General features: G+C 59.5%; 49 protein-coding genes and 1 pseudogene (2 of these 50 only partly in view). 27 read left to right on the forward strand and 23 right to left on the reverse strand.

Translation table 11 applies throughout. The features are described 5' to 3' along the window. Positions 1-2,410, forward strand: the 3' portion of a protein-coding gene (gene hrpB, locus RYA97_RS05965) for an ATP-dependent helicase HrpB (protein ID WP_057404519.1). It extends 125 nt beyond the left edge of the window; only the last 2,410 of its 2,535 coding nucleotides appear in the window; its start codon lies off the left edge, out of view; its stop codon occupies positions 2,408-2,410. 168 nt (positions 2,411-2,578) lie between these two features. On the opposite strand, the gene RYA97_RS05970 is transcribed toward hrpB, so the two are convergent. From RYA97_RS05970 to RYA97_RS05980, 3 genes are all read right to left on the reverse strand, one after another. After that, positions 2,579-2,827, reverse strand: coding sequence for a hypothetical protein (locus RYA97_RS05970; RefSeq protein WP_004666267.1), 249 nt, complete (start codon positions 2,825-2,827; stop codon positions 2,579-2,581). A gap of 172 nt (positions 2,828-2,999) precedes the next feature. Next, the gene (locus tag RYA97_RS05975) at positions 3,000-4,142 is read right to left on the reverse strand and encodes an endonuclease/exonuclease/phosphatase family protein (RefSeq protein ID WP_054071867.1); all 1,143 of its coding nucleotides are present in this window, start codon (positions 4,140-4,142) and stop codon (positions 3,000-3,002) included. Positions 4,143-4,175: 33 nt separating this feature from the next. Beyond that, entirely contained in the window at positions 4,176-4,838 is a 663-nt protein-coding gene (locus RYA97_RS05980) for a YciC family protein (RefSeq protein ID WP_005745437.1), read from the reverse strand. A 197-nt stretch (positions 4,839-5,035) separates the two neighbouring features. Between RYA97_RS05980 and RYA97_RS05985 the strand changes: the two genes are divergently transcribed. The 3 genes from RYA97_RS05985 to RYA97_RS05995 all read left to right on the forward strand — a co-directional run bounded on the left by RYA97_RS05985 (position 5,036) and on the right by RYA97_RS05995 (position 7,120). Then, complete coding sequence (locus RYA97_RS05985; RefSeq protein ID WP_316892007.1) at positions 5,036-5,740, forward strand: DUF2076 domain-containing protein; 705 nt, start codon at positions 5,036-5,038, stop codon at positions 5,738-5,740. Between the two features lie 270 nt (positions 5,741-6,010). Continuing rightward, positions 6,011-6,487: an NYN domain-containing protein gene (locus RYA97_RS05990; RefSeq protein WP_002555259.1), complete on the forward strand. Its 477-nt coding sequence runs from the start codon at positions 6,011-6,013 to the stop codon at positions 6,485-6,487. A gap of 21 nt (positions 6,488-6,508) precedes the next feature. Next, entirely contained in the window at positions 6,509-7,120 is a 612-nt protein-coding gene (locus RYA97_RS05995; protein WP_005745439.1) for a PolC-type DNA polymerase III, read from the forward strand. 4 nt (positions 7,121-7,124) lie between these two features. On the opposite strand, the gene RYA97_RS06000 is transcribed toward RYA97_RS05995, so the two are convergent. Next, positions 7,125-7,592: an Lrp/AsnC family transcriptional regulator gene (locus RYA97_RS06000; RefSeq protein ID WP_002555257.1), complete on the reverse strand. Its 468-nt coding sequence runs from the start codon at positions 7,590-7,592 to the stop codon at positions 7,125-7,127. A 167-nt stretch (positions 7,593-7,759) separates the two neighbouring features. On the opposite strand from RYA97_RS06000, the gene yedA reads away from it, so the two are divergent. Together yedA and RYA97_RS06010 are read left to right on the forward strand one after the other, a co-directional pair. Beyond that, the gene (gene yedA / locus RYA97_RS06005; protein ID WP_117140047.1) at positions 7,760-8,674 is read left to right on the forward strand and encodes a drug/metabolite exporter YedA; all 915 of its coding nucleotides are present in this window, start codon (positions 7,760-7,762) and stop codon (positions 8,672-8,674) included. A 62-nt stretch (positions 8,675-8,736) separates the two neighbouring features. Next, positions 8,737-10,065: a DEAD/DEAH box helicase gene (locus tag RYA97_RS06010; protein ID WP_010193188.1), complete on the forward strand. Its 1,329-nt coding sequence runs from the start codon at positions 8,737-8,739 to the stop codon at positions 10,063-10,065. Between the two features lie 223 nt (positions 10,066-10,288). Here RYA97_RS06010 and RYA97_RS06015 read toward each other — a convergent pair whose 3' ends face one another. Continuing rightward, on the reverse strand, positions 10,289-11,527 hold the full coding sequence (locus tag RYA97_RS06015) for a TIGR03862 family flavoprotein (protein WP_162882987.1): 1,239 nt from the start codon (positions 11,525-11,527) through the stop codon (positions 10,289-10,291). Positions 11,528-11,633: 106 nt separating this feature from the next. Beyond that, positions 11,634-12,551 (reverse strand): histone deacetylase, encoded by a 918-nt coding sequence (locus RYA97_RS06020; RefSeq protein WP_002555253.1) that lies wholly within the window; start codon positions 12,549-12,551, stop codon positions 11,634-11,636. Between the two features lie 120 nt (positions 12,552-12,671). On the opposite strand from RYA97_RS06020, the gene RYA97_RS06025 reads away from it, so the two are divergent. From RYA97_RS06025 to RYA97_RS06035, 3 genes are all read left to right on the forward strand, one after another. After that, positions 12,672-13,241: a GNAT family N-acetyltransferase gene (locus RYA97_RS06025; RefSeq protein WP_016981853.1), complete on the forward strand. Its 570-nt coding sequence runs from the start codon at positions 12,672-12,674 to the stop codon at positions 13,239-13,241. 139 nt (positions 13,242-13,380) lie between these two features. Then, positions 13,381-14,250, forward strand: coding sequence for an acyl-CoA thioesterase II (tesB, locus tag RYA97_RS06030; protein ID WP_005780803.1), 870 nt, complete (start codon positions 13,381-13,383; stop codon positions 14,248-14,250). Continuing rightward, entirely contained in the window at positions 14,247-14,837 is a 591-nt protein-coding gene (locus RYA97_RS06035; RefSeq protein ID WP_044319115.1) for an HAD family hydrolase, read from the forward strand. Before tesB ends, RYA97_RS06035 begins: the two co-directional genes overlap by 4 nt. A 240-nt stretch (positions 14,838-15,077) precedes the next feature. Here RYA97_RS06035 and RYA97_RS06040 read toward each other — a convergent pair whose 3' ends face one another. The 5 genes from RYA97_RS06040 to RYA97_RS06060 all read right to left on the reverse strand — a co-directional run bounded on the left by RYA97_RS06040 (position 15,078) and on the right by RYA97_RS06060 (position 21,230). Next, complete coding sequence (locus tag RYA97_RS06040; RefSeq protein WP_004655548.1) at positions 15,078-16,067, reverse strand: hypothetical protein; 990 nt, start codon at positions 16,065-16,067, stop codon at positions 15,078-15,080. A gap of 4 nt (positions 16,068-16,071) precedes the next feature. After that, a complete protein-coding gene (locus RYA97_RS06045; RefSeq protein WP_005745361.1) occupies positions 16,072-16,959 on the reverse strand; it encodes a neutral zinc metallopeptidase in 888 nt (295 codons plus the stop codon). Positions 16,960-17,095: 136 nt separating this feature from the next. Continuing rightward, positions 17,096-18,379 carry an MFS transporter gene (locus RYA97_RS06050; protein ID WP_005780805.1) on the reverse strand — a complete coding sequence of 428 codons (1,284 nt, stop codon included), beginning with the start codon at positions 18,377-18,379 and terminating at the stop codon, positions 17,096-17,098. Positions 18,380-18,852: 473 nt separating this feature from the next. Next, on the reverse strand, positions 18,853-19,938 hold the full coding sequence (trmA, locus tag RYA97_RS06055) for a tRNA (uridine(54)-C5)-methyltransferase TrmA (RefSeq protein ID WP_004666256.1): 1,086 nt from the start codon (positions 19,936-19,938) through the stop codon (positions 18,853-18,855). Continuing rightward, a complete protein-coding gene (locus RYA97_RS06060) occupies positions 19,935-21,230 on the reverse strand; it encodes an NCS2 family permease (protein ID WP_004666255.1) in 1,296 nt (431 codons plus the stop codon). The genes trmA and RYA97_RS06060 overlap by 4 nt, the downstream gene beginning before the upstream one ends. A 264-nt stretch (positions 21,231-21,494) precedes the next feature. On the opposite strand from RYA97_RS06060, the gene RYA97_RS06065 reads away from it, so the two are divergent. From RYA97_RS06065 to RYA97_RS06090, 6 genes are all read left to right on the forward strand, one after another. Beyond that, on the forward strand, positions 21,495-22,025 hold the full coding sequence (locus RYA97_RS06065; protein ID WP_016981850.1) for a (2Fe-2S)-binding protein: 531 nt from the start codon (positions 21,495-21,497) through the stop codon (positions 22,023-22,025). Further along, positions 22,022-23,011, forward strand: coding sequence for an FAD binding domain-containing protein (locus RYA97_RS06070; protein WP_016981844.1), 990 nt, complete (start codon positions 22,022-22,024; stop codon positions 23,009-23,011). Before RYA97_RS06065 ends, RYA97_RS06070 begins: the two co-directional genes overlap by 4 nt. Beyond that, a complete protein-coding gene (locus RYA97_RS06075) occupies positions 23,008-25,209 on the forward strand; it encodes a xanthine dehydrogenase family protein molybdopterin-binding subunit (protein ID WP_117140044.1) in 2,202 nt (733 codons plus the stop codon). Before RYA97_RS06070 ends, RYA97_RS06075 begins: the two co-directional genes overlap by 4 nt. A 406-nt stretch (positions 25,210-25,615) precedes the next feature. Next, a complete protein-coding gene (locus RYA97_RS06080; protein WP_004655531.1) occupies positions 25,616-27,055 on the forward strand; it encodes a cytochrome ubiquinol oxidase subunit I in 1,440 nt (479 codons plus the stop codon). A gap of 3 nt (positions 27,056-27,058) precedes the next feature. Beyond that, positions 27,059-28,066 (forward strand): cytochrome d ubiquinol oxidase subunit II, encoded by a 1,008-nt coding sequence (gene cydB / locus RYA97_RS06085; RefSeq protein ID WP_316892008.1) that lies wholly within the window; start codon positions 27,059-27,061, stop codon positions 28,064-28,066. A 21-nt stretch (positions 28,067-28,087) separates the two neighbouring features. Then, positions 28,088-28,255 carry a DUF2474 domain-containing protein gene (locus tag RYA97_RS06090; RefSeq protein WP_002555239.1) on the forward strand — a complete coding sequence of 56 codons (168 nt, stop codon included), beginning with the start codon at positions 28,088-28,090 and terminating at the stop codon, positions 28,253-28,255. An 86-nt stretch (positions 28,256-28,341) separates the two neighbouring features. On the opposite strand, the gene RYA97_RS06095 is transcribed toward RYA97_RS06090, so the two are convergent. Beyond that, positions 28,342-29,466, reverse strand: coding sequence for a methyltransferase (locus RYA97_RS06095; protein ID WP_117140043.1), 1,125 nt, complete (start codon positions 29,464-29,466; stop codon positions 28,342-28,344). A 130-nt stretch (positions 29,467-29,596) separates the two neighbouring features. Then, on the reverse strand, positions 29,597-29,830 hold the full coding sequence (locus tag RYA97_RS06100; RefSeq protein ID WP_005745352.1) for a helix-turn-helix domain-containing protein: 234 nt from the start codon (positions 29,828-29,830) through the stop codon (positions 29,597-29,599). A gap of 336 nt (positions 29,831-30,166) precedes the next feature. Between RYA97_RS06100 and RYA97_RS06105 the strand changes: the two genes are divergently transcribed. Next, the gene (locus RYA97_RS06105) at positions 30,167-30,943 is read left to right on the forward strand and encodes a ferredoxin--NADP reductase (RefSeq protein ID WP_004655524.1); all 777 of its coding nucleotides are present in this window, start codon (positions 30,167-30,169) and stop codon (positions 30,941-30,943) included. Between the two features lie 410 nt (positions 30,944-31,353). Here the strand turns inward: RYA97_RS06105 and mscL are convergent, their stop codons facing one another. After that, the gene (gene mscL, locus RYA97_RS06110) at positions 31,354-31,800 is read right to left on the reverse strand and encodes a large-conductance mechanosensitive channel protein MscL (RefSeq protein WP_002555236.1); all 447 of its coding nucleotides are present in this window, start codon (positions 31,798-31,800) and stop codon (positions 31,354-31,356) included. A gap of 194 nt (positions 31,801-31,994) precedes the next feature. Here mscL and radA point away from each other — a divergent pair, with 194 nt between their 5' ends. After that, a complete protein-coding gene (radA, locus tag RYA97_RS06115; protein WP_002555235.1) occupies positions 31,995-33,362 on the forward strand; it encodes a DNA repair protein RadA in 1,368 nt (455 codons plus the stop codon). 14 nt (positions 33,363-33,376) lie between these two features. On the opposite strand, the gene RYA97_RS06120 is transcribed toward radA, so the two are convergent. Further along, complete coding sequence (locus RYA97_RS06120) at positions 33,377-33,751, reverse strand: PilZ domain-containing protein (RefSeq protein WP_005745351.1); 375 nt, start codon at positions 33,749-33,751, stop codon at positions 33,377-33,379. 285 nt (positions 33,752-34,036) lie between these two features. Here RYA97_RS06120 and RYA97_RS06125 point away from each other — a divergent pair, with 285 nt between their 5' ends. The 3 genes from RYA97_RS06125 (at position 34,037) to yjiA (ending at position 37,410) form a co-directional block, all read left to right on the forward strand. Further along, a complete protein-coding gene (locus RYA97_RS06125) occupies positions 34,037-36,112 on the forward strand; it encodes a carbon starvation CstA family protein (protein ID WP_002555233.1) in 2,076 nt (691 codons plus the stop codon). Positions 36,113-36,139: 27 nt separating this feature from the next. Continuing rightward, on the forward strand, positions 36,140-36,337 hold the full coding sequence (locus RYA97_RS06130) for a YbdD/YjiX family protein (protein ID WP_002555232.1): 198 nt from the start codon (positions 36,140-36,142) through the stop codon (positions 36,335-36,337). A 95-nt stretch (positions 36,338-36,432) separates the two neighbouring features. Beyond that, positions 36,433-37,410, forward strand: coding sequence for a GTPase (yjiA, locus tag RYA97_RS06135; RefSeq protein ID WP_316892009.1), 978 nt, complete (start codon positions 36,433-36,435; stop codon positions 37,408-37,410). 106 nt (positions 37,411-37,516) lie between these two features. Here yjiA and glyA read toward each other — a convergent pair whose 3' ends face one another. Beyond that, complete coding sequence (glyA, locus tag RYA97_RS06140) at positions 37,517-38,770, reverse strand: serine hydroxymethyltransferase (protein WP_003340745.1); 1,254 nt, start codon at positions 38,768-38,770, stop codon at positions 37,517-37,519. Between the two features lie 340 nt (positions 38,771-39,110). On the opposite strand from glyA, the gene RYA97_RS06145 reads away from it, so the two are divergent. After that, a complete protein-coding gene (locus RYA97_RS06145) occupies positions 39,111-41,849 on the forward strand; it encodes a HopW family type III effector protein (RefSeq protein WP_316892010.1) in 2,739 nt (912 codons plus the stop codon). A 282-nt stretch (positions 41,850-42,131) separates the two neighbouring features. Here the strand turns inward: RYA97_RS06145 and RYA97_RS06150 are convergent. Next, positions 42,132-45,110: pseudogene (locus RYA97_RS06150) on the reverse strand (EAL domain-containing protein); the annotation flags it as partial. Between the two features lie 1,241 nt (positions 45,111-46,351). Here RYA97_RS06150 and ettA point away from each other — a divergent pair. Then, positions 46,352-48,016, forward strand: a complete 1,665-nt coding sequence (gene ettA, locus RYA97_RS06155; protein ID WP_003368689.1) for an energy-dependent translational throttle protein EttA — start codon at positions 46,352-46,354, stop codon at positions 48,014-48,016. Positions 48,017-48,082: 66 nt separating this feature from the next. On the opposite strand, the gene RYA97_RS06160 is transcribed toward ettA, so the two are convergent. The 4 genes from RYA97_RS06160 to RYA97_RS06175 form a co-directional block, all read right to left on the reverse strand. Then, on the reverse strand, positions 48,083-48,580 hold the full coding sequence (locus RYA97_RS06160; RefSeq protein ID WP_004655509.1) for a GreA/GreB family elongation factor: 498 nt from the start codon (positions 48,578-48,580) through the stop codon (positions 48,083-48,085). Positions 48,581-48,650: 70 nt separating this feature from the next. Then, on the reverse strand, positions 48,651-49,004 hold the full coding sequence (locus RYA97_RS06165; RefSeq protein WP_002555223.1) for a hypothetical protein: 354 nt from the start codon (positions 49,002-49,004) through the stop codon (positions 48,651-48,653). Positions 49,005-49,139: 135 nt separating this feature from the next. Beyond that, entirely contained in the window at positions 49,140-50,993 is a 1,854-nt protein-coding gene (locus tag RYA97_RS06170; RefSeq protein ID WP_005745344.1) for a DUF4105 domain-containing protein, read from the reverse strand. A gap of 72 nt (positions 50,994-51,065) precedes the next feature. Then, positions 51,066-51,554: a DUF3015 domain-containing protein gene (locus tag RYA97_RS06175; RefSeq protein WP_002555221.1), complete on the reverse strand. Its 489-nt coding sequence runs from the start codon at positions 51,552-51,554 to the stop codon at positions 51,066-51,068. A 275-nt stretch (positions 51,555-51,829) separates the two neighbouring features. Between RYA97_RS06175 and RYA97_RS06180 the strand changes: the two genes are divergently transcribed. The 5 genes from RYA97_RS06180 to RYA97_RS06200 all read left to right on the forward strand — a co-directional run bounded on the left by RYA97_RS06180 (position 51,830) and on the right by RYA97_RS06200 (position 56,590). Continuing rightward, the gene (locus RYA97_RS06180) at positions 51,830-54,265 is read left to right on the forward strand and encodes a Lon protease family protein (RefSeq protein ID WP_005733673.1); all 2,436 of its coding nucleotides are present in this window, start codon (positions 51,830-51,832) and stop codon (positions 54,263-54,265) included. 185 nt (positions 54,266-54,450) lie between these two features. Further along, positions 54,451-54,780 carry a hypothetical protein gene (locus RYA97_RS06185; protein WP_002555218.1) on the forward strand — a complete coding sequence of 110 codons (330 nt, stop codon included), beginning with the start codon at positions 54,451-54,453 and terminating at the stop codon, positions 54,778-54,780. A gap of 133 nt (positions 54,781-54,913) precedes the next feature. Next, entirely contained in the window at positions 54,914-55,402 is a 489-nt protein-coding gene (locus RYA97_RS06190; protein WP_003313787.1) for a TIGR00645 family protein, read from the forward strand. 108 nt (positions 55,403-55,510) lie between these two features. Then, on the forward strand, positions 55,511-55,819 hold the full coding sequence (locus RYA97_RS06195) for a DUF6482 family protein (protein ID WP_005780828.1): 309 nt from the start codon (positions 55,511-55,513) through the stop codon (positions 55,817-55,819). 153 nt (positions 55,820-55,972) lie between these two features. After that, positions 55,973-56,590, forward strand: a complete 618-nt coding sequence (locus tag RYA97_RS06200) for an FKBP-type peptidyl-prolyl cis-trans isomerase (RefSeq protein ID WP_004655498.1) — start codon at positions 55,973-55,975, stop codon at positions 56,588-56,590. Between the two features lie 79 nt (positions 56,591-56,669). Here the strand turns inward: RYA97_RS06200 and RYA97_RS06205 are convergent, their stop codons facing one another. Both RYA97_RS06205 and RYA97_RS06210 read right to left on the reverse strand, forming a co-directional pair. Next, a complete protein-coding gene (locus RYA97_RS06205; RefSeq protein WP_002555214.1) occupies positions 56,670-56,912 on the reverse strand; it encodes a hypothetical protein in 243 nt (80 codons plus the stop codon). Positions 56,913-57,168: 256 nt separating this feature from the next. Further along, positions 57,169-57,671, reverse strand: partial view of a peptide chain release factor 3 gene (locus RYA97_RS06210; RefSeq protein ID WP_002555213.1) — the final stretch only. The gene runs 1,081 nt beyond the window's last position; only the last 503 of its 1,584 coding nucleotides appear in the window; its start codon lies off the right edge, out of view; its stop codon occupies positions 57,169-57,171.

Here is a 57,671-nt window from a genome sequence, read left to right on the forward strand (position 1 = left end):
TGAGGAAACCTGGCTGGCCGGGCAGACCATTCTGATGCTGGAGCCGCGGCGACTGGCGGCAAGAGCAGCCGCCGAGCGGTTGGCCAGTGAGCTGGGCGAGAAGGTCGGTGAGACGGTGGGTTATCGAATTCGTCTGGAAAGTCGGGTCGGCCCGAAGACGCGTATTGAAGTGGTGACTGAGGGGATTCTCACGCGTCGCTTGCAGGACGACCCTGCGCTGGAAGGTGTGGGGCTGCTGATTTTCGACGAGTTTCATGAGCGCAGTCTGGACGCCGATCTGGCCCTGGCCCTGAGCCTCAATGGTCGTGAGCTGTTTCGTGACGATCAGCCGCTGAAGATTCTGCTGATGTCGGCCACGCTGGAAGGCGAGCGGCTGGCGGTGTTGCTGGACGACGCGCCGGTAGTGCGCAGCGACGGGCGGATGTTTCCGGTGACCATGCAGTGGGGGCGTCCTTTTCAGCCGGGTGAATTCATCGAGCCGCGTGTCGTGCAGACGGTACTGGATGCGCTGGGCAGCGAGTCCGGCAGCCTGCTGGTATTTCTGCCGGGGCAGGCCGAGATTCGTCGGGTCAACCAGCAACTGGCAGAAGCGCTGGGCGAACGCGCCGACATCCTGCTTTGCCCTTTGCATGGCGAGCTTGATCTGAATGCGCAACGCGCTGCTATCGAACCGGCGCCCAATGGCACGCGCAAAGTGGTGCTGGCGACCAATATCGCAGAGACCAGCCTGACCATCGATGGCGTGCGTGTGGTGATCGATGCCGGGTTGGCGCGGGTGCCGCGTTTCGATCCGGGCAGCGGCATGACGCGTCTGGAAACACAGCGCATCTCTCGTGCCAGCGCCACCCAGCGTGCCGGGCGGGCAGGGCGGCTGGAGCCGGGTGTGTGTTATCGGCTGTGGTCAGAGGCGCAACACGATCAACTGGCCGCCTATGGCACGGCAGAAATTCTTCAGGCGGACCTTGCCGGGCTTGCGCTGCAACTGGCGCGCTGGGGTGTCACACCTGCGCAACTGGTCTGGCTCGATGTCCCGCCAACGGCGGCTTATGCACAGGCTCAGGATTTGCTGATGCGGCTTGAGGCGCTGAGCAATCAGCCGGGCCAACCGCCAGCGCTGACGCCCCACGGTCAGGCGATGGCCGAGTTACCCGCTCATCCGCGTATCGCGCATCTGCTGCTACGCGGTCATGCATTGGGCTTGGGCGAACTGGCGTGTGACGTGGCCGCACTGTTGGGCGAGCGCGATATTCTGCGCGGCGGTGGGGCCGATCTGCACAGCCGCCTGACCTTGCTGGCGGGCACCGAGCGTGCTGCGCGTGGTGCACAGGGCGGTGTGCAGCGAGCTAAACAGCTGGCACGGCAATATCGCGGATACCTGCGCGGCACTGCGAAAAGCCCGGTCAGCGATCCCGATCATTCACGCTGGCTGGGCGCTCTGCTGGCACTGGCCTACCCGGATCGCGTGGCACAGCAACGTCGCCCGGGCGGCGCTGAATATCGCTTGGCCAACGGTCGCGCGGCACTTTTTGCCGAGGCCGACGCACTGATGAAGCAGCCTTGGCTGGTCATCGCAGATTTAGGCAGCCGTCAGGGGCAGCGTGAGGAACGCATCTACCTCGCTGCCGAATTCGATCCAGCGCTGTTCGACTCTGTGCTGGCCGAGCAAGTCATCACCGTGGACCAGATTGACTGGGATGAGCGCGAAGGCGTGTTCCGCGCAGAACGGCAGCGCAAGGCGGGCGAGCTTATTATCAACCGCGAACCGCTGATCGGCCTCGATGACGCAGCTCGCAGCCAGGCATTGCTGGCGCTGGTGCGTCGCAAAGGCCTGGAACTGCTGCCGTGGACACCCGAACTGCGCCAGTGGCAAGCGCGTGTCGCGCTGCTACGCAACCTGGACATCGACAAAAGTGCAGCAAGCGAATGGCCCGACCTGAGTGACGCGCAACTGCTGGCGACACTCGAAAACTGGCTGATGCCCTACCTGGGCAAAGTCACCCGGCTCAGCCATTTCAGCCAGCTCGACCTGTCCTCCATCCTGCGCAACCTCCTCCCGTGGCCAATGCCGCAACAACTTGAAGCGCAGGCTCCGCAGACCATCCAAGTGCCGTCTGGCTCGAATATCCGTATTGACTACAGCGAACAGCCGCCGATTCTGTCGGTGCGGCTGCAAGAGTTGTTTGGGTTATCTGATACCCCGCGCATTGCCAATGGGCGGCAGGTGCTGAAACTGCACCTGCTGTCTCCGGCGCGCCGTCCGGTGCAGGTGACGCAGGATCTGGCCAACTTTTGGCGGTCTACCTACATTGAGGTGAAGAAGGATTTGAAGGGACGGTATCCCAAGCATTACTGGCCGGATGATCCGTTGGTTGCGGAGGCTACGGCTAGGGTTAAGCCGAGGGGGACGTAAAGTCGCGCAGCGTTCAGCAGGCTATTGGTGAGCTAAAGACGAGGGCGATCGATGTGATAGCGGCGCACTCTTGCTGCTCAAGTACCCAGTCTGGAACACCCGATCAGATTTTGGATATCCAGAGGCCCAGAGAACACCAGGGCGCAACGCCCTGGCAGGCAGCAAACATCACTTTTTCTTTTTAGCCGGCTTTTCCGCCTTGTCTGACTTCTTGGCCTTGTCTGGCTTGCTATCAGCTTTTTTGGCTGCTTTCTTTGGCTCGGCGTCTTTTTTCTTGTCCTTCTTTTCGGAAGACTTGGAAAGCGTCGAAGCCGCTTCAGATTTTTTTGCCGGTGATGCTTTTTTGTCTTTCAGATCCTTGCTGGCTTTCGAGGCTTCGCCTTTACTTTTCTTGTCGTCTTTAGCCACGTTGATCACCCTTTGGGTATGCCGATATTGGCACGTAGCCTGTGGGAGTATCCACAGGCTAATCATTAGGCGAGCGCGCTCAGAAACGGTTCAAACTCTTTTGACACTGTCGGCTGTGAGGACGCCATTCGAAAGTGTGGTGGCCAGCCAGAATATTGAAACCTGCATACCGCTTTCTACCTCAGGGCAAAACCGGCAACAAAAACCGCCCAATCACCGGCAAATGATCAGAGATCAACAAAGTATCGTCCCGCCTTACCCTCGCACTGACCCGCTTCAAACTCGGGCTGTAAAACAGGTAATCCACCGTCCGGTCCGGCCCGTTGATGCGGCTGTCGTTGGGGAAGTGCGTGAGCCATTTGCCGCGGTCTATGCCGCTGGATTCGGCGTTGTCGGGGATCATCGGGTATTTCTCCCACAGCTCGTGCAGCTCGCTGTCGGCGGCGTAGCCGAGGCGTTGCTCCTCGGGGAGGCGCTGGTATTGGCCCAGCGGCAGCAGGTTGAAGTCGCCGCCGATCAGCCACGGTGTGCCGCCGCTTTCCAGTTTGTCCAACTGCTTTTCAGTGGCGACGATCTGTTTTTGTGCGGTGTCGCCGGTGTGTCTGGCGGTGGTCAGGCTGGTGTTGATGACGGCCAGTTTGCCGCCGTCACGCAGGGGCAGGTAGCTGACCAGCAAGGCATCCTTGGGCTGGAACTGACGGCTGATGATATTGGCGTCTGGCACCGGCAGTTGCACGCGTTCGGCACTGTCGATGTGGAAGCGGCTGAGGGTCGCCAGTTTTCTGCCGACGCTGCCCCAGATATGCGGGTTGGGTACAAACTCCGATTTCCAGTAGAACGCCTGCGTGCTGCAGGGGTAGAGGTCCGCCACACGTTCTTTGATCAATGCCAGTTGGTCTTCGTAATCGGAGTTTTTGGCACCATCGTCGACCCCTTGCAGCAGTACGATATCCGGCTGTTCGTCACGGATGACCCGCGCCACTTCATCCAGGTTATAGGCAAGGTCTTCATGCGTCGGGCGTTCGTCCGGGCCGCTGCCGTCGGCCATGTCGTACCAGAACACATAGCGCTTGCCCGCCAGGTACTGGATGTTCCAGGTCATGACTTTCAGGGCTTGCCCCGGCACCAGCTTTGGCGCCTGAACCGCAGGATTGCAGCTGGCCGGGAGTAACTCGCGAGCTGGAGGGCGCCACGTCAGTTGGTAAACCATTACCAGCAATACGGCGACCAGCAGCAGGCTGTACAGGGTCAGACGTAGCAGTAGACGTGGCATCGGCTCGACTTGGAGCGCCTGGCGCTCGGTGAGGGATTCGGTATTCAGCATACCGAATCGGTGCGTCTGGCGTCAGCTGTTGGTTCAGGCCCTGTGCGCGGGCTCGCTGATCAGCATGAACAGGCGGAACGTCACAATGGTGGTGAACAGTTGCAGGAAGCTGCCGATGCTGTCGGTGATCACGGAAACCGCTGCGCTTTGCGGTTCTGGAAACAGGTACAGGCTGGCGCCCTCAAGCAGCCACAGCGGAATGTAGACGCTCAGTACGCATACCAGAATGCGGGTGAAGTGCCCGGTGGTCATCTGCATGCTTTCGCGCATGGCCATGAACGGCGTGAGTTTGCGCAGAACCAGCAGGTATTCGCTGAACGCCAGTTTGATCATCACCCAGATGCCGGGTACCACAAACAGTGAGAGGCCGAACATGATCAGCAGGGTGCTCATGGCCGACAGCACGGCGAAGGTCGGCCACAAGCGCACCGCCATGGCCAGTACATCGCGGGTGTGTACGTCCTCGCCACGGCTGCGTGCGTCGAGAAACAGGATCAGCGCGGCTGTATAAACAGGGTAGAAGAACAGCCCGATCACCAATGCATAGGCAGGCGAAGTGTCGGCGGACATGGCGCTGCCCAGCGCTTGTTTGGCCAGCACTTCAAGGATCACGACAGGCAGGCACAGCAGCGCGATGCTGCCCAGATTACGCCGAAAGAAATAAAGCGAATCCTGGATGACGGTCAACGGGTTCATGTAAATAGATCGCAGACTAAAAGCAGGCGCACACTTTAGCCCATGGCCCTTGCCGAACCAAGCGCAGTGGTGATGGGCTCAGCGCTTCTTATCTTTTTCTTCATGTCATTGAAGCGGGTGGATGAGGCCCCATTTTCTGAGCATGGTCCTGCCGGTGCGGCAGGAAAGAATTCCAGTGGCAACTCAGTGAGGTGGTCATGAACAGCGAAGAGCAAACCCTGATTGATGGTCTTTTCTCGAAACTGAAAGATGCCGAAACGGCATCCGCTCCGCGAGATGCTGCGGCCGAGGCGCGCATCAAGGAGCATCTGACTCGCCAGCCCGCTGCGCCGTATTACATGACGCAGGCGATTCTGGTGCAGGAAGCTGCGGTCAATCAGCTCAATCAGCAGGTGAAACAGCGCGACGAGCAAATTCAGCAGTTGCAGGCCGAGCTTCAGCAGGCCAAGGGGCAATCTTCGTCAGCGCCGGCCAGCGGCGGGTTTCTGTCGAGTATTTTCGGCAGCAGCGCCTCGCGAGCGCCTCAGGCTCAGCCGGCCCAGGCTTCCGGTGGTGGCTGGCGCGACGGTGCCGGTTTCAATCCTGCCCCTGCACCTGCAGCGCCGCAGGGTGGTTACGCCGCGCCTGCCCCGGCTGCGGGCAGTGGCTTTCTCGGCGGTGCGTTGAAGACCGCGGCCGGTGTGGCGGGCGGTGTGCTGCTGGCAGAGGGCATCAGCAGCATGTTCAGCCACCACAGCCAGCCGCAGGAGATCGTCGAGGTCATTCACGGCGCGCCACAGGCTCAGGACACCGGCTCGTTCAATGATCAGGGCGGTTGGGGACAGCCGGATCAGCAGTACACGGCCGATGACAGCTTTGACGATGGCGGCGACATGTTTTCTGATGATGATTCGTTTGTTTGAGGACGCAGTGATCGCTCCTCACGCTCCAGAACAGACAATTATCGTTCCGCACGCTCCAGCGTGGGAATGCCTTGGGTGACGCTCCGCGTCACAGGTCTGCGCCGCGCCGCCCATTCAAGATCGGGCGTGGAGCATCCAGAAATGCGTGCGACGCGGAGCGTCGCACGATAGTTGAAGCTCAATTCCGTTCCCAAGCTGGCATACTGGGCGCCGATTCATATTCCGGATCGCTGTAACCAGTGGGCGTGTTGCCCGCCATGAGGAATTGCGGTGAAGAAGATCGCGGTGTTCGCCGACGTGCAGAACCTGTATTACACCGTGCGCCAGGCGCATGGCTGTCATTTCAATTACGCCGCCTTGTGGGCGGATATCAGCAAGCGCGGCGAGATTGTTCACGCGTTTGCCTACGCCATCGATCGTGGCGACAGCAAACAACAGCAGTTCCAGCAGATCCTGCGCAATCTGGGGTTTACCGTCAGGCTCAAGCCGTACATCCAGCGCAGCGACGGTTCGGCGAAAGGGGACTGGGATGTCGGCATCACCATCGATATCATGGATTTCGCGCCGCAAGTGGACGAAGTCGTGCTGGCGTCGGGTGATGGCGATTTCGACATGTTGCTCGAACGTGTGATCAGCAAACATGGTGTTGAGGCGGTGGCCTATGGCGTGCCGGGGCTTACTGCGAACTCGTTGATTCGCGCAGCCAGTCGTTATGTGCCTATCGAAGGCGCGTTGTTGCTGAAATGAATTTACAGGGTCAGGCCAGTGTTGGAACGTATTGCAGTCATCGACTTTGAAACCACCGGCATCTCCCCCGGCCATAGCTGCCGGGCAACCGAGATTGCCGTGGTCATCATGGAGCAGGGGCGTATCGTCGAGCGCTTTCAGAGCCTGATGAATGCCGGGGTGCGTATTCCTGCGTTTATCGAGGGGTTGACCGGGATCAGCAACAACATGATTCGCACCGCCCCCAGCGCCGAACGGGTGATGGGCGATGTGGCAGATTTCGTCGGCGCCACGCCGCTGGTCGCGCACAATGCCTCGTTCGACCAGAAGTTCTGGGACTACGAACTGTCGCGCATCCAGCGCAAGCGCGAACAGAGCTTTGCCTGTTCGATGCTGCTGGCCCGACGCCTGATGCCTGGAGCACCGAATCACAAGCTTGGCACGCTGACCAGCTACGCGCGCCTGCCCAATACCGGCAAGGCTCACCGGGCGATGGCGGATGCGGAAATGGCCGCTAACCTTACGGCGTATCTGACCAACGAACTGCGCAATACCCACGGCATTGCCGCAATCTCCCACCAGATGCTGTGCTCGCTGCAGAAAGTCCCCGCCGCCAAGATCGGCGAAACACTCAAGCGTCAGCGCGGCTTCTGATCTTTTAGTGTTCCTGCTTGCCGTTGCTGGTCAGATAATCGGCCGGCAGGCTGCGCTCCACTGCTGTCGACAGCACGATTGAGGTTTTGCTGAAGCCAAACCTGGCGATCCGATTGATCAGGTCTTCCAAGTGCGGCATCGAATCCACCGCAGCCCTCATGATCACGCACGGGTCGCCCGTCACCCGGTAACACTGGATCAGTTCAGGGACCTGCCACAGCTCCTTGTACGCCTGTTGATTGCCGTGACTGCCCATGCGCAACTCGATCAGGCATTGAATCGGCAAACCGACCTTCGACAGATCGACCTTCGCCTCGTAACCGGTAATCACTCCGCTTGCCTCAAGCTTGGCGACCCGCTCGGCCACGGCGGGCGCGGACAGATTGACCAGTTTCGCCAGCTGCGCAAAAGACGCCCGGCCATTTTTCAGCAGCTCATCGAGCAGAATCCGATCGTATTTATCCAGCGTCATGACGTGCCTCGTGCTGTGCGATAGGTAATTTTAAAATAAAAGGAAAGCAGACCTTACAAGCATTGAATCGTAAGTTTCAGTGCGGTTTAAACAGGTTTGTCTGCTTAATATCCGCATCTGGCCTTCATACAATAGGTCCACCATAACAATGATCGCAGAGCCTTGCCATGCCTCAGTCCGTTCGTGTTTCGCCGTTGCTCATTGGTGCTTTTCTGGCCTTGTACCTGATTTGGGGCTCTACCTATCTGGTCATCCGTATTGGCGTGGAGTCATGGCCGCCGCTGATGATGGCTGGCGTGCGTTTTCTGATTGCCGGGTGCCTGATGTACGGTTTCCTGCGTTATCGCAGCGTGCCAGCACCGACCTGGCGCGAGTGGAAGGCGGCGTTTGTGATTGGCTTCTTGCTATTGGCATGCGGTAACGGCGGTGTGACGCTGGCCGAGCACGCAGGCGTTGCATCAGGCGTCGCGGCGCTGGCGGTGGCGACCATGCCGCTGTTTACCTTGCTGTTCGGCCTGTTCTGGGGCAATCGCACGACTAATCTGGAGTGGGCGGGCATCGTGCTGGGCCTGATCGGTATCGGCCTGCTGAATCTCGGTTCCAATCTGCAAGCCAGCCCTTATGGCGCTGCGCTGGTGCTCTTCGCTGCGGCGTCCTGGGCGTTCGGCTCTGTATTAAGCAAGCATATGCCGTTGCCCAAAGGACCGATGGCCAGTGCGGCGGAAATGATCACTGCCGGCGCGACGCTGCTGATCGGCAGCGCTTTGAGTGGCGAGCGTCTTGCGCATATGCCGACTGCGGCGGGCTGGGGCGCGCTGCTGTATCTGGTGGTGTTTGGCTCTATCGTCGCGTTCAGCGCGTATATGTACCTGCTCAAGAACGTGCGCCCGGCAGCCGCAACCAGCTATGCCTACGTCAACCCGGCAGTGGCGGTGATGCTTGGCGTGGTGTTTGCGGGAGAGACTATCGGTATTGAAGAGTGCCTGGCCATGGTGGTGATTATCAGCGCTGTGGTGCTGATTGGCCTGCCGCAATGGCGCAGGTCGACGGTGCGAAAGGTCGGATCGACACGCACAAGCTAACCGAGGCGGGCCGGACAGGTTAAACTGCGCGCCTTGCGTTGAATTTTTCCTACGGTATTTCCATGACATTCGCCTCTCTCGGCCTGATCGAACCCTTGCTGCGCGCTCTTGAAGCGCTCGGTTACCAGACTCCGACGCCTGTACAGACCCAGGCAATTCCTCCGGTACTGGCAGGCCGCGATCTGATGGCAGCTGCCCAGACCGGCACCGGCAAGACCGCAGGTTTTGCCTTGCCGCTGTTGCAGCGCCTGACCATGGAAGGGCCGAAAGTCGCGCCTAATTGCGTTCGCGCGCTGGTATTGGCCCCGACCCGCGAACTGGCCGATCAGGTTCACGAAAGCATTCGTCAGTATGCCGAGCACCTGCCGTTGAGCACTTACGCAGCCTACGGTGGCGTGAGCATCAACCCGCAAATGATGAAGCTGCGCAAGGGCGTGGACGTGCTGGTTGCGACACCGGGACGTCTGCTCGACCTGCATCGCCAGAATGCAGTCAAGTTCTCGCAGTTGCAGACTCTTATCCTTGATGAAGCCGACCGCATGCTTGATCTGGGCTTCGCCGAGGAATTGCGTGGCATCTACGCTGTACTGCCCAAGCAGCGCCAGACCTTGCTGTTCTCCGCGACCTTTTCCGACGAAATTCGTCTGCTGGCCGCGCAGATGCTGAATGACCCGCTGACCATCGAGGTCAGCCCGCGCAACGTGGCGGCGTCATCGGTCAAGCAATGGGTTGTGACCGTGGACAAGAAGCGCAAGGCTGATCTGTTCATCCATCTGATGAAAAAGCATCGCTGGGGCCAGGTGCTGGTGTTCGCCAAGACCCGGGTTGGCGTTGATCAACTGGTGGATCGTTTGCAGGGGCTGGGTCTGAACGCTGATGGTATTCACGGCGACAAGCCGCAGGCCACTCGCCAGCGTGCGCTGGATCGTTTCAAGAGCAATGAAGTGAAGATTCTGGTTGCCACCGACGTGGCGGCTCGTGGTCTGGATATCGATGATCTGCCGACGGTCGTCAATCTGGACCTGCCGATTGTGGCCGAGGATTACATCCACCGTATTGGCCGCACCGGCCGGGCGGGCCTGACGGGCGAGGCGATCTCGCTGGTGTGTGCCGATGAAGTCGAACTGCTGTCGGCCATCGAAGTGCTGACCCGCCAGACGCTTGAGCGCAAGGAAGAACAGGACTTTGAGCCTGAGCACCGGGTGCCGACTACAGATGCCAGCGGCCAGATCCTGAAAAAACCCAAGAAACCGAAAAAGCCCAAGGTCTCGGGCAGCAAACGTAACCTGGGCAAATGGGTCGACAGCGGCGAGTCAGAGCCTGCGCCAGCGGTCAAACCCGTACGCAAGGTCCCGGTTTTCAACACCGGCCCGCGCAAGAAGAAGCCTTGATATACGCATGTGGGCGCGAGCCGGGCGACGCTCCCACAGAAGGATTTATGTATAACGTGAGCAAGCTCCCACAGGTTATCCATGGGCTTTGTGGGAGCGAACTTGTTCGCGAAGAGGGCAGCGCAGTCGACGAATTTGCTGCGTTTGGAATATAGCCTTCGCGAACAAATTCTCACAGAAAGGGTTTATGTATAACGCTGAGCGCAGAGCATACGCACAGGAATCACTGTGAGTTCAGCCACTCCACCATCCCCAGCCCCGCAGCGCGGCCGCTGGCGAAGCAGGCGGTCAGCAGGTAGCCGCCTGTAGGGGCTTCCCAGTCGAGCATTTCGCCTGCGCAGAACACGCCGGGCAATTGTTTGAGCATCAGACGCTCGTCCATGGCTTCGAAGGTCACGCCACCTGCGGTGCTGATGGCCTCATCGATGGGGCGTGGTTTGATCAGGGGCAGTGGCAACGCCTTGATGGCTTCACTCAACAACAGCGGATCGGCAAACGCTTCACGAGGCGCAAGCTCGCGTAAAAGCGCTGCCTTTGCGCCGTCCAGGCCCAATTGGCTGTGCAGGTGCTTGGACATCGAGCGCGAGCCACGTGGTTTGCTCAGAGCTTTTTGAATGTCTGTCAGTGTTTTGCCGGGCAGCAGGTCAATGTCCACTGTCGCCGAGCCGCGAAGGTTGATCTGTTCACGAATCTGCGCCGACAGTGCATACACCAGACTGCCTTCCACGCCCGTCCCGGTCAGCACGCATTCGCCCAGGCGCAGGGCATGGCCATGCAGACCCATCGCGATATTTTTCAATGGTGCACCGGCAAACTTGTCGCGCAGCAGGTCGCTCCAGGCGCTCACTTCGAAACCACAGTTGGCGGCCTGCAGAGGTGCAACCTCGACATGCCTTGCCTGCAGCCATGGCAGCCAGGCCCCGTCAGACCCCAGCCGGGCCCAACTGGCACCGCCCAGTGCCAACAACGTGGCCGCAGGGTTGAGCGCCTTTTCTCCATCAGAGCAGGCAATGCGCAGGCTGCCATCGGGATTCCATCCCAGCCAGCGGTGACGAGTATGGATCGTGACGCCCGCATCACGCAGCCGCTTGAGCCAGGCGCGTAGTAGCGGTGCGGCTTTCATGTCAGTGGGAAAAACACGGCCCGAGCTGCCGACAAACGTCTCGATACCCAGCGCATGAATCCACTGGCACAGCTGATCGGCACTAAAACTACGCAATAGCGGCGCGATCATCGGCGAACGTTCAGCGTAGCGCGACAAAAAAGCCGGGTAGGACTCAGAGTGCGTTATGTTCATGCCGCCAACCCCGGCCAGCAGAAACTTGCGCCCTACTGAAGGCATTGCGTCGTACAGATCGACGTTCAGCCCTGCCTGGCTCAACACCTCTGCTGCCATCAACCCCGCAGGGCCGCCTCCGATGATGGCGACGGTTCGGGAAGCAGGAGAGGCGAGGTCGGTCATGGTCAGCGAAGTATCGATAGCAGAGGAGGCGGGCATTCTACCCGAGCGTTGTTTTCAGGTGTGGTGCAACTCATTGGCTGCGACTGTGGTGAGGTGCAGCGCGCTGTCATAAGCCCATGTCGTCCCAGACCCGTTGCGCACTGTGATGCAGGATCCCGTGGCGTCTTGCCAGCGCCTGACGGTCCTTGCTGTAGCCGCCGCCGATCACGCCCATGACCGGAATGTCGCGGCTCAGGCAATGACGCAACACGGCTTCGTCGCGATTGGCCACGCCCTGATCGGTCAGTTGCAGATAGCCCAGCGCATCATCCTTGTGAACGTCCACTCCTGCGTCATACAGCACAAGATCCGGCTTGTAGAACGGCAAGAGGTAGTTGAGCAGATCGTCGACCACGTTGAGGTAATCGGCGTCGCCCATCCCCATCGGCAGCGGGATATCCCAGTCGCTCTGCGCCTTGCGTGCCGGGAAGTTCTTTTCGCAGTGCAGCGAGACGGTAATGGCGTCTTCGGTATCGGCCAGAATACGTGCGGTACCGTCGCCTTGATGCACATCGCAGTCGAAGATCAGCACCTTGTCCACGCGGCCGCTTTGCAACAGGTACTGACTGATCACTGCCAGGTCGTTGAAAATGCAGAAACCGGCCGGGTAATCATAGTGCGCATGGTGTGTGCCGCCCGCCAAGTGGCAAGCCATACCGTGCTTCAAGGCCTGCTCGGCAGTCAGTAACGAACCACCCACGGCACGAACCGTGCGACGTGCCAGCGCCTCGCTCCAGGGCAGGCCCAGACGCCGCTGGTCTTCACGGGACAGGTCGCCGTTAAGGTAGCGGCTGATGTAGGACGGGTCATGAGCCAGCGCCAGAATGTCCGCCGGGCATAACTCAGGACGCATTAATTGAACGTCACTGGTCAGGCCGCTGTCGACCAGGTAGTCACGTAACAGACGGAACTTGTCCATCGGGAAGCGGTGATCCGCCGGGAAGTCCGGGCTGTAGTCTTCATGGTAGATAAGCGGTAGGGACATTTTGCGTCCGTTGACAGGTCGAAGCCCGATAGTGCCAGCAAAGCGTGCGCACGCCCAGTTGTCTGGCGTAGTGGATAACTACACTGACGCCCACTCATGTCTCGTTACACGGGGGAATCGATGGAACCGATACTCAAGCTAGACAGCGCCCGGCTGCTGATGCGGCAGTGGCGCGACGATGACTTGCCAGCATTCGCCGAGATGTGCGCGGACTGCCGCGTCATGCGTTATTTCCCCGAACCCCTGAGCCGTCTTGAAAGCGCTGCCATGATCGGACGGTTACGTGGCCATTTTGCCGAACTTGGCTTCGGGTTTTGGGCGCTGGAGCGCAAGGATACCGGCGAATTCATCGGTTTTACCGGCCTGCATGTCGTAGGTTTCAAGGCACCTTTTACGCCGGCGGTGGAAATCGGCTGGCGGCTGGCTTACGACCACTGGGGTCTGGGTTTTGCCAGCGAGGCGGCATGGACCGCGCTGGGCTGTGGTTTCGAGCGCCTGAAGTTAAAGGAGATCGTGTCGTTTACCGCGGCCAATAATCAGCCGTCGCAAAAGGTGATGCAGGCAATCGGTATGCAGCAGGATGAGTCCGGCAACTTCGATCATCCCAACTTGCCTGACGGCCACCCGCTCAAGCCGCACGTGTTGTACCGGATCAGCCATGAGCAGTGGCTCAAGACGCTGAAGCCTTGATCAGGGTGTAGATTGAATTAAGCCAATCATTTTAAATCTGTATCATTCCATTCCAGTGGGATGGGCCAGAGGTCTGTCGGAAAATGCAGCGACTGCCGTTGCCGTACAAGTGCAGAGTCGATGTGCAAGAGGAGTGGGAATGAGCCAAGTGCTGGATGATCTGGTTGAGTTGCTGACGCTGGAAGCCATTGAAGAAAATCTTTTTCGCGGCCGCAGTCAGGACCTGGGTTTTCGCCAGCTGTTTGGCGGCCAGGTGCTGGGGCAGTCGTTGTCTGCCGCCAGTCAGACCGTCGAAGAGGACCGCCACGTTCACTCGCTGCACGGCTATTTCCTGCGCCCTGGCGATGCAGGCCTGCCGGTGGTCTACCAAGTGGACCGCGTGCGTGACGGCGGCAGTTTCAGCACGCGTCGCGTAACCGCCATTCAGAAGGGCAAGCCGATTTTCACGTGCAGCGCCTCTTTTCAGTACGACGAAGAGGGCTTTGAGCACCAGGCGTCGATGCCGCAGATTGTCGGTCCGGAAAACCTGCCGTCCGAGCTAGAGCTGCTGACGGGCCGAGCACACCTGATTCCCGAAGCGATGCACGACAAGTTTCTGCGTCCCAAACCGATTCAGTTCCGCCCGGTGACATCCGAAGACCCGTACGATCCCAAGCCAGGCGAGCCGGTGAAGTACGTGTGGTTTCGCGCCGATGGCAGCCTGTCGGACGTGCAGGCGCTGCATCGTTACATGCTGGCTTATGCCTCCGACTTCAACCTGCTGACCACTTCGTTACGGCCGCATGGCAAGACGGTCTGGCAGCGCGATATGCAGGTCGCCAGCCTCGATCACTCGCTGTGGTTCCACAACGACCTGCGCACCGATGACTGGCTGCTCTATGCAATGGACAGTCCCTGGGCAGGCAACTCCCGCGGTTTCTCACGCGGCAGTATCTTCAACCGCGCCGGGCAACTGGTTGCATCGGTCAGCCAGGAAGGGCTGATCCGCCATCGCAAGGATTGGACATGACACTCGACGGCATACAGCACTGGGTGTTTGACATGGATGGCACCCTGACCATCCCGGTCCACGACTTCCCGGCAATCAAGCGTGAACTGGGCATCCCTCAGGACGACGACATTCTGGGTCATCTTGCCGCGTTGCCCGCTGAGGAATCGGCGGCCAAACACGCCTGGCTGCTTGAGCACGAGCGCGATCTGGCGCTGGCTTCGCAGCCTGCCGAGGGCGCGGTCGAGCTGGTTCGTGAGTTGTCGGCGCGGGGCTATCGATTGGGAATACTGACCCGCAACGCTCAAGAGCTCGCGTACATCACCTTGAAAGCCATCGGCCTCGCTGACTGCTTTGCTGTCGAGGATGTACTGGGCCGAGACGAAGCGACCCCCAAGCCGGATCCGGCGGGTTTGCTGAAGCTGGCCGCTCGCTGGAGTGTCGAGCCGGAGAAGATGGTCATGATCGGCGACTACATGCATGACCTGAACTGCGGCCGTGCGGCGGGTACCAAGACCGTTCTGGTCAATCTGAAAGACAACCCCTGGCCGGAGCTGACTGACTGGCATGCGGAGGATTGCACAGTGCTGCGCGGGATGCTGAGGTGATCTGAGCCGCCTACCGTGCCAATGCGGAGCGCTCACCGTTATCCACAAGTGTTTGTGGGAGCGACCGGGGCGGCGATCCGCATTGCTCGCGAAGACGGTATTTCAGTCGATGCATTTTCGACGATTATGTTGACCCTTTCGCGAACAAGTTCGCTCCCACGGCCTCCGGCCAGAATCAAAAGCGGACTTGTATGTGGCGTTGAACGCGGAGCGTGGGGACGATCGTTATATCCCTATCACTCAAAACGGCTTGAACAGCACCGCCTGACCCTCAGGTGAGGTGAATATCCCGTCGCCGTTGTGGCCGACTTTCGGTACGATTACCAGGCGCTGGTTCAGCCCTTCAGGGTGGCGCTTCTTGAGGTAGTTGAAGTAGTTCTGGCCACGAATCAGGCGATATGCGCCTTGTGCTTCGGCGGCGCAGGTCTTGTCCAGAGCAGGGTGGTTGCGATCGGTGTCCAGCTCGCCCATCAGGTAAGTGATGTCGCGCTTCACGTAATTCTTCTCGATGTCAGCCGGCTTTTCCTTTCCCGAATAGAACGGCATCTTGTTCAGACCGTATTTCCACTCGTCGAAATCAGGGCAGCTCTGCGCCGTTACCGGTTCAGGCCGCTCTGCGTCGAAATAGGCATAGGACGACGGGTTGGCAATCACATAACGCAGCTTCACGCCTTCCCGCTGCAGCAGAGCATCTTCCTTGCCGCCGATCATCGCGTAGCGCTGCACCACCTGGGCACCACCGGAATGCCCGGCAATGACCACTTCTTTGAGATTCGGGAACAGCTTGCTGTCGCTCAGACGCTTGAGGATATGGTCCAGGACCAGAAACGAACTGACGGGCTTGGGATTGGTGGCGGTTGCGCCTTCCATCCAGCTGTTCTGGCGCCAGCGCAGAATCGACTCCGGCAGGTGATGCGCGACAATGTCCTTCTCATCCAGAAATTGCGGGGCGATCAGCAAGGTCTTGCTGCGCTCTTTGGATTGATTGGCGGCACGTTCGATGCTGCGCAGGTAGGTTTGCGCATTGCGCAGGCGGCCGTGCAGCACGATCACCGCGCGCTCGATCTTCGGCTTGGGGTGTACCCATTCCTGGCTAAGCCCCAGTGTCGCCTCTGCACCATTGATGGCCAGGCGATCCGGACTGATAGACGTAACCGCTTGATCCTCGGCATGCGCCCCGAGGCTCGCGAAGGCAGTGCTCAACAACAGGACCAGAAGCGGTTTAATCATGTGTTCAGAGACTCTTGGCGGCGAATGTATCGCATTGATTGATTTGGCCTTGGGCAAAGCCTGCCTTGAACCAGCGTACACGCTGGGCAGACGTCCCATGAGTAAAGGAGTCCGGAGCGACTCGACCACTGCTTTGCTGTTGCAAGCGATCATCGCCGATAGCGTTGGCCGCATTCAATGCCTCTTCAATATCACCCGGCTCAAGCCAGTTCAAACGATTTTGTGCGTTGTACGCCCAAACACCTGCAAAGCAGTCCGCCTGAAGCTCCTGGCGGACCAGTAAACCGTTGGCACCTTCCATTTTTTGCCCGGCCTGACGAGCCTTGTCGACCTTGGCAGAAATGCCCAGCAGGGTCTGCACATGGTGCCCGACTTCGTGGGCAATCACGTAAGCCTGGGCGAAGTCTCCAGCGGCGGAAAAGCGTTGGGCCATTTCGCGGAAGAAGTCCATGTCCAGATAGACCTGCTGGTCAGCCGGGCAGTAGAACGGGCCGGTCGCCGAGGTGGCGCGACCGCAAGCCGAGTTGACCTGGCCGCTGAACAGCACCAGCGTCGGGTCCTTGTACTCGCGACCGTTCTGAGCAAACACAGCACGCCAGGTGTCTTCGGTATCGCCGAGGATGCTGCGCACGAATTCGGCTTGCTGGTCGTTGGCCGGTGGCGCCTGACGCGTTTGCGCGCTGGGTGGAGCGCTTTGCTCGGTGCCTTGCCCGGTCAGTTGCCCGAGAATCTGCATCGGGTCCTGACCGGTCAGCAGGCCGATGGCAACGATGATCACAATGCCGCCCAGGCCCAGCCCCTTGCCACCGATGCGCATGCCGCCGCCGCCACTGCTGCCGCCATCACGCGCATCGACTACGTTGTCGCTACGTCGGCCTTTTTTCCAGAGCATGTCGGATCCCTCTTCTTTTCGTGCAATGAGTGTCGCTGCTGATACAGGTCTGCGCCAGTCTGGCGGTCCGGCCAGCGTGTGCAGGATGCGAGGGTATAGAGGTGCGAGAGAGCCGATTGGTTCGGGAAGTCCGTGTCTAGCTTTTCACGGGCTGCGCCTGCAACACTTCAGGTGGCGACGCATCGGCAAAACGGTCGACCTGCCGCAGCGATTTGAAGCCCGTCATCCACGCGCCGACCACGCCCAGTGTGCAGACGCCGCCCATGATTGCCGCAGGTATTGCGCCGACCAGCGAGGCGCTGGTGCCTGCGCGAAACTCGCCCAGCTCGTTGGAGGAGCCGATAAACAGCATGTTCACGGCATTGACCCGGCCGCGCATGTTGTCCGGCGTCGAAAACTGCACCAGCGCCGAGCGAATGAACACGCTGACCATGTCCGCCGCGCCCGCGACCAGCAGAGCGAGGCACGAAAGCCAGAACAGTGTCGACAGTGCGAACACCAGATTCGCTACGCCGAACAGGCCGACGGCAATAAACATGGTCATGCCGACGTTGCGCTGCAGCGGGCGCATGCTCAGGTAAATACCGACGCCCAGCTCGCCCAGGCTCATCGACGCACGCAGCATGCCCAGCCCTTGGGGGCCCAGATGCAGCACTTCATGGGCGTAAATCGGCAGCAGCGCCACCACGCCACCGAGCAGCACGGCGAACAGGTCCAGCGAAATGGTGCCGAGGATGATCGGTCGCGAGCGGATGAAGGCAATGCCCGCAGTGAACCGGCCCCAGGCGCTGGAGCCCAGCTCCACCGGCTTGCCGGCAAAGGGCGTCGCTACAGGGGCCAGAAACAGGATGCCAGCTATGAATGCTGCCACGCAGACTGAATACGTCAGTTCTGCGCCGCCCAGCCAATACAGATAGCCGCCGATCAGCGGGCCGCCAACGGTCGAACAGCGCATGATCACACTGTTGGTGGCAATGGCCGAAGGCAGTTGGTCACGCGGGACAATCTGTGGCAGCAGGCTTTGCAGGGCCGGGCCGGTGAAGGCGCGGGCGCAGCCGTAGAGCATCAGCGCGCCGTAGATCAGCCGCAGGTCTTGCAGTTTGAGGGCCGAAAACACAAACAGAATGGTGCCGCAGAACGCCTGCACGCCCCAACTGATCATCAGGATGACCTTGCGGTTGTAGCGGTCGATCAGGTCCCCGGCAGGCATCAACAGCAGCAACATGGGAATAAACTGAGCAAGGCCGACATACGCCAGTGCCATTGGCTCGCGGGTCATGTCATAGACCTGCCAGGCGACCACCACTGCCTGAATCTGCATGGCAAACACTGCCATCAGGCGCGAGAGGATAAAACTGACGAAACCGGGCTGGCTGGACAACTTGACCGGGGCAGGAGAGGCGGAAGACTCAGAGCTCAAGAAAGGGATCCCATTGAAGCGGCTAATTCACGTTTTCGGTTTATACCTTAGCGTATCGATAGGAAGCTAATAAATATTCTGACAGTTTCGCCGTGACGGGCATGAAAGAATCTGCGCCGCGCCGCATGTACAGGATAGGACGCGGAGCGTCCGGAACGGCATGCGACGCAGAGCGCCGCACGATAGTCGAGATTATCGTTCCTCACGCTCCAGCGTGGGAATGCCGTGGGTGACGCTCTGCGTCACAGATCTACGCCGCGCCGCCTGTTCAGGATAGGACGCGGAGCGTCCAGAAAGGCATGCGACGCAGAGCGCCGCACGATAGTCGAGATTATCGTTCCTCACGTTCCAGCTTGGGAATGCCTTGGGTGACGCTCCGCGTCGCAGATCTGCGTCGCGCCGCCTGTTCAGGATAGGACGCGGAGCGTCCAGAAAGGCATGCGACGCAGAGCGCCGCACGATAGTGATATGCCTCAACGGCGAACCAGCAGCACACCTGATTCCATGTGGTGGGTGTACGGAAACTGGTCGAACAGGGCGCAGCGCTCGACCCGGTGGGTGTCGTGCAACTGGGCGATGTTGGCGGCCAGGGTTTCCGGGTTGCAGGAGATGTACAAAATGCGCTCGAAGCGCCGGGTCAGTTCGCAGGTGTCCGGGTCCATGCCGGCGCGTGGCGGGTCGACGAACACGCTGCCGAAATCGTAGCTTTTCAAGTCCACGCCGTGCAGACGACGGAACGGGCGCACTTCGTTCAGCGCTTCGGTCAGCTCTTCTGCCGACAAACGCACCAGCGTGACATTGTCCACGCCATTGTCATCCAGGTTGCTCAGCGCTGCATTGACCGAGGTCTTGCTGATCTCGGTTGCCAATACCTTGCGCACGCGGGTGGCCAGCGGCAGGGTGAAGTTGCCGTTGCCGCAGTACAACTCCAGCAGATCGTCCTGCCGCTCGCCCAGCGCATCAAACGCCCAGTTGAGCATTTTGCCGTTCACCGTGCCGTTGGGCTGGGTGAACGCGCCTTCCGGTTGGCGGTAGCTGAAGGTGCGGCCAGCCACGTCGAGCTTCTCGGTCACGTAATCCTGGCCGATGATCAGCTTCTGGCCCTTGGAACGACCGATCAGGCTCACGTTCAGCTCAGCCGCCAATTGCTCGGCAGCGGCTTGCCATTCAGCGTCCAGCGGGCGGTGATAGCACATGGTGATCATCGCATCACCCGCCAGCGTGGTCAGGAAGTCCACCTGAAACAGCTTGTGATTCAACGTCGGGCTGGCTTCCCAGCGCTCGCGCAGCACCGGCATCAGCGCGTTGATGCGCTCGCTGGCGATCGGCAGGCCTTCCAGCAGGATCGGTGTCCTGTTGTCGCCCGGCGCGAACATCGCGTAATAACGCTTTTGGTCTTCGCGCCACAGGCGAAATTCGGCGCGCAGCCGATAGTGCTCGCGCGGTGAATCAAACACCTGCGGCTCAGGTGCATCGAACGGCGCGAGCAACTCGCGCAGGCGAACGGTTTTTTCTTCGAGCTGACGGTCGTAGCTCGCAGGGTCGAAAGGAACACTCATGCGTTGAACCAGCCCAGCTTGATCACGAACAGGATCGACAGGATCACCAGCGCGGAATTCAGCTCGCGCCAGCGTCCCGACAACAGCTTGATCGCTGTCCAGGAAATGAAACCAAAGGCGATGCCGTTGGCAATGGAGTAGGTGAACGGCATCGCCAGAGCGGTAATCACCACCGGCGCTGCGACGGTGATGTCGTCCCAGTCGATTTCAGCCATGCCGGACGCCATCAGCACGGCGACGAACAGCAGCGCCGGCGCGGTGGCAAAGGCGGGCACGCTGCCGGCCAGCGGGGCGAAGAACAGCGCCAGCAGGAACAGCACGGCGACCACTACGGCGGTAAGACCGGTGCGGCCACCCGCGCTGACGCCCGCAGCCGACTCGATGTAGCTGGTGGTGGTCGAGGTGCCCAGCAGGGAACCGGCCATCGCGGCAGTACTGTCGGCGATCAGCGCACGGCCCATTTTCGGCATGTGCCCGTCCTTGCCCATCAGCCCGGCGCGTTTGGCCACGCCGATCAGGGTGCCGGAGTTATCGAAGATATCGACGAACAGGAAGGCGAAGATGATGCTCACCAGACCAACGTCCAGCGCGCCCATGATGTCCAGCTGCATGAAGGTCGGTGCCAGCGAAGGCGGCATCGACACCACACCGCCAAACGGCGTGAAGCCCAGCACGATGGACACCAGGGTGACCGCGAGGATGCCGATCAGCACCGCGCCGCGCACTTTGAGGTGGTCCAGCGCCACGATCAGAAAGAAGCCCAGGGTAGCCAGCACCGGAGCAGGCTGCTTGAGGTCGCCCATGCCGATGATGGTGGCCGGGTTGCTGACCACGATTCCGGCGTTATGCAGGGCGATCAGTGCCAGAAACAGGCCGATACCAGCGGCAATGGCCGAACGCAGGGGCAGAGGGATGCTGTTGATGATCCATTCACGGATGCGAAAGATCGACAGAATGAAGAACATCACCGCCGAGATGAACACTGCACCCAGCGCGACCTGCCAGCTGTGACCCATGTGCAGGACCACGGTGTAGGTAAAGAAGGCGTTCAGGCCCATGCCCGGTGCGAGGGCGATCGGGTAGTTGGCGATCAGCCCCATCACCGTCGAGCCGATGGCGGCTGCCAGGCAGGTGGCGACGAATACCGCGCCCTTGTCCATGCCGGTTTCGCCGAGGATGCTCGGGTTGACGAACAGTATGTAGGCCATCGCCAGGAAAGTCGTGACGCCCGCGAGAATCTCGGTCCTCACGTTGGTGTTGTGTGCCTTGAGTTGAAACAGCCTTTCCAGCATGTCTGGCTCTCCGTGACGCGGCGCGCGTCGTGAATGATCGACTCCAACAGCAAAGCACAGACTGCGAGGCAGCCCGTTTGATTTCTGCGGGTCGGAAAAAGCCGCGCATCATACCAGCAGCGGGTCAGGATGGCTGCCTGTGGATAAGGGCCTTTCGATGACAAGTGCGCTCATCAAGAAAGCCTGAACGTTGCAAACCTCACGAAGTCCCACCCCTTAAGACGCATAAAAATGCGCTAAGCGAACGCCTACCGTGAGGTTTCCATGAGTGCAACGACCCCGAACCCGAAGGATTTCGCGACCCACGCGATTTCTCTTACCCTGAACGGGCAGCAGCGCCAGCTGGACGTGCTGCCCTGGACCACCCTGCTGGACCTGCTGCGTGATCAGCTTGATCTGGTCGGCACCAAGAAAGGCTGCGACCACGGCCAGTGTGGTGCATGTACCGTACTGCGTGACGGTACGCGCATCAATGCCTGCCTGACGTTGGCGATCATGTGCGACGGCGCCGAATTGACCACCATTGAAGGTCTTGCCGACGGCGATCAGTTGCATCCAATGCAGCAGGCGTTCATCAAGAACGATGCGTTCCAGTGCGGCTATTGCACGCCCGGGCAAATCTGCTCGGCTGTCGGGCTGGCCAACGAGGGGCGCGCCAGCACGCGTGCCGAGATCCAGGAACTGATGAGCGGTAACCTGTGCCGCTGCGGTGCCTATAGCAATATTCTTGCGGCGGTCGAAGAGGCCTTGCCACAGTTTCACGATGCAGCGCCGAAGCCGGAGGTGAACGCATGAATCCGTTTACCTACAGCAAGCCGACCGACATCACCGCAGCGGTCAACCTGAGCGGGCCTGCCACGCGTTTCATTGCTGGCGGCACCAACCTGCTCGATCTGATGAAAGAAAACGTCGCAACGCCTGAACACTTGATCGATATCACCGGCCTGCCATTGAGGGAGGTCAGCGAAACCGCTTCTGGCGGGCTGATGATCGGCGCCCTGGTGAGTAATGCCGACCTGGCGTATCACCCGTTGATCGAGGCGCGGTACCCGTTGCTGAGCAAAGCCGTCCTGGCCGGTGCCTCGCCACAGTTGCGCAATATGGCCAGCACTGGCGGCAACCTGTTGCAACGGACCCGTTGCTATTACTTCTATGACACCGGTGTGCCGTGCAACAAGCGTGAACCGGGTAGCGGTTGCCCGGCGCGTGAAGGTCTGAACCGTATTCACGCAATCCTCGGTGCCAGTGACGAATGTGTCGCCACGCATCCATCCGACATGTGCGTGGCCCTTGCTGCGCTGGAGGCTGTGGTGCATGTCGAAGGACGTGCCGGTCGCCGCACCATCGAGTTCGCGGATTTCCACCGCCTGCCGGGTGATGCGCCGCAACGCGACAATCAATTGGCCGATGATGAGTTGATCATCGCGGTCGAGCTGCCTGCACAGGGCTTTGCCAGTCACAACGCTTATCTGAAGATTCGTGATCGCGCATCCTATGCGTTTGCCCTGATATCGGTCGCTGCTGCCATCGATCTGGACGGTGACGTGGTACGCGACGTGCGTCTGGCGCTGGGTGGTGTCGCGCACAAGCCGTGGCGCGACAAAGCGGTCGAGGCATTGTTGATCGGTAAACCGGTCACTCGCGAGCACTTCGCCGCTGCGGCAGATGCCATGCTTGAAGATGCCAAGCCTCTGGAGCACAACGGTTTCAAAGTCAGGCTGGCCCGCCGCGCGATCATTCGCGCCTTGAGCGATGCCGCAACAGGAGGGAGCGCCCAATGAACCAGCCATTTTCGCCAATGGGCAAGCCGGTAGACCGCGTCGACGGCCGACTGAAAGTGACAGGTGGCGCACGTTACGCCGGTGAATACCCTGAAGAAGGGTTGCTGTACGGCAGCGTGGTCTCCAGCACCATCGCCAACGGGCGCGTCGCCAGCATCGATACCAGCGAGGCAATGAAGGTGCCAGGTGTGGTCGCGGTCATCGACCACACCAATCGTCCTTCGCTGGCCAGCTACGACGAAAACTATGAGGACGCCGATTCGGCTGACGGGTCGCCGTTTCGTCCTTTCTACAACGACAACGTGATGTACAGCGGCCAACCGCTCGCGCTGGTCGTTGCCGATACGCTGGAGCTGGCGCGGCATGCGGGCTCGTTGGTGCGTATCGAATACGAGCAGCAGGAGCACCAGACCGATCTGCAGGCCATGCTCGACACCGCTTATGACGCGCCTGCCGAATTGCCGCCGCCGCGTGGCAACTTTGAGGGTGAACTGGCCAGCTCTGCGCTGAGTGTGGACGTGACCTACAGCACGCCCAGCGAATACCACAACCCAATGGAGCCGCACGCGTCGACCGTCCTGTATCAGGCCGACGGCAGCTTGCAGATTCACGACAAGACGCAGGGTACGCAAAACTGTCAGGACTACCTGCACAAGGTCTTTGGCCTGGAAAAGGACAAGATCCGTGTGCTGGCCGCCTTCGTCGGCGGTGCCTTCGGTTCAGGCCTGCGCCCGCAATATCAGCTGCCATTGGCAGTGATGGCGGCGTTGCATCTGAAGCGCTCGGTGCGCCTGACCCTGACCCGACAACAGATGTTCACCTTCGGCTATCGCCCGCGCACCGTGCAGCGCTTGCGTCTGGGGGCGGCTGCCAACGGTCGTCTGCTGGCCATTGGGCATGAAGCCATCGGCCAGACTTCGCGATTCGAGGACTTCAGCGAGCATGTTGTTGAGTGGAGCGGCATGCTCTATCACTGCGATAACGTGCAACTGACCTACAAGCTGGTGCCGCTGGACGTGTTCACGCCGTTGGATATGCGTGCGCCGGGCGCTGCATTGGGCATGATCGGCCTGGAGTGCGCCATGGACGAGCTGGCCTGTGCGCTGGCCATCGACCCTGTGCGCCTGCGCCTGACCAATTACGCCGAACGCAACGGTAATGAAGACAAACCTTACTCCAGCAAAGAGCTGCGCGAGTGCTATCGCCAGGGCGCCGAGCGTTTTGGTTGGGAAAGTCGCAACCCCGAGCCACGCAGTATGCGTCAAGGTCGCCAACTGGTCGGTTGGGGCATGGCGGGCGGTGTCTGGGAAGCCATGCAGATGAAAGCCAGCGCCAAGGCGCGTCTTGAGGCTGATGGCAGTTTGGTAGTCAGCAGTGCCACGACTGACATCGGTACGGGTACGTACACTGTGATGACGCAGATCGCTGCTGAAGCCTCGGGCATCGATGTGGAGAATGTCACCTTTCTACTGGGTGACTCTTCGTTGCCGACCGCGCCTTTGCAAGGCGGCTCGTTTACCGTGTCTTCAGTGGGTACAGCGGTGCAGCAGGCGTGTCAGGCCCTGCAGCGTCAGGTGCTGGAAGTTGCCAAAGGGCTTCATCCGCAGTTCGCATCTGCCACGCCGGATGAGGTGCGTTTCGAAGCGGGCAAGCTGTATGTGGGCGAGCAGGCGCTGTCGATGGCAGAGCTGGCTGCCTCTCAAGCCAGTGGTGCGATTGAAGTGCAAGTTGATGCCGAGCCGGACAAGAAGCGTGAAGCCTATGCGGCTGCGACGCACTCGGCGGTATTCGTCGAAGTGCTGGTCGACGAGGACCTGGGCACGATCAAGGTCAATCGCGTAGTCAGTGCCGTGGCGGCGGGCCGGGTAGTGAACCCGAAGATGGCGCGTAGTCAGATTCTTGGTGGTGTTGTGTGGGGGATGGGCATGGCGCTTCAGGAAGAGGCGATGCTTGATCACACTCTGGGTCGCCCGATGAACCACAGTCTGGCCGAGTACCACATCCCGGTTAATGCTGATATCGGCGATATTGACGTGCTGTTTGTCGAAGAACACGACGAGATCGTCAACGCGCTGGGTTCCAAAGGCGTCGGCGAGATCGGCATCGTGGGCGTACCGGCAGCGATTGCCAACGCGATCTACCACGCCACCGGCAAGCGGATCCGCGAGTTTCCGATCACGCTGGACAAGTTGTTGTAATCGCGCGCGCAAATCCAACTGCTTATCGTGCCAACGCTCTGCGTTGGCATGCGGTTCTGGACGCTCTGCGTCCTCTTGCGTAGGTGGTGCGGCGCAGGTGTGACGCGGAGCGTCACGAACGGCATTCTCACGCTAGAGCGTGAGGTACGGTGGGCGTCTGCAAGTGCTCTACCGGTGAGACAACTCGCCACGCGACAATAGACCACACGACTTTAGCGGCTGAACAGGACTACTCTTTCATGGTCGATTGATCTGCATCATTGCGTTCAGGCAGTGATCAGTGCTTCGGCCAGCGTTTTCGCCATTGGAAACGCCAGAATAAAGAAACATAAGCACTCATTACCGTGGGAGCAATCGTTGTTGGCTCACAGCCGGCAACAGGTTTCATCTGAGAGAGGAACATATTATGTTCGGTTTAGAGGCTATAGATCTCGCCCGAATTCAGTTCGCATTCACCATTTCGTTTCACATCCTGTTTCCTGCCATCACTATTGGTCTGGCAAGTTACCTCGCTGTGCTCGAAGGTCTGTGGCTGAAGACCCGCGATGACGTCTACCGTGACCTGTACCACTTCTGGTCGAAGATCTTTGCCGTCAACTTCGGCATGGGCGTGGTCTCCGGGCTGGTCATGGCCTATCAATTCGGCACCAACTGGAGCCGCTTCTCCGATTTTGCAGGTGCTGTTACCGGCCCGTTGCTGACCTACGAGGTACTGACCGCCTTCTTCCTTGAAGCGGGTTTCCTCGGCGTCATGCTGTTCGGCTGGAACCGTGTCGGCCGTAAGCTGCACTTCTTTTCCACGGTGATGGTTGCCATTGGCACGCTGATCTCCACGTTCTGGATTCTGTCGTCCAACAGCTGGATGCAGACGCCGCAAGGTTTCGAGATCATCGACGGCCGTGTCATTCCGACCGACTGGTTCGCAGTGGTGTTCAACCCCTCGTTCCCGTACCGCCTGACGCACATGGCGATTGCCGCATTCGTGGCCACTGCGTTCTTCGTCGGTTCATCGGCTGCCTGGCACCTGTTGCGCGGTCGCGACACACCCGCCGTACGAAAAATGCTTTCGATGGCCATGTGGATGGCCCTGCTGGTTGCGCCTATTCAGGCAGTGGTCGGTGACTTCCACGGTCTGAATACGCTCAAGCATCAGCCGGCGAAGATCGCCGCCATTGAAGGCCATTGGGAAAACGTCGGTGACGAACCGACCCCGCTGATCCTGTTCGGCATTCCCGACATGAAGGAAGAGCGTACCAAGTACGCGGTGGAAATTCCGTACCTGGGCAGCCTGATCCTGACCCACAGCCTCGACAAGCAGGTGCCGGCGCTCAAGGAGTTCAAGCCTGAGGATCGCCCTAATTCGACAATCGTATTCTGGTCGTTCCGGGTCATGGTCGCCCTCGGCATGCTGATGATCTTCACCGGCCTGTGGAGCCTGTGGCTGCGCAAGCGCGGCACGCTGTATAACTCGCGTCCGTTCCTGTACCTGGCGCTGTGGATGGGGCCGTCTGGCCTGATCGCGATTCTCGCCGGCTGGTTTACTACCGAAATCGGTCGTCAGCCGTGGGTCGTGTATGGCCTGATGCGCACCGCCGATGCATCGTCCGGCCACAGCGTGGCGCAGATGAGCATCACTCTGGTGCTGTTCGTGGTCGTGTATTTCGTGCTGTTCGGTGCAGGTCTTGGCTACATGATGCGCCTGGTTCGCAAGGGGCCAAAAGCCTATGTCGAACATGTGCCTCACGGTGGTCCCGGCCAACAACGCACTCCGGCCCGTCCGCTCTCCGCTGCTGTTGAAGGCGAAGAAGATGGCGACCATCCTGACCGTCTCGGCAAGGGGATTTAAGCCATGGGTATCGATCTTCCGCTGATCTGGGCCATCATCATCGTCTTCGGCATCATGATGTACGTGGTGATGGACGGCTTCGATCTGGGCATCGGGATTCTCTTCTCGTTCATGAAAGACAGTTCCGACCGTGACGTGATGATGAATACCGTCGCGCCGGTCTGGGACGGCAACGAGACCTGGCTGGTGCTGGGCGGTGCGGCACTGTTCGGTGCATTCCCGCTGGCCTACTCGGTGGTCTTGTCTGCGCTGTACCTGCCGCTGATGTTCATGCTCATGGGCCTGATCTTTCGCGGCGTGGCGTTCGAGTTTCGCTTCAAGGCGACCGAACAGAAACGCCACCTCTGGGACAAGGCGTTCATTGGCGGTTCGCTGGCTGCAACCTTCTTTCAGGGCGTGGCGCTGGGCGCCTACATCGAAGGCATTCCGGTGGTCAATCGTCAGTTCGCTGGCGGTTCACTGGACTGGCTCGCGCCGTTTCCGATGTTCTGCGGCTTGGCCCTTATTGTCGCCTATGCGCTGCTGGGCTGTACCTGGCTGATCATGAAAACCGAAGGTTCGCTGCAGAAGGCGATGCATGATCTGGCCCGCCCTCTGGCACTGGCTGTGCTGGCGGTCATGGCGGTGGTCAGCCTGTGGACGCCGCTGGCTCACGCGGACATTGCCCATCGCTGGTTCAGCATGCCCAATCTACTGTGGTTCATGCCCGTGCCGGTTCTGGTGCTGGTGACCATGTACGGTTTGTTCAAGGCTGTCGCCCGCAATGCCCACTACACGCCGTTCCTGCTGACCCTGTTGCTGATATTTCTGGGTTACAGCGGGCTGGGCATCAGCCTGTGGCCAAACATCATTCCGCCTTCGGTATCGATCTGGGCAGCCGCCGCACCGCCGCAGAGCCAGGGCTTCATGCTGGTCGGCACGCTGTTCATCATTCCGTTCATCCTGGGCTACACCTTCTGGAGCTACTACGTATTCCGCGGCAAGGTGACGGCTGCAGACGGTTATCACTAGTCCGAACCGAGGAGATTGACGATGTCTGGTAAAAATTCCATGCACGATCCTGATCCGGCACTGAGCAAACCGCTCTGGCAACGCCTGGCCTGGCTGGTCGGGATCTGGGCGGGCAGCGTATTTGCGCTGTTTATCGTAGCCAGCCTGATGCGCATGTTCATGAGCGCAGCGGGCCTGACGACACACTGATACTGAATTCCCGTTCGTGTCCTCCGGACACGTTTTGCGACCCTCTTGCCACCCGCTGGCAAGAGGGTCTTTTTTTGCGCCGTGGATTACTTGCGTGCTTTCAGGATCACGAATTTCGGCGTGGCCGCCACTTGCTCGACACCGCGGAACAGGCGCGACAGCTTGGTGTGATAACCCAGGTGACGGTTGCCGACGATATACAGCGCGCCGCCGTTAACCAGTGCGGCACGCGCCTGGAGGAACATGCGCCAGGCAAGAAAATCTCCCACCACCTGTTGCTGATGGAAGGGCGGGTTGCACAGCACCACCTCCAGCGAGTCGGGCTCCTGAGTGTCCAGCCCGTCGGCTGCCCGAACTGCCACCGCACGTTCGCCCAGCGTTGCGCGCCAGTTCTCGGTGGCCGATTGCACGGCCATGAACGACTCGTCGACCAGCGTGTAGTGCGCCTGCGGGTTGTCCAGCGCGCTGGCAATAGCCAGCACGCCGTTGCCGCATCCCAGGTCGGCGACCCTTGCGGTGCCGAGGTTTTTCGGCAGATAAGGCAGGAATGCCCGGGTACCGATGTCCAGCCCGTCGCGGCAGAATACATTGGCGTGGTTGAGTAGTTCGATGGCCGGCTCGTCTAGACGGTAACGGGTCGGGTAGGGCGAAGTCCGCACTTCCATGGGCTGCGGCGTGGCGAACAGCAGCCGGGCTTTTTTCACCGCCAGTGAGGCCTGCACCGGCCCTACGTATTCCTCCAGCAGGTCGCCAGCCGAACGTGGCAAATGCTTGACCATGGCTGCCGCGACCACGCGAGCCCCTGGTGCCAGTTGACCCTGCAGGCGTATCAGTTGTTCTTCCAGCAGCGCCAGAGTCTTCGGCACCCGGATCAGCACCCAGTCGAACGGCCCGCTCAAGGGCTCGCTGGCCGGGATGTGCGGTACCGCGTCATAGCTCATGCCATTGCGTGCCAGGTTCTTTTCCAGACCTTGTGCAGCCAGGAAAGAGTCGGTGCTGCTGACCACCGTGGCATGAGACGCCAGACTCGCCGCCAGCGCGCCGAAACTGTCATTGAGCACCAGCACCCGGCTTTGCAGGCTCAGCCCGGTTTCTGCAACATGATTGAGCAGGTACTCGTCAGCAGCATCGAATGCCTGCAACGGCTCATCCTGTTGCTCGGGTTGGCGAATGAGATCAAGTTCAGCGAAAGGACTGATGAGCAGGGGCATTGGCGGGAGAACTCTGTGCAATCGAAAGTATGTCAGTGAGCCCGAAGACAGGTGGGCTCGCCGAGGCAGACGATTTTACGTATTTTTTCGTTTTCATACCTGTTTGATTGCGGTTCGGCTGCGGGCTTTATCAGAACATCCCGCTCAGTGCGGCCTGTACGGCAGCAGCCGTCTTGTTGCAAACGCCCATTTTCTGAATGGCGCTGGCAATGTGAAAGTGGATGGTGCGCTCCTTCAGGCAGAGAATCATTGCGATATCGCCAGCTGTCTTGCCTTCGGCGGACCACTTGAGGACTTCAATTTCTCTCTGAGTCAGGTTTTTTGCTGGCGAGGGCTGTGAAAATTTTATTTCCATTGTGTTCATGTAGCCTCCTTGCAGTACGTGTCCAGACCTTGCTGTTCGTTTATCCAGTCTAGGAACAAAAACACCGCAAACTGCGCCTGCGCGCATTACCCGGACGGATGGGCTGATGGCAATTGGCAGTGTGTTATCGGCCTTTTGGCTGGAACCCCTGTGCAAGAGAGGTCGCGGCAATTTGCCCTGTAGAGGTTCGATCGGGCATTGGCTGACTCAAGAACCAAATACTCTAAGCCGCAGCGCCGCTGACCGGGTAATTCACCACAAACAGCCGGTGTTTATCGGGCCCGCTTTGCGGGACACTGGGTTCTGCTTTTCATATTCAGGAGTTCAAAGCACACCATGACCGTCAGTGACGACAAATTCACCCGACAGACACTGCAGCGTGTCACGCCGCTGACCACCAACCTGTTCACCCTGCGCACCACGCGCGACCCTGGTTTTCGCTTTCGGGCAGGACAGTTTGCGCGCCTCGGTGTGACCAAGGCCGACGGCACCACCGTATGGCGTGCCTACTCGATGGTGTCGTCACCGCACGACGAGTTTCTGGAGTTTTTTTCCATCGTGGTGCCGGATGGCGAATTCACCAGCGAACTGAGCCGTCTGCGCGAAGGCGACGAATTGATGGTGGAAAAACTGGCGTTTGGTTATTTGACCCTGGACCGTTTTGTCGATGGCCGCGACCTCTGGCTGTTATCCACAGGTACAGGTGTCGCGCCGTTTCTGTCGATCCTTCAGGATTTCGAGGTCTGGGAGAAGTTCGAGCGGGTGATTCTGGTGTACAGCGTTCGTGAGTCCCGCGAATTGGCCTATCAGCAGTTGATTGGCGAACTGATGCAGCGTGAATATCTGGCTGAATACGCAGACAAGTTCCTGTTCCTACCGACTGTGACCCGCGAACAGCATCCGGGCGCACTAAGTGGCCGCATTACGCAGTTGATTGAAAACGGCGAGCTTGAGCGCGCTGCAGGCATCGCACTGACACCTGAGCATTCCCGGGTAATGCTGTGCGGCAACCCGCAGATGATCGACGACACACGTGCACTGCTCAAACAGCGTGACATGCGCCTGAGCCTGTCACGCAAGCCGGGGCAGGTTGCGGTGGAGACGTATTGGTGATGGTTGGCGGCTAACGATGACTATCGTGCCAATGCTCCGCGTTGGCATGCAGTTCGTGACGCTCTGCGTCACACAGCGGTTCTTCGACATCAGGTGAATTGGTGCCCGACTCAGGGCACCTTTTCGCCCCTCGGCGAGTTACTTTGATGGGGCCAAAGTAACCAAAGCCCCTCGCTCCTGTTTCCGGCCCGACTTCGTCGGGTTCCTTCGCCCTGTCACTGATCCGGGGGTCGCCGCAACGGGCCATCCATGGCCCGGTGCGGCTAGCCTGGCGTCCTGCCAGGCTACCCCCGGATCAGCGCCAGGACTCAGCCGTCACTAAGGTCGCACTCTGCGTCGTCTGTGCCACCGCGGTTGAAAAGCACTGCGTGGGGACGATAGCCATCTCCTTAAGCGCTCCGGGCGTCAAATCAAAGCGGACGCGTAGGGTCTACAGTGACTGGCGCGGCCGGTTTGTTCTGTTCCTTGAGCAGGTCACGAATCTCGCTCAGCAGCACTTCCTGCTTGGAAGGCGTTGGTGGCAGGGTCGGTGCCTTGGCTTCTTCGCGCTTGAGGCGGTTGATGGCCTTGACGCCCATGAAGATCGCGAACGCGACGATAATGAAGTCGATAACCGTCTGGATGAACTTGCCATAAGCCAGCAGCACTGCCGGTGCCGTACCTTGCGCAGGGCGCAGGGTGATGGCCAGGTCACTGAAGTCTACGCCGCCGATCAGCAAGCCTAACGGTGGCATAATCACATCGCCGACGAACGACGAAACGATCTTGCCGAATGCCGCGCCAATGATGATACCGACGGCCATATCGACCACGTTACCTTTGACCGCGAAGGCCTTGAACTCGCTAAGTACGCTCATGGGTAATTCCTTGTTACAGATAAAAGTGATCCGGGAGAGTGTAGTCCAGCCTTACAGTTGTCGTCCGTTCTACGTTCAATCGACCGGAGCGGCTTGTGTAAGTTTTATCCGGTTTTGAAAGTCATGGTTCGCTGCGCAGGTAACTGCTGGCGCAACCTGCGTTATCATGGGCGTTTTTTACGACTGGGGTTGTCATGGCCAAGGCCAAACGCTTGTACGGCTGCACCGAGTGCGGCGCGACATTTCCCAAGTGGGCGGGCCAGTGCAGCGAATGCGGTGCCTGGAACACACTGGTCGAAACGATGATTGAGAGTGGCGCTGCTGCGCCGCCCACCGGGCGTACCGGCTGGACCGGTTCACAGGCGCAAATCAGAACCCTGGCAGAAGTCAGTGTCGAAGAGATTCCGCGCTTCTCCACCAACTCCACCGAGCTCGACCGAGTGCTGGGCGGCGGGCTGGTTGACGGCTCGGTGGTGCTGATTGGCGGCGACCCCGGCATCGGCAAGTCGACAATTCTGTTGCAGACACTGTGCAATATCGCCCAGCGCATGCCCGCGCTGTATGTCACCGGCGAGGAATCCCAGCAGCAGGTGGCCATGCGTGCCCGACGCCTGGGGCTGCCGCAGGACAAGCTGCGCGTCATGACTGAAACCTGTATCGAAACCATCATTGCCACTGCCAAGGTCGAGAAGCCCAAGGTCATGGTGATCGATTCGATCCAGACGATTTTCACCGAACAGTTGCAGTCAGCACCGGGCGGCGTGTCGCAGGTTCGTGAAAGCGCGGCCTTGCTGGTGCGCTACGCCAAACAGAGCGGCACGGCGATCTTTCTGGTTGGTCACGTCACTAAAGAGGGCGCGCTTGCCGGCCCGCGTGTGCTTGAGCACATGGTCGACACCGTATTGTATTTCGAGGGCGAGTCGGATGGCCGTCTGCGTCTGCTGCGGGCGGTGAAGAATCGCTTCGGCGCGGTGAACGAACTGGGCGTGTTCGGCATGACCGACAAGGGCCTGAAAGAAGTCTCCAACCCGTCGGCGATTTTTCTCACCCGTGCTCAGGAAGAAGTGCCGGGCAGTGTGGTCATGGCCACCTGGGAAGGCACGCGGCCGATGCTGGTGGAGGTTCAGGCGCTGGTGGACGACAGCCACATGTCCAACCCGCGTCGTGTAACGCTGGGTCTGGACCAGAACCGTCTGGCCATGCTCCTGGCGGTCCTGCATCGACATGGCGGTATTCCGACTCACGATCAGGACGTGTTTCTCAACGTAGTGGGCGGTGTGAAAGTGCTGGAAACCGCATCCGACCTGGCCTTGATGGCTGCGGTGATGTCCAGCCTGCGCAATCGTCCGCTGCCGCATGACTTGCTGGTGTTTGGCGAAGTGGGACTGTCGGGTGAGGTCAGGCCGGTGCCCAGCGGCCAGGAGCGCCTCAAGGAAGCCGCCAAGCATGGCTTCAAGCGGGCCATCGTACCTAAAGGCAATGCGCCGAAGGAAGCGCCACCCGGTTTGCAGATCATTGCCGTCACGCGTCTGGAGCAGGCACTGGATGCGTTGTTCGAATAACCTCGCCCCGAGGATTATCCCTGCAGTTCGATCAAGGCTGCCAGTTCCCGATCCAGTTCCTCGGGGTCTCCTAGGTTCAATTCGACCAGCCGCTTCAGGTGGCTGATTGACTCCAGCCCTATGTGCCGGCAAACGAATCCCAATTGGCGGCTGTTGTCATGGGTGATCTTGACATCCATTTTCACGTGGGCGTCGTTGCTTAGAATGATGTCGACTTCAAAGGGCTGCGTCTGATCACCGTTCCACGGATCAGGCCGCTCGATGAGCAACCCTTTCAGGGAAAGATCGACCAGTTGAACCTTCCAGGTCTGATCGCCTTGCTTCAAATCGGTTTTGGCGTCGAAGGCAATGCGCTTGAAACGACGGCGATCTGCAGGTGAGTCGGTCATCGAATGAACTCTCTTGTTGACCGCCACTGGGGGGGCAGCGGGCAGGTCGTTATCTGATCAATTCTGTTGTTCCTGCACGATAGACCTGAAAGCCATTACAGAACAGTTCCGCATCACTGTTTTGTGATCCGGCAACCATCTGTCGAGGCCATTCCAGCCCTCTATGCCGGGTATCTGCCGCAATTGATCAAATTTCGCTCTAGACCATGGTTGGGGGTGGTCTTTCGCTGATCCGGCGCTAAACTCGGACTGCTTGCCTTCTAGTCAACTCTGCTGGAATAAAAAATGAAAAATAATAATAGTCTGATGCGCCATGTTCCCTGGCTCATCGTCGCAATTGTCGGGGCATGTGCCCTTGGGGTCGTGGCCTTGCGTCGCGGAGAAGCGATCAACGCTTTGTGGATAGTCGTCGCTGCGGTGGCTATCTATCTGGTTGCCTATCGTTACTACAGTCTGTTCATCGCCACCCATGTCATGCAGCTCGATCCGTTGCGCGCGACACCGGCGGTGGTCAACAACGATGGTCTGGACTACGTGCCGACCAACAAACACATCCTTTTCGGTCATCACTTTGCTGCCATCGCCGGTGCAGGCCCGCTGGTCGGCCCGGTACTGGCCGCGCAAATGGGTTATCTGCCCGGTACGCTCTGGCTGATCGCCGGTGTGGTGCTGGCCGGTGCGGTACAGGATTTCATGATCCTGTTTCTCTCCACGCGCCGTAACGGTCGCTCGCTGGGCGACATGGTTCGCGAGGAAATGGGCCGTATTCCCGGCACCATCGCCCTGTTCGGCTGTTTCCTGATCATGATCATCATCCTGGCGGTGCTGGCGCTGATCGTGGTCAAGGCCTTGGCCGAGAGCCCGTGGGGCATGTTCACGGTCATGGCGACGATCCCGATCGCGATGTTCATGGGCATCTATATGCGCTACATCCGCCCGGGTCGTATCGGTGAAATCTCCATTATCGGTGTCATTCTGCTACTCGGTTCGATCTGGGTCGGCGGCATGGTAGCGGCCGATCCGACCTGGGGGCCGATGTTCACCTTCACCGGCGTGCAGATCACCTGGATGTTGGTGGGCTATGGTTTTGTAGCAGCAATGCTGCCGGTCTGGCTGCTGCTTGCGCCACGTGACTATCTGTCGACCTTCCTGAAAATCGGCACCATTCTGGCACTGGCAATCGGCATCCTGATTCTGGCGCCCGAGCTGAAAATGCCGGCCCTGACCCAGTTCACCAACGGCACAGGCCCGGTCTGGAAGGGCGCACTGTTCCCGTTCCTGTTCATCACTATCGCTTGCGGTGCGGTATCGGGTTTCCACGCGCTGATCTCTTCGGGCACCACGCCCAAGCTGCTGGATAACGAAAAGAACGCTCGTTACATCGGTTACGGCGGCATGCTGATGGAGTCGTTCGTGGCCATCATGGCAATGGTTGCCGCCTCGGTGATCGAGCCAGGCGTGTACTTCGCCATGAACAGCCCGGCTGCGGTGGTTGGCAGTGACGTGGTGACTGTCGCGCAGACTGTCTCCAGCTGGGGCTTTGCCATCACGCCGGAGCAATTGACTGCTGTTGCGAAAGACATCGGTGAAAACACTGTGCTGGCGCGTGCCGGTGGTGCGCCGACGCTGGCGGTTGGTATCGCGCAGATCCTCCATCAGGTGCTGCCGGGTGAAAACACCATGGCGTTCTGGTACCACTTCGCGATTCTGTTCGAGGCGTTGTTCATTCTGACCGCAGTCGACGCCGGTACACGAGCCGGACGCTTTATGCTGCAGGATCTGCTGGGCAGTTTCGTTCCGGCTCTGAAACGCACCGAGTCGTGGACGGCCAACGCCATCGGCACCGGTGGTTGCGTGGCGCTGTGGGGCTATCTGCTGTACCAAGGCGTAATCGACCCGCTGGGCGGGATCAATACCCTGTGGCCGCTGTTCGGCATCTCCAACCAGATGCTCGCCGGTATTGCCCTGATGCTGGCCAGCGTCGTGCTGATCAAGATGAAGCGTCAGCGCTATGTGTGGGTGACCATGCTGCCTGCCACCTGGCTGCTGATCTGCACCGTGACCGCTGGCCTGATCAAGCTGTTCGACGCCAATCCTGCGGTGGGCTTTCTGGCCCTGGCCAAGAAATACAGCGCGGCGGCGGATGCCGGCCAGATCCTGGCCCCGGCCAAGACCATGGACCAGATGCAGCATGTGATCTTCAACGCTTACACCAATGCCGGGCTGACCGTGCTGTTCCTGTTCGTGGTGTTCAGCATTCTGTTCTACGCCCTTAAAGTGGGCCGTGCAGCCTGGACCACCAAGGCGCGTACCGACAAGGAAGCTCCTTATCAGGCCATGCCGCCAGCGTCGCAGGTGTGATGATGGTTACCCACAGAGGATTTGACCATGTTCAATGACCTGAGTCGCCTCGGGAAATACCTCGGTCAGGCCGCGCGTCTGATGGTGGGCATGCCTGACTACGACACGTACGTAGAGCACATGCAGAACACCCACCCGGACAAGCCGATGATGACCTACGAGCAGTTCTTCCGGGAGCGGCAAGAGGCACGTTACGGCGGCAAGGGCGGTCCTAAGTGCTGCTGATCCTCTGAACTGCGTTATTGTTTGATCCGACGCGCCGCAGGCCATCACCTGTGGCGCGTTTTCATTTCAGCTGAATGCATCACGCCAGGAGCCTTATGACTGAGTTGCAACCCATCCCCGTGACCGTGCTGACCGGTTTTCTGGGGGCAGGCAAAACCACTTTGCTGCGCCACCTGCTCAAGGCCGAGCACGGCCTGAAAATCGCCGTGATTGAAAACGAATTCAGCGATGCAGGTATCGACAGCCAGTTGCTCGGCACTGATCCCGTACAGATCATGACCCTGTCCAATGGCTGCGTGTGCTGCACCATCCACACCGACCTGACCAAGGCGCTCTACCTGTTGCTGGAGCGCCTGGACAGTGGCGAAATCGCTTTCGACCGACTGGTGATCGAATGCACCGGCCTGGCCGATCCTGCGCCGGTCGCCCAGACCTTTTTCATCGATGAAGAGCTGCGCGAGCGCTATATCCTCGACGGCATCATCACTCTGGTCGATGCTACACACGCCGATACCCACCTGGCGCAAACCATCGCCCAGGCGCAAATCGGCTTTGCCGACCGATTGCTGGTGAGCAAGCGTGATCTGGTCGACGACGCAACCTTCGATGCCCTCAGCGCACGCCTGACCCGCATCAACCGCCGCGCCCCGATCCGCATCGTCGAACATGGCAACATCGACCTTGCCGAACTGCTCGACGTGCGCGGCTTCAACCTCAACGCCGATCTCGGCGGCGGCATGATCCTGCGCCCACTGGCCCCGGTCGGCAATTCAGGCGACCGCATCACCAGCCTCGTCCTGCGCAGCGAAAAACCGCTAAACCTGGACCGCCTCAGCGAGTTCATGAACGAACTGCTGGAAGACCACGGCAAGCAACTGCTGCGCTACAAGGGCGTGCTCAACATCGAAGACGAACCGCGCAAGATGGTGTTTCAGGGCGTGCTCAAGCTGTACGGCTTTGACTGGGACACCGAGTGGGCCGAAGGCGAAAAACGCGAGAGCGTGATCGTGTTCATTGCCGATGAATTGCCGGAGGAGAAGATCCGGGCGGGGTTCGAGAGGGTATGCGGCTGAGAGGTCAGGCAGCGGCTGAGCTTCTGCCCATAGAGTGATCTGCCCAACAAAAAGCCCCGGCTCTCACGAGCCGGGGCTTTTTGGTACTGCGTTTAAACCAGGCTTATCAAGCGCCGTAAACCGGCAGTTTCGCGCAGATGGCCTTGACCTTCTCGCGAACGGCGTCGATCACGGCTTCGTTGTTCAGGTCAGCCAGGATGTCGCAGATCCAGCCCGCGAGTTCCTTGCACTCAGCTTCCTTGAAGCCGCGAGTGGTCACTGCCGGGGTGCCGAAGCGCAGGCCGGAGGTGACGAACGGGGAGCGTGGGTCGTTCGGTACGGAGTTCTTGTTGACGGTGATGAAGGCGCGACCCAGGGCGGCGTCGGCGTCTTTACCGGAGATGTCCTGCTTGATCAGCGACAGCAGGAACAGGTGGTTTTCAGTACCACCGGAAACCACGTCGAAGCCGCGCTCGATGAACACACCGGCCATTGCCTTGGCGTTCTTGACCACTTGTTGCTGGTAGGTCTTGAACTCAGGCTGCAGCGCTTCCTTGAAGCACACGGCCTTGGCTGCGATGACGTGCTCCAGCGGACCGCCCTGGGAGCCAGGGAATACCGCGGAGTTCAGCTTCTTCTCGATTTCGGCGTTGGCGCGCGCCAGGATCAGGCCGCCACGTGGACCGCGCAGGGTCTTGTGTGTGGTGGTGGTCACGACGTCGGCGAATGGCACCGGGTTCGGGTAGACGCCTGCGGCGACCAGACCGGCTACGTGAGCCATGTCGACGAACAGGTAGGCACCGACCTTGTCAGCGATTGCACGGAAGCGCGGGAAGTCGAGGATCTGCGAGTAGGCAGAGAAACCGGCGACGATCATTTTTGGCTTGTGCTCGACAGCCAGGCGCTCGACTTCGTCGTAGTCGATCATGCCGTTGGCATCGATACCGTACTGAACGGCGTTGTACAGCTTGCCCGAGGACGAAACGCTGGCGCCGTGGGTCAGGTGACCACCGTGAGCCAGGCTCATGCCCAGAATGGTGTCGCCGCCTTGCAGCAGGGCCAGGTAGACCGCCGAGTTGGCTTGCGAACCCGCATGTGGCTGGACGTTGGCGTAATCAGCGCCGAACAGCTCCTTGGCGCGGTCGATGGCCAGTTGTTCGATAACGTCGACGTACTCGCAACCACCGTAGTAGCGCTTGCCTGGATAGCCTTCGGCGTACTTGTTGGTCAGGGCCGAGCCCTGAGCTTCCATGACGGCCGGACTGGTGTAGTTTTCCGAGGCAATCAGCTCGATGTGTTCTTCCTGACGCAGAGCTTCTTGCTCCATGGCGGCAAACAGATCGGCGTCGTACTTGGCGATAGTCAAATCACGGCTGAACATGGCAGTCCTCAAGGGGGCATGGCGGAAAAGGCGGGTATTCTACCCCATCGGGTTTTATCTGGCATATGAAAGGCAGTCATCTTGACCAGTGACGCCGTTCACGCGGGTTTCGACAAGGCCTGAAATCATGGACGTGCCGCAGGCGCAAGGCTCGTTCTGGGGGGCTCGCCCACATGAGAGGGTCGAGATCGATTTAGTCATCGGCGGCGTGAACCGGGCACATCCACTCGAATTTTCAGCGATCACGCATCTATTTACCTTCAACTGCCGGAACCGTTCCGGGCCGGACGACACTCAGTCGGTCTGTTGCCCATATCCACCGACAGTAGGTAAAAACGTCATGATGCCCTCTCAGATCACGCGCTCCTCTCATTCCTCATTGCCGGAGGTTGCTCCTGCGTCCGGCGATGCAACCGGCGTTAGTGAGCCAACTCCGCAGCAGGCTCGTACCGTAGCGTTTTTTGCCTCCGGCGAGCTGGCCGTGGCATTTGGTCGCACCTCGGCTGCGCCAGCGCAGGACTCTGCGCGTCTGTTGTCTGCTCTTCAGCGTGAGCTGGATAAACAGCATCCGTCCTGGCACACCGTTGCTCAACTCTGTCAGAGCCTCGCCGAGGTTGGCACGACCGAGCAGGGCTGGCATCAACTGGCAAGCGAGGATCAGGTGCCGGCGCTGAGAGAACTGCTTGACCGTTGTACTCACCGGCTGGCCGATATGCCGGCTGCTCACGCATCTCACGACTCGCTGTCGCAGGCCTGTGAAGGGCTCAGGACGGCGCGGCTGCACCAATCCGTCGCTCGTTTGACTGCCCGACCGTCCGCCCTGGCCCGGGCGATTGCGGATCTGCTTACGTTGACTCATCTGGATCCCGAGACGCAGGGCGCAGAGCCCCCCGTTATTTCGTCTTACACGCTCTTCAGTCATTTCGTTCGCACGGCCAAGCAGCGTACGGCGGATTTGAATGACAGCCTCCAGCGTCAACCCGACGCGGTCGTCAGTCTGCTGCGCTCACATGCCGACACGCTCAATGATCTGGAGATGTTGCCGGGCGCATTGCAGGCATTGACCGAAAATTGCCAGGACGCGCCAGCCCGCAATGAATTGCGCGAGCTGGCGGAAGTAGCGGGGGCGCTGCTGCAGCTATTGCGCGAACACGATCTTTTGCCGAGGCTGGAGGAAATCTCTATCGAGCCAGGTGAAGCACCTGCACCTGGCCACGAGCCTGCGGAGCCCATGCTGACCACACGCCAGGCATTGCTCAAGGCCGGCGGCAATCTGGTGCGCAAGTTTGATGCCTACGGGGCGCTCGCGCCGATGGATGACAAGGCGTTGCTGGCTTTGATGCGCACCCCGGCACCACACCTGTCGCCCGATCAGATGCATGCCTTCCTGAACAAGCATGTTCTGCATCTCACGCAAGAACAACGCGATATCGTCAGCAATACCCCGCTGCCCTTCGCCCCTGAAGAAGACATCGAGGCCAGGTGCGGCATGGGTTTCGATGAAAAACTGCGGTTGGCGCTGGCCAACGGTTCGCTGGTGTTGAGCGAGGAGCAACTGGCCCGTCTTGGTGATTTGCCAAGTGCCGCTACCACGACGTCCGACGTTGTGCAGACGCTGCTTGAAAAGCCATCGTCTACGCTGAGCGAAGCCGAGCGTGACATGTTGGGCGCAATCGTTCAGGCCAATGCTCAGGGGCAACTCGACGCCTGGCGCGCTCACAACGAACAGTTGCCAGCAGTGTTGAGCCGCTCGGGGCTGCCCTCTGATGTGAAAGACGAGTTGCTCAGCCTCAACAAAAGCATGAATGCCGAACTGGGCACGCTCAAGAACGGCGCCTCGCTCAAGAGTCGCGTCCTTGCAAGCCCGGCGATGCTGCTCGCGCTGGCACCCTTGCCACTGGCCGTGGCGTTCGTCAGCAAGGACAACTCCTACAGCTCATCGCTGGTTGCCCACTTCACCAAGAACGCGGTGTTCATGGCTGGCCTGATGATGAACGAGCTGACCAATGCGCGGACCAATGTCGATCACGGCCTGAACCGTTACTTCGTCACCGTGCTGGCCAACGCCATCGTGGCGCAGCCCACCTTTGCCAGGAACGAACACCTGCTGGAGCAGGTCGGCTTCGGTATCGCAACGGCCGTGGCATCGGGCGCTGCCACGCTGGGCGTATTCAACCGTGAATCGATCGTCGCTGCCTTCAAGCTCGCCAAGAGCAAGCTTTCCAGGCAAGACACCGGGAACGCCCGCATCCCGCAGGAAGACCATCTGGCCGTGGTCAAGCATTTCGACGTCAGCGAGCATTTTGCCCAGCAGATGAAAGTGGCGACCGAATTGTACAAGCAAGACAAAAGCATCACCGACATCATGAACTCGAGCCTGACATACCTGGGTACCAAAAGCAGCGAGTTCCAGGCCAGGTTCGAAGTCGCCGATGCCCTGCGCGCAGGGCTGCAACTGGCCGAGGGGGAGCGCAAGGCGGACCCTGACTTCTACACCAAGCTGGGCCTGGTGGCCTTGACGGCGAGTATCGGTGCGGCGCTGGTGATGTTGATGAAAAGCATGGTCGGCAAAGCCGATTACGCGGCGGATGGCGTCTGGTGCGTATCGGAGATGCTCAAACTGGCCATGAACCCTGAAGTCGATATGCAAAAGGCGGTTCAGGTCTTCAAGGAAATCGTCGGTCTGAATCTGGTGATGACGGGGTTTCTGGGCGTCAACAAAGTCTGGAATTTTCTCGACAAGGGGATCAAAGGCTACGCCTCCGGTGCTGCGGTCCTGACCGCAGCCAACCTCACGCTTCCCGGTATGGTTGGAGAAGTGGCTGGCGCAGCAGCCGGCAAGGGGTTGAGCTACCTGACTGACAAAGGCAAGGCGGCGCATCAGGCCGGCAGGGCGGCAGCGTCCTGGGCCGGAGATTACGTCAGCACCTCGCGTTTGGGGAGCGCGGTCGGCACCCTGCATACGGCAATTCCAGGCAGGATTGCAGGCGGGCAGGTCGTGGCGGGTCTCTACGACCGCTTCCGGTACCTGACCTGGTCGCACCCGGCGCCTGCACCGCAAGCGGCTGGCGAGCCATAAGTCTGTAGCCGGTAGACCGCCGCCAGCAACGCAGGCGGTGGTCTTGCCTGGCTTACCACCATCAGCCAATAATCCCTTCCACCTTGTTCAAGGCTTCGACGACCTGACAGGAAACACTGTCCAGGGACGTTGTATCGCTGATCATGCTACCCCCTTGTGTTCTTTGTTATGGGAGAGCGCTCGCTGTCATAGACGCTGTGCGAGGCAGTGGCTCAAGTCTACTCATATTCAAGGGTTCGGCTATCGTTCAAATGGACGATGGCCGGGTCGCAAGGCTCGCCCTCAATCCAGCATGAACAGCGCATCGTTGCTGAATTGCGCTTCGAACTGGCTTGCTGGCATCGGGCGGCCGAACAGGTAGCCCTGGACTTCGTCGCAGTCGTGTTCGCGAAGAAACTCCAGTTGCTCGTGGGTTTCTACGCCTTCGGCGATGACCGAGAGGTTCAGGCTGTGGGCCATGGCGATGATAGCGCGAGCGATCTGGGCGTCCTGTTCGCCCGACGGAAGGCCGTCGACGAAGGTGCGGTCGATTTTCAGTACGTCGATCGGGAACTGTTTGAGGTAATTCAGCGACGAGTAGCCTGTGCCGAAGTCATCGACAGCGATACTCAGGCCAAGGTTTTTGAGGCCGTCGAGGATCTGCATGGCTTCGTTGACCTCGCGCATCAGGATGCTTTCGGTCAGTTCCAGCTCCAGGCAGGCAGGTGACAGGCCGGTCTGCTCCAGGATGTTGGCGATGCGCTTGCCGAGCTGGCCGTCCGAGAACTGTCGCGCCGAGATGTTGACCGACACTTTCGGAACGCGAACCCGCGCCTGATGCCACTGTTTGAGCTGACGGCACGCTTCAGTGAGCACCCAGTCGCCGACTTCCACCACCAGCCCGAGCTCTTCGAGCACCGGGATGAAGTCGTTGGGCGGAACCAGCCCGCGGCGTGGATGGCGCCAGCGCAACAAGGCTTCCGCACCCGTCAGGCGCTTGCCGTCGCCGCTGAACTGCGGCTGGTAATAAAGGGTGAACTCCTGCTGTTCCAGGGCATGCCGCAAGTCGCTTTCCAGCTCCAGACGCTCCAGAGCGGTCGCGTTCATGTCCGCCTGATAGAACTGGAAGTTGTTCTTGCCACGTTCTTTGGCGTGGTACATCGCCGTGTCGGCGTTCTTCATCAACTGGCTCAGTTCCTTGCCGTCCTGCGGACTGAGTGCGATGCCGATGCTGGCAGTGACAAAGAACTCGCGGCCTTCAAGCACAAACGGCGTTACCAGACTGGTCAGAATCCGCTCGGCCACGTGAATGGCGCGAGTCAGTGCGGCTTCGCGCGAGGTGTCCGGCTGCAGCAACAGGGTGAACTCATCCCCGCCCATACGCGCCACGGTGTCATCGGAAGACACGCAGGCGAGTAGCCGCGTGGCCATTTCCTGAAGCATCCGGTCGCCAGCGGCATGGCCCAGAGAGTCATTGATCGGTTTGAAGCGGTCCAGGTCGAGAAACATCAGCACCACCCAGGCCTGTTGGCGCTCGGCGTGTTGCAGCGCCGAATGCAGGCGGTCCTGAAACAGGGTGCGATTGGGCAGGTGAGTCAGGGCGTCGTAGTAGGCCAGACGGTGGATACGGTCTTCACTGGCCTTGCGCTCGCTGATATCGCTGAAAAAGCACACATAACTCGCCAGATCGCCTTCATCGTCGAGCACTGCGGTAATGCCGACCCAGGCCGGGTAGTGCTCGCCGTTACGGCGCTTGAGCCTGATTTCACCTTCCCAGGTGCCTTGGCCGTTCAATTGTTTGAGGATGTAGCGCAGGTGGTTTTCCTGTTCCGATTCCACCGTGAGCATGCCCGGTAGCTGGTCGAGCACCTGGGCAACTTCATAGCCGCTGACGCGGGTGAACGCCTCGTTGGCCTGAACGATATAGCCGGCAGGGTCGGTAATGAGGATCGCCGATGTCGAGTGTTCAAATACGGTGGCGGCCATGCGCAGGTCTTTTTCTGCCCGACGCTGCTGGCTGATGTCCCGGCCGACCCCGAAGATGCCCTCGAAATTGCCGTTTTCGTCCCACACCAGAACCACCCGCAATTCCACCGGGATCTTGCGACCGTCTGCACGCAGGCAGTCGAACAGAAACATTCTGGTCGTCACCTCTTCGCGCAATCTGGCGAGTTCCTGAGGTTTGTGCAGCACCTTGCCGATGCGGCTGATGAGCGCATCGAAACCGATCACTTGTTGAGGGTTGGCAATGACGGCGGACCAGCCGTTCTGGAGAATCCATTCGGCGCTGTACCCCAGCGCGCGTTCCACCGAGGGGCTGACGTAATTGACTGCCAACTGGCCATCCGTGGAAAAGATCACATCGCTGATGCTTTCAGCGAGCATCCGGTAACGCTGTTCGCTGTCACGCAGCGACTGGCTGGACGCGACCTGCTCGGTAATGTCCTTGGCGATGCCGATGATGCGGGTGACCAGGTTTTCTGCGTCCCAGGCCAGCGCCTGTTCGCGCACATCGAAGCAGCGCCAGTTGTTCTCGCGATCCCGAAAGCGCAGCACGCATTGCAATAACTCGTTATGGCCGTGATGGCGCTGGCGCAGGCGCATGTCCTGATAGCTTCTGGCGTCGTCAGGGTGCAGCAGGATTTCCCAGAAGAACTCGCCCATGGCGCGCAGCTCGGATTTGCTGTAGCCCAGCGTGTAGCCGAAATGGTGGTTGCTGTAGATCACTCGCTGGCTGAGTACGTCCTGAACGTACAGGTGGTCCGGCACGGTTCGCACCACGTCGGACCAAAAGCTCTCGCGGTCCAGCAAGGACAGCTCGATCTGTTTGCGGCTGGTGATATCGCCGATGCTGAGAATAACGGCATCGAAGTCGCTACGTGACTCGGGCAGGCGCATGACCAGCCATAGATGCTGGTCCTGGCCGCTCGCGCGTGTCAGGCATATTTCCAGTTCCAGCCTGGGCAGCCCGGCGAGAACAGCCTGAATAACCTGAACGCCGATGCCGGGGCGCGAGCGCGATTCGCCCTCGATCAACGGCTGCCACGCCTGTTCACTGTGTTCGATTTCCAGCAGGCCCAGGGCAACTTCGTTGAGTTCGTTGATTCGCAACTGCTGCAACAGTCTTTTCAGCGAGGCTGGCTGGCTTTTGAGCAGAAGTTCGAAGTCTTCGTCCGTTCTGACTTCGAGTGCTTCCAGTTGCTCTTGCAGACCCGACATGTCCATGACGCAGATCGCAACGCCCGCACCCTCGAAGATATCGCGATAGCGGCGGCGGCTTTGCAGCATCTGGCGCTGGCGTTTGCGCAGGCTCATCAGCGCGATCAGTGGCAGGATCGACAGCAGCAGGCCGATCAGACACTTGCCGATCAGAGGCGCAAGCAGCTCGCTGCGGGCCTTGTAGGCATCGAACAGGCCTCGCAGTTGCCAGTCGCTGTTACTCAGTGGCTGAAGCAGAACGGTATCGGAAAGACCGCTGTCCGCCTCGTTGGAGGGTGCCGGTTCACGGAGGAGAACCCGTTGGGTCTTGCGTTGCTCCAGGCGCCAGATATGTTGAAAGTCCTGAGCTGGCTGGCTTGCCAGGTCCTTCAAGGCGTCGGGTGCCATGCGTAGCGCCCAGTAATCGCCGCTAACGCCACCGCCTTGGCGAATCAGTATATAAATCTGTTTAACGTCTTCGGTGCCGGTGTAGAAATAGGGGTGGCCTTGGGCCTTTTTCATGGCCTGTCGGAGAAACTCTCCGTCGCGGGATGCCTCGGCGCTGTCACCGACAATGTCACCCGTCGGGTTTAGCCGCGCGGCGCTGCGCAGCGCGGGCAGGGCAGTACGCAGGCTTGCCAGTGCCGTCGGCTGCTCCAGCCGGTCTCCGGAGGATTGCGCCTCGTCCAGCAGGTTCATGGCGATTTGCGCCTTGAGTGCCATGTTCAGACTCATCCGGTCGGAAAGCTGGATGCTGTACTCCAGGCTGCGCTGACGCTGGCGTTCCTGAGTCTGATGAAACTGCTCGATCAATTGCCAGAACAGCAGTGCAAGCACCACCAACACCAGCGCGGCCAATATACCTTTCACTGAGCCGCGCAAAGGCCTGGTCGCACTGTCTGTAGCGACACTGGATGACGGCAGAGGCGTTGAAGTGGGCAAATCGTTGTTCCTGACTGCTGGACTGAAGCAGCGATGCTTTATGTAAAATGAGCGGGTCGCCCAAAGAGGGCGGCTAGCATGCCTTTACTTGTGGCAGAGTGCCAGCCCCATTGGGCCGGATCGTTTGCCCTGCACGCTGCATTCGGGTAGCTTTGCGCAACGCGTGGTATCCACCGACTCCTGCATGAGTGACTCCACTTTTTGCAATATCGACCAGGCTTTATATGTGTCAGCACGGCCCCGATCTGTTTCTGCCTGGGTTCATTCAAGGCTCGGAACGGTCTCGCGGCAAGTCTTGCGGACAAATAAAAGCTTTTTTCCGGCCGGAGCTTTAAGCTCGCGTTCTAAATCGGTCCTCATCACAGACGCTAGGTTTTCATTTCATGGCTCAATACGTCTACACCATGCATCGGCTGAGCAAAGTTGTGCCGCCGAAGCGTGAAATCCTGAAAAACATCTCTCTGTCTTTCTTCCCCGGCGCCAAGATCGGCGTGTTGGGTCTCAACGGTTCGGGCAAGTCCACGCTGTTGAAAATCATGGCTGGCGTCGACACCGAGTTTGACGGCGAAGCACGTCCGATGCCCGAGCTTAATGTGGGTTATCTGCCGCAAGAGCCACAACTTGACCCGAACAAGACGGTCCGTGAAGTGGTTGAAGAGGCGGTCAGCGTCATCAAGGACGCCCAGGCGCGTCTTGATCAGGTTTACGCCGAATATGCCGAGCCGGACGCTGATTTCGATAAGCTGGCAGCCGAGCAGGCCAAGCTTGAAGCGATCCTGCAGGCCAGCGACGGTCATAACCTGGAACGCCAGCTGGAAGTAGCCGCCGACGCACTGCGTCTGCCCGCCTGGGATGCGAAGGTTTCGGTCCTGTCAGGTGGTGAAAAACGCCGTGTTGCGCTGTGCCGCCTGTTGCTCTCTGCACCGGACATGCTGCTGCTCGACGAACCGACCAACCACCTGGATGCCGACTCTGTCGCCTGGCTGGAGCATTTCCTGCACGACTTCCCGGGCACCGTGGTTGCGATCACGCACGACCGTTACTTCCTGGATAACGTAGCCGGCTGGATTCTGGAACTCGACCGCGGTGCGGGTATTCCTTACGAGGGTAATTATTCCGGCTGGCTTGAAGCCAAGTCCGACCGTCTGGCTCAGGAGTCCAAGCAACAGACCGCCCACGAAAAGGCCATGAAAGACGAGCTGGAATGGGTCCGCAAGGGCGCCAAGGCGCGTCAGTCCAAATCCAAGGCGCGTCTGCAACGCTTCGAAGAAATGCAGTCGCAGGAATTCCAGAAGCGCAGCGAGACCAACGAGATCTATATCCCGGCCGGTCCGCGTCTGGGCGACAAGGTTATCGAGTTCAAGAACGTTACCAAGGGCTACGGCGACCGCGTGTTGATCGACAACCTGTCGTTCTCCATGCCTAAAGGCGCCATTGTTGGCGTGATCGGCGGTAACGGTGCCGGTAAATCGACCCTGTTCCGTATGCTGATGGGCAAGGAACAGCCGGATTCGGGCAGCATCGAAGTCGGTGAGACCGTGCAACTGGCCTGCGTGGACCAGAGCCGCGATGACCTGGACGGCAGCAAGTCGGTATTCCAGGCGGTATCCGACGGTTCCGATGTGATCCGTATCGGCAACTATGAGATCCCGTCGCGCACCTACGTTGGCCGCTTCAACTTCAAGGGTGGCGATCAGCAGAAGTTCGTCAAGGACCTGTCTGGTGGTGAGCGTGGCCGTCTGCATCTGGCGCTGACCCTGAAAGAGGGCGGCAACGTGCTGCTGCTCGACGAACCGTCAAACGACCTTGACGTTGAAACCCTTCGTTCGCTGGAGGAAGCGCTGCTGGACTTCCCGGGCGCCGCCATTGTGATCTCCCACGATCGGTGGTTCCTTGACCGTGTGGCGACGCATATCCTGGCGTACGAAGACGATTCGCAAGCGATCTTCTTCGAGGGTAACTACACCGAGTATGAAGCGGATCGCAAGAAACGTCTGGGCGAAGCCGCTGCCCAGCCGCATCGTGTGCGTCACAAGAAGCTGGCCTGATCAGCGTTTAGGCACGCGCCGTTCCTGATCGGGAACGGCGCTGCCGTTATTGTTCATCAGCACGCTTTAAGCATCCGGCTCGATCAGCAGTATTTCAATCGACTGATTTCCCGCCGGCCGCTCCCACACCACTTCATCGCCTTTCTGCGCACCGATCAATGCACGTCCCAGCGGCGAGCCCCAGTTGATCAGCCCTTTGGCGGCATCCGCCTGATCCTCCCCGACCAGATGCACGCGCTGGCGGTTGTCTTCTTCATCCGCGAACGTGACCCAACTGCCAATTTGTACTTTTTCGGTCGACACGGCCGTCGTCACAACCTGCGCGCTCTGCAGGCGCTGGGTGTAGTAACGCAGGTCGCGTTCAAGGTCAGCCTGGCGCTGTTTATCGGCGGCGTCTCCCAACGCAGTTTGCGCACTGTGCTGCGCCTGCAGGCTGCTGACGTGCTTCTTGAGCAACTTCAGGCCCTCGGCGGTGACGTAATTGGTCTGTGCGCTGACCAGCCGCTCTACCGGTTGCTCGGCATCGGCGGCAGCGTTGTCTTCGTTTACAAATGCGCGGCTCATGAGGTGTCCTCCCTAATGAGCTTTGGGCCACAAGAGGGCATCATTGGTTTCGTCGATCTTCCTGCATGCGTCAGTTTGGGCGATAGGCCTTGGCTGCACTGCGGGTCTTTTCCCGCTCCCAGGCACGGTCACGATCGTTGAAGACCTGGCCGGGGTCGAGTCGGTCGCGGTTATCCTGCGAGGCCTGACACTGGCGAAAACCGTCAGTCCAGCCTTGGGCGTAGAGCTTGTCCTTAAGATAGCGGGGCACGTTTTTTCTGAATTGACCGGTGCTGGCACCTGCTGCGTCCCTGCCACTGCTGCAACCATCCTGATAACCGTCTGCAAAACCCGGCGGATAACCCTCGGCCAACATCTGGTCACGGGTGGACTGACAACCTGCCAGCACGATGGCCAGCGACAACAACACCCAATACCGCTTCATGGTGGTTCCCTCTACTTATGAGAGGAGTCTAGAAGGTAATTTGTGAGTTATTTGTAAAAGCGATGTAGGGAATAAGTGATGGCAGCGTGCCTTTATTTTGAGGCAGCGCCGCCCGCAGTTTTTGCACTTGTCCTGTCAGTAGTGATACCACTTCACCTCAAGCATCACTTCGTTCTGCGGCGAGCTCATCTGGCTGAACTCGCGTTGGGCACTAAGGCGCAAACCCAGATTGCGCGACAGCTCCCACTGCTGATTGAGGCTGACGCTGCGGCGTACTTCGCCGTTGGTGAAGTAGTCGCCCTTGGCTTCCAGGCTCAGGTTGCCCAGCGGGTTGCGCCACAGTAAGCCAGTGTTGAAACCAGCAGCGGGAGAGATGAATTCGGCGAAGTCGTTGTTGTGCTCGACGCGCACGGTGCCCAGCGCAAAGCCCAGCACTTCGTCGCCCAATTGCCAGGTACCGCCGCCACCACCGTTGACATGGCTGACAAGGTTTTCATCGCCATGTTTACCGAGTACCCGTTCCAGCCCGCCGGTGACTTGCCATGACCAGGGTTTCAGCAGCTCGGTACGCGGGGTCAGGGAGCGAATGGTGGCCAGGTCCAACTGCTGAACTTGCCAGTCGTTACCTTCGTATTGGCGCACCTTGAGCTGAAGAATCTCGATCTGCGCACCCAGCGGAAAGCCGTAAGCGTTGTCGTTCAGGTCGTGATAGGCCATGCGCAGGCCATATTCGGCGAACGCTTTGTCACCGCGTGTGCCCGCCCCCAGTTGCCAGGTACGTGATTCGTGGCCTTCTTCCGGCAGGCCGGGGCGCGGGATATCCAGCTGTGGCGGCGGGTTCTGATTGATCGCCTGCAGCAACTCGAAACTGCGTTGCGAGCGCTGCGTGTCGCGTTCAAGCCCGTTGGCGCGGTAGCGCTCCAGACGGTAGGCCGCGTCCTGAATCAACGCGCGTCTCTCTTTCGGCTGGGCGAGGTACTCGCTGTTTTGCAGTTGTTTTTGATCGGCGCTGACTTTCAGCACCCACTGTTGTTCGTCGGCATCAAGGGGCTCGGCGCGGCTCAGCAATTCCCGCTCGCGAGAAGGGCGATAGTCGATCTTTTCCACAAGCCCTGCGGCTTTGATCGCCTTGACCGTATCGGTCGGGATCGCAGTCAGCCCGAATTGCTCGGTGAGATTCAGCCCGGGTCGTGCGACCTGCAGCAATTCCAGCAGACGGTACGAGCAGTTTTCGTCGAAGAAGAAATAGCTGAAGCGAATCTGTTTCAATTCCCAGACATGTTCAACCATGCGCCCGGTTTCTTCCGGGGTAAGGTTCAGACGGTATTCCCACAGGTCACGGTTTTCCAGGCTGCGGTATTCCGAGAGCTTTTCCTGATAGGGCACCAGTGCGAACAAGCCCGGATAGCCGCCAGCCAAGCCTTTCCAGGCATACAGAATGCTGTTGTCCATGCCTTCGATGTACGCGCCGAAGTTGATCGCATAGCTGAGTAATGTGGTGTTGTTGGTTTTTGCGCTGGCCGGATCGATGCGCAGTAACGTGTGGCCAAACATCGACGAGGGGCTGTTGAGGTACGCGGCCGGAAAAATCAGTACGGTGCTGTCCGGTGCCACATCCTTGTACCAGGCCTTGAACTCCTTGCAGTCCGGCGTCGGCAGGTCAGTCAGTTGCAACTGGTCGCGCAGCCAGCGGGTGCGTGCCGGGTATACACACTGGGCGTGGGTCTGTTCGTTGGTTACGGGGGCGTATATGGCGTCAAGTGTCGCGCTCAATTCCGCCTTCGGGTCGTGTGCACCGTCCGCAGCGAGAAAGAATTTCGGGTCTGTCACATAGCTGCGCCAACCGCCGAGCTTGCCTGCCTCGTAGTGACCCAGTGAAATCCAGAACGGCTCATTGGCCAATTGCTGCAAACGGTCAGCGGTAGCATGAGGTGCCGCAGACAAGGGGGCACAGACAAACAGCGCCAGCGAGACAAGACGTTTGAGCATAGAGGGCAACTAGTCAAGAGAAGTCAGGAAAGGTGATCCCGCCTTTTGCGATGAAAAGGCGGGCGAACGACTTTAAGCCTGGGTAGCGTACTTGGCCAGAGTCGGATCGTTTTTCAGAACGTTGACGGTGTTGGTGTGAACGTCTTCAGCGGTGGCGTCGGCCTTGCTGAAAATTTGCGAGAAGTGCTCGTGAGTGACCGCAGCGAAGTGCTCACGATCTTCTGGTGCAACGCCCAATACCACAGCGTAGGTAGTCAGTGCTTCGCCCTGACCCATCGCCATGTCCTTGGAAAGTTCATCCATCATGCCGTTCATGGCAAGCCAGGATTTACCGCCGTAAGTCAGTGCGCCATTGGTCGAGCAGCCGTTGGTACCGGAGGTCATGCCGAAGGTGGCGTTACCCGAGGTGCCGTTGGTGGTTGAGGCCAGGAAGTGAGCTGGAGTGCCGCGTTGACCTTCAAACAGCATGTTGCCCCAGCCGCAGTCCGGACCGCCTGGCGCTTGAGCCATAGCGTTGATGGATACAGCGGCGAAGAGCGTTCCAAGAAGAATCCGTTTCATAGCTTTTTCTCTTTTTAGTTCAGCCAAGGGTCGAGTTTCTTGAGTAGTCACATCAAGACAGACGGCCAACCAGCAACCACCTGTGCAGTTTGGAGCTTAGGCGGGTTCCAAGGGTTCCGTGAGCTATTACAGATTATTGCCGAAAATAGAAATTTTCCGGGCAGCGGCCTACGGCTTTAAGGCTGTAAGTGCCTTTCGGTTTTTCCTGCCTTGCAAGTCTTGTACGGCGAGCGCCAGAATGCCGACATCTGCCCCGCCTGATGTAAGGATTACTGATGCCCGATTCTGTCGCAGCCAACCTACGCCTGGCGCCACATGCGCTGACCCGTCCGTTTTCCGCTGAGCAGTTCAGCTTTGCGACCACTAACGAGCTTGAACCCTTTCGCGGTGTACTAGGCCAGGAGCGTGCCGTAGAGGCCTTGCAGTTCGGCGTTGCCATGCCGCGCCCCGGTTACAACGTATTTGTCATGGGTGAACCCGGCACTGGCCGCTTTTCGTTCGTCAAACGCTACCTCAAGGCCGAAGGCAAGCGGATGAAGACGCCTTCGGACTGGGTTTACGTCAATAATTTCGATGAGCCCCGCGAGCCCAAGGCGCTGGAACTGCCACCGGGCACTGCGCATGAATTCACGGCCGACATCGGTGGCCTGATCGATAACCTGTTGGTGACCTTTCCGGCGGTTTTCGAGCACCCGTCCTATCAGCAGAAGAAAAGCTCGATCGACCGTGCGTTCAATCAGCGCTACGACCGCGCACTGGATGTGATCGAGCGCCTGTCGCTGGAAAAGGACATCGCGCTGTATCGCGACAGCTCCAACATCGCCTTCACGCCGATGGCCGATGGCAAGGCGCTGGACGAGGCCGAGTTTTCGCAGTTGCCCGAGGCTGATCGCGAGCGTTTTCACGAAGATATCTCCGCCCTTGAGGAGCGCCTCAACGAAGAGCTGGCCAGCCTGCCGCAGTGGAAGCGTGAGTCGAACAACCAGCTTCGTCAGTTGAACGAAGAAACCATCACGCTGACCTTGCAGCCTTTGTTGGCGCCGCTCTCGGAAAAATACGCCGAGAACGCTGCGGTCTGTGCGTACCTGCAAGCGATGCAGGTATACCTGCTCAAGACCTTGGTCGAGCAACTGGTCGACGATGCCAAGACCGACGCTCAGGCACGCAAGTTACTGGAAGAGCAGTACAGCCCGAGCCTGGTGGTCGGCAATACCCGTGACGGCGGCGCACCGGTGGTTTTCGAGCAGCATCCTACGTATGACAACCTGTTCGGGCGTATCGAATACAGCACTGATCAGGGTGCGCTGTACACCACGTATCGCCAGTTGCGGCCCGGTGCGCTGCATCGCGCCAATGGGGGCTTTCTGATTCTGGAAGCCGAAAAAATGCTCGGCGAGCCGTTCGTCTGGGACGCGCTGAAGCGCACCCTGCAGTCGCGCAAGCTGAAGATGGAATCACCGCTGGGCGAGCTGGGCCGCGTGGCAACCGTGAGCCTGACGCCGCAGGTTATTCCGTGGAACGTCAAGATCATCATCATTGGTTCGCGCTCGCTGTATTACACCCTGCAAGACCTCGATCCTGACTTTCAGGAGATGTTTCGGGTACTGGTCGATTTCGACGAAGAAATTCCGATGGTCGATGAAACGCTCGAGCAATTCGCTCAGTTGCTGAAAACCCGAACGTCAGAAGAGGGCATGGCACCTTTGACCGCCGATGCGGTGGCGCGACTGGCAACCTACAGCGCTCGACTGGCTGAACACCAGGGGCGTTTGTCGGCGCGTATCGGCGATCTGTTCCAGTTGGTCAGCGAGGCAGACTTCATCCGCCAGCTGGCCAGTGACGACAAGACCGACGCCGGGCATATCGAGCGTGCGCTGAAGGCCAAGGCCACGCGCACCGGGCGGGTTTCCGCGCGGATTCTCGATGACATGATGGCGGGTGTGATCCTCATCGACACTGACGGTGCCGCGGTCGGCAAATGCAATGGCCTGACGGTTCTGGAGGTCGGTGATTCGGCGTTTGGCGTGCCGGCGCGTATTTCCGCCACGGTCTATCCGGGTGGCAGCGGGATTGTCGACATCGAGCGCGAGGTCAATCTTGGCCAGCCGATCCACTCCAAGGGCGTGATGATTCTCACCGGCTACCTGGGTAGCCGTTACGCTCAGGAATTCCCGCTGGCGATATCAGCCAGTATTGCGCTTGAGCAATCCTACGGTTACGTGGACGGCGACAGTGCGTCGCTGGGCGAGGCCTGTACGCTGATTTCAGCGTTATCGCGCACACCGCTCAAGCAGTGCTTCGCAATCACCGGTTCCATCAACCAGTTCGGCGAAGTGCAGGCGGTGGGCGGGGTCAACGAGAAAATCGAAGGCTTCTTCCGTCTTTGTGAGGCTCGCGGGCTGACGGGCGAGCAGGGCGCTATCATTCCGCACGCCAACGTCACCACGCTGATGCTGGATGAGCGTGTGGTACAGGCCGTGCGTGACGGGCAATTCCATATCTATGCGGTACGTCAGGCCGATGAGGCCTTGAGCCTGCTGGTCGGCGAGCCTGCCGGTGCGCCTGACGAGAATGGCGAGTTTCCGGAAGGCAGCGTGAATGCACGTGTGGTCGAGCGCTTGCGCGACATCGCGGAAATGCTCAGCGACGAAGACCTCAAGGAAGAGCTGGAGAAGGAGCCAGCCCAGTTACAACCTGAACTGAAGGTCTGACAACGGCGCTAGCCGGGCGGTGCTGAAACCGTCCGGTATTGCGTTCACCAGCGATCCGTTCATCAGGGATATTTCCTGCGGGACGGTTTTCTTCTAATCTTGATCATGACCGCAGTGGCCAATCGGATTGGCGCACATCCTGCTTTGCCAGACGGATGAATACTGTTGCTGATCAGGAGCGCATCATGCAGCGTAGTCTTTGCCTTACCCGAGAATGCATGGGGCTGATGACCCGCATCGAATGTGTCATTCGGCCTCTTCCCCACGATGGTGGACAATGGATGGTGCTCTTCGCAGCCGGCATGGCTGAAGAACAGCCCTCCGCGATCAAATCCCAAGGACCATTCAACGGCCTGCCAGCGGCGCAGGCGGTATTGACGAGCATTATCGAGAGCCTGTCGCTGCATGGTTATCAATGCGCCGATGATGTACCGATATGGACCTTGCATATTCAAGCTGAACTGCGACGTATCAACAGTGGCATGATGGTGTGTGAGCGCTCATCGCTTTTCTAGCCAGTCTGCGCTATGCATGCCGGTCTCCTGACAGTGCATATATGCGCGCTGTGCGATATTTTGTCGCATCTCCAGAGCAGCGCGTTACCGCTGATATACTCGCCCGCTCCTCCAAAACACCTTGCGAGTATCAATGGAACGTTTTTTTGAAAATGCCATGTACGCATCGCGCTGGCTGCTGGCGCCGATCTATTTCGGTCTTTCCCTTGGGCTGCTGGCGTTGTGTCTGAAATTCTTCCAGGAAATCTTTCACGTCATCCCCAACATTTTCTCGCTGGCCGAAGCTGATCTGATTCTGGTGCTGCTGTCGCTGATCGACATGGCGCTGGTGGGTGGTTTGCTGGTGATGGTGATGATTTCCGGCTATGAGAACTTCGTATCGCAGCTGGACATCGATGAGGACAAGGAAAAGCTCAACTGGCTGGGCACCATGGATTCGTCTTCGCTGAAGATGAAAGTGGCGGCCTCCATCGTGGCAATCTCCTCCATACACCTGCTGCGGGTGTTCATGGATGCCACCAACATCAAGCCTGAATACCTGATGTGGTACGTGATTATCCACATGACCTTCGTGATATCCGCGTTTGCGATGGGCTATCTGGACAAGGTCACCAAGCACTAAGGCGACGCGCGATGAAAGGGGCGGGCGTTATCGTTTCTGGCATGTCGGCGCTGTGTGTTGTAAAACGTCCGTTCCGATGCATCAGGCATTTGCGCAGGAGGTTCGATCATGAATTATCAGGAATTTATCGAACACGCCCAGGCCGGGCGGGTCGATGAGCTGAACCTGATCTCCATCGAAGGCGGCATCTATCTGCTGGATGTGCGCATGAATGGCACTTCGGTGATGCTCAAGGACCCGGCAGGCAAGACCCTGCATCTTCGCTCGGTGGAGCATGCGCGGGATTTGCTCAAGGACATACCGGTGGTGCCTTTTTACCTGGTCCATTGTGTGGTGCATGACGAGCTGTGCGGCATGCCGGTCAATGACCGTTCCGAGATGCGCATGCCGATCTCGTTTCATTCCTCCTGGTCCTGATCGCCAGCCGCGTATTGCTGCTGCGGTAGGGGCTGTAGCGGCAATTGTGCTAGGCTGCTCGCCCTTTTGGTTCGGGGCGCATCAGGGTATAGCGTGATTGCCGTTCAGGTATTGCGTGATTACCGACTGCGTGCCCCTCTGCGGAGCAGTGTCATGTCCGAAGTCAATCTGTCCACCGATGAAACCCGCGTCAGCTACGGCATTGGCCGTCAGTTGGGCGACCAGTTGCGCGACAACCCGCCACCGGGTGTCGACCTGGAAGCCATCGTGGCAGGCCTGCGTGATGCATTTGGCGGTCAGCCAAGCCGTGTGGGTCAGGAAGAAATGTCCGCCAGCTTCAAGGTCATCCGTGAAATCATGCAGGCCGAAGCGGCCGCCAAGGCTGAACAGGCTGCGGGTGCCGGCAAGGCTTACCTGGCTGAAAATGCCAAGCGCGAAGGCGTGACCACGCTGGCCTCGGGTCTGCAATTCGAAGTGCTGACCGCTGGCGCTGGCGCCAAGCCAACCCGTGAAGATCAGGTGCGCGTGCACTATCACGGTACGCTGATCGACGGTAACGTCTTTGACAGCTCCTATGATCGTGGCGAGCCTGCGGAATTTCCGGTCAGCGGCGTGATTGCTGGCTGGACCGAGGCGCTGCAACTGATGAACGCTGGCAGCAAATGGCGTCTGCACGTACCGAGCGAGCTGGCTTACGGCGCTCAGGGCGTGGGCAGCATCGCACCGCACAGCGTGCTGGTGTTCGACGTGGAACTGCTCGACGTTCTGTAATCGACCCGGTCGATCCAGAGGGTCGCTGAACGAATCGCGCTGATTCGTTCAGCGGCGGGGTTGTGCTGATGCTCCATGCTCAGTGCAACTCACCCATCGGGCGTAACGCCCGCGCATAGCAGAACAGAAACAGGTTTCTCACCAGCTCCTTGAGCACCAATGGTTCGCTGGAACTCAAGCTGCACACATCCAGATCGCCCTGATCACGTAACTCCTCCAGCGCTTCCTCTTCCAGCACCGCACACACTTCGCCCGTCTCGCGATGAAGAATTCTCAGGTAAGGGTGGGGCCGGTCCAGCCATGCATCGATCAAATAGGTCATGTCTCATCTCCTGTGCAAGTAAGATGAGAATAATTCTTATCGGGATAATAGCAAGGCACTATTGAGATTAATTCTCATTTTGCGCTGAATGGTTGATCCAGGTCAGTGGATGTTCAGGAAGGGTTGGACGCAGAGCGTCCAGAACGGCATGCGACGCAGAGCGTCGCACGATAGTCGCCATTGAGCTTATCGTTCCTCACGCTCCAGCGTGGGAATGCCGTTCCCGACGCTCTGCGTCGCACGATAGTCTGGATTATCAGTGGTGCTCGCGGGTGGCGCGGAATTTCACGTCGGGCCAGCGTTCTTCCATCAGTGCCAGGTTCACGCGGGTAGGGGCGAGGTAGGTCAGGTGACCGCCGCCGTCCACTGCCAGGTTTTCCACAGCCTTGTTCTCAAACTCTTCAAGCTTCTTCTTGTCGGCGCAGTCGATCCAGCGGGCTGACCAGACGGTGATTGGCTCGTAGGCGCACTCGACCTTGTATTCTTCCTTCAGACGGCTGGCGACCACATCGAACTGCAGCACCCCGACGGCGCCGAGGATGATGTCGTTGCTGCGCTGCGGAAAGAACACCTGTGTGGCGCCTTCTTCGGCCAGCTGCTGAAGGCCCTGACGCAGTTGCTTGGATTTGAGCGGGTCCTTCAGGCGCACGCGGCGGAACAGCTCCGGTGCGAAGTGCGGAATACCGGTGAAGCCCAGCGCTTCGCCTTCGGTGAAGGTGTCGCCGATCTGGATGGTGCCGTGGTTGTGCAAACCGATGA

The sequence above is a fragment of the Pseudomonas syringae group sp. 26L6 genome (genome assembly GCF_032587815.1).
Classification (GTDB): Bacteria; Pseudomonadota; Gammaproteobacteria; order Pseudomonadales; family Pseudomonadaceae; genus Aquipseudomonas; species Aquipseudomonas amygdali.

Coding starts and splice junctions, on each gene's coding strand:
- RYA97_RS05975 (WP_054071867.1), bottom strand. CDS start 4,142: ATGCTGAATACCGAATCCCTCACCGAGCGCCAGGCGCTCCAAGTCGAG.
- RYA97_RS05980 (WP_005745437.1), bottom strand. CDS start 4,838: ATGAACCCGTTGACCGTCATCCAGGATTCGCTTTATTTCTTTCGGCGT.
- RYA97_RS05985 (WP_316892007.1), top strand. CDS start 5,036: ATGAACAGCGAAGAGCAAACCCTGATTGATGGTCTTTTCTCGAAACTG.
- RYA97_RS06000 (WP_002555257.1), bottom strand. CDS start 7,592: ATGACGCTGGATAAATACGATCGGATTCTGCTCGATGAGCTGCTGAAA.
- yedA (WP_117140047.1), top strand. CDS start 7,760: ATGCCTCAGTCCGTTCGTGTTTCGCCGTTGCTCATTGGTGCTTTTCTG.
- RYA97_RS06010 (WP_010193188.1), top strand. CDS start 8,737: ATGACATTCGCCTCTCTCGGCCTGATCGAACCCTTGCTGCGCGCTCTT.
- RYA97_RS06015 (WP_162882987.1), bottom strand. CDS start 11,527: ATGACCGACCTCGCCTCTCCTGCTTCCCGAACCGTCGCCATCATCGGA.
- RYA97_RS06020 (WP_002555253.1), bottom strand. CDS start 12,551: ATGTCCCTACCGCTTATCTACCATGAAGACTACAGCCCGGACTTCCCG.
- RYA97_RS06025 (WP_016981853.1), top strand. CDS start 12,672: ATGGAACCGATACTCAAGCTAGACAGCGCCCGGCTGCTGATGCGGCAG.
- tesB (WP_005780803.1), top strand. CDS start 13,381: ATGAGCCAAGTGCTGGATGATCTGGTTGAGTTGCTGACGCTGGAAGCC.
- RYA97_RS06035 (WP_044319115.1), top strand. CDS start 14,247: ATGACACTCGACGGCATACAGCACTGGGTGTTTGACATGGATGGCACC.
- RYA97_RS06040 (WP_004655548.1), bottom strand. CDS start 16,067: ATGATTAAACCGCTTCTGGTCCTGTTGTTGAGCACTGCCTTCGCGAGC.
- RYA97_RS06045 (WP_005745361.1), bottom strand. CDS start 16,959: ATGCTCTGGAAAAAAGGCCGACGTAGCGACAACGTAGTCGATGCGCGT.
- trmA (WP_004666256.1), bottom strand. CDS start 19,938: ATGAGTGTTCCTTTCGACCCTGCGAGCTACGACCGTCAGCTCGAAGAA.
- RYA97_RS06060 (WP_004666255.1), bottom strand. CDS start 21,230: ATGCTGGAAAGGCTGTTTCAACTCAAGGCACACAACACCAACGTGAGG.
- RYA97_RS06065 (WP_016981850.1), top strand. CDS start 21,495: ATGAGTGCAACGACCCCGAACCCGAAGGATTTCGCGACCCACGCGATT.
- RYA97_RS06070 (WP_016981844.1), top strand. CDS start 22,022: ATGAATCCGTTTACCTACAGCAAGCCGACCGACATCACCGCAGCGGTC.
- RYA97_RS06075 (WP_117140044.1), top strand. CDS start 23,008: ATGAACCAGCCATTTTCGCCAATGGGCAAGCCGGTAGACCGCGTCGAC.
- RYA97_RS06080 (WP_004655531.1), top strand. CDS start 25,616: ATGTTCGGTTTAGAGGCTATAGATCTCGCCCGAATTCAGTTCGCATTC.
- cydB (WP_316892008.1), top strand. CDS start 27,059: ATGGGTATCGATCTTCCGCTGATCTGGGCCATCATCATCGTCTTCGGC.
- RYA97_RS06090 (WP_002555239.1), top strand. CDS start 28,088: ATGTCTGGTAAAAATTCCATGCACGATCCTGATCCGGCACTGAGCAAA.
- RYA97_RS06095 (WP_117140043.1), bottom strand. CDS start 29,466: ATGCCCCTGCTCATCAGTCCTTTCGCTGAACTTGATCTCATTCGCCAA.
- RYA97_RS06100 (WP_005745352.1), bottom strand. CDS start 29,830: ATGAACACAATGGAAATAAAATTTTCACAGCCCTCGCCAGCAAAAAAC.
- RYA97_RS06105 (WP_004655524.1), top strand. CDS start 30,167: ATGACCGTCAGTGACGACAAATTCACCCGACAGACACTGCAGCGTGTC.
- mscL (WP_002555236.1), bottom strand. CDS start 31,800: ATGAGCGTACTTAGCGAGTTCAAGGCCTTCGCGGTCAAAGGTAACGTG.
- radA (WP_002555235.1), top strand. CDS start 31,995: ATGGCCAAGGCCAAACGCTTGTACGGCTGCACCGAGTGCGGCGCGACA.
- RYA97_RS06120 (WP_005745351.1), bottom strand. CDS start 33,751: ATGACCGACTCACCTGCAGATCGCCGTCGTTTCAAGCGCATTGCCTTC.
- RYA97_RS06125 (WP_002555233.1), top strand. CDS start 34,037: ATGAAAAATAATAATAGTCTGATGCGCCATGTTCCCTGGCTCATCGTC.
- RYA97_RS06130 (WP_002555232.1), top strand. CDS start 36,140: ATGTTCAATGACCTGAGTCGCCTCGGGAAATACCTCGGTCAGGCCGCG.
- yjiA (WP_316892009.1), top strand. CDS start 36,433: ATGACTGAGTTGCAACCCATCCCCGTGACCGTGCTGACCGGTTTTCTG.
- glyA (WP_003340745.1), bottom strand. CDS start 38,770: ATGTTCAGCCGTGATTTGACTATCGCCAAGTACGACGCCGATCTGTTT.
- RYA97_RS06145 (WP_316892010.1), top strand. CDS start 39,111: ATGATGCCCTCTCAGATCACGCGCTCCTCTCATTCCTCATTGCCGGAG.
- ettA (WP_003368689.1), top strand. CDS start 46,352: ATGGCTCAATACGTCTACACCATGCATCGGCTGAGCAAAGTTGTGCCG.
- RYA97_RS06160 (WP_004655509.1), bottom strand. CDS start 48,580: ATGAGCCGCGCATTTGTAAACGAAGACAACGCTGCCGCCGATGCCGAG.
- RYA97_RS06165 (WP_002555223.1), bottom strand. CDS start 49,004: ATGAAGCGGTATTGGGTGTTGTTGTCGCTGGCCATCGTGCTGGCAGGT.
- RYA97_RS06170 (WP_005745344.1), bottom strand. CDS start 50,993: ATGCTCAAACGTCTTGTCTCGCTGGCGCTGTTTGTCTGTGCCCCCTTG.
- RYA97_RS06175 (WP_002555221.1), bottom strand. CDS start 51,554: ATGAAACGGATTCTTCTTGGAACGCTCTTCGCCGCTGTATCCATCAAC.
- RYA97_RS06180 (WP_005733673.1), top strand. CDS start 51,830: ATGCCCGATTCTGTCGCAGCCAACCTACGCCTGGCGCCACATGCGCTG.
- RYA97_RS06185 (WP_002555218.1), top strand. CDS start 54,451: ATGCAGCGTAGTCTTTGCCTTACCCGAGAATGCATGGGGCTGATGACC.
- RYA97_RS06190 (WP_003313787.1), top strand. CDS start 54,914: ATGGAACGTTTTTTTGAAAATGCCATGTACGCATCGCGCTGGCTGCTG.
- RYA97_RS06195 (WP_005780828.1), top strand. CDS start 55,511: ATGAATTATCAGGAATTTATCGAACACGCCCAGGCCGGGCGGGTCGAT.
- RYA97_RS06200 (WP_004655498.1), top strand. CDS start 55,973: ATGTCCGAAGTCAATCTGTCCACCGATGAAACCCGCGTCAGCTACGGC.
- RYA97_RS06205 (WP_002555214.1), bottom strand. CDS start 56,912: ATGACCTATTTGATCGATGCATGGCTGGACCGGCCCCACCCTTACCTG.